The sequence below is a fragment of the Selenomonas timonae genome (assembly GCF_014250475.1).
Lineage (GTDB): Bacteria > Bacillota > Negativicutes > Selenomonadales > Selenomonadaceae > Centipeda > Centipeda timonae.
In genome coordinates this window covers 1,151,962-1,209,081 of sequence record NZ_CP060204.1, presented here as the reverse complement: position 1 = coordinate 1,209,081, position 57,120 = coordinate 1,151,962, and the positions used below count along the sequence as shown (strand labels likewise).

Annotated in this window: 62 protein-coding genes and 1 tRNA gene (2 of these 63 cut by a window edge); 1 reads left to right on the top strand and 62 read right to left on the bottom strand. The window is 57.8% G+C overall.

What is annotated here, in order from left to right:
• From groL to rny, 31 genes are all read right to left on the bottom strand, one after another.
• Positions 1–887, bottom strand: partial view of a chaperonin GroEL gene (gene groL / locus H1B31_RS05735; protein ID WP_185979640.1) — the 5' portion only. It extends 742 nt beyond the left edge of the window; 887 of the gene's 1,629 nt are visible here — the first part of the coding sequence; its start codon is at positions 885–887; its stop codon lies beyond the left edge, outside the window.
• 25 nt (positions 888–912) lie between these two features.
• The gene (groES, locus tag H1B31_RS05730; RefSeq protein ID WP_009441119.1) at positions 913–1,194 is read right to left on the bottom strand and encodes a co-chaperone GroES; all 282 of its coding nucleotides are present in this window, start codon (positions 1,192–1,194) and stop codon (positions 913–915) included.
• 179 nt (positions 1,195–1,373) lie between these two features.
• Positions 1,374–3,098: a methyl-accepting chemotaxis protein gene (locus H1B31_RS05725; RefSeq protein WP_185979639.1), complete on the bottom strand. Its 1,725-nt coding sequence runs from the start codon at positions 3,096–3,098 to the stop codon at positions 1,374–1,376.
• A gap of 13 nt (positions 3,099–3,111) precedes the next feature.
• On the bottom strand, positions 3,112–4,032 hold the full coding sequence (locus H1B31_RS05720; protein ID WP_185979638.1) for a sugar ABC transporter substrate-binding protein: 921 nt from the start codon (positions 4,030–4,032) through the stop codon (positions 3,112–3,114).
• Between the two features lie 28 nt (positions 4,033–4,060).
• Positions 4,061–4,561: an acetolactate synthase small subunit gene (gene ilvN / locus H1B31_RS05715; RefSeq protein WP_185979637.1), complete on the bottom strand. Its 501-nt coding sequence runs from the start codon at positions 4,559–4,561 to the stop codon at positions 4,061–4,063.
• Position 4,562: 1 nt separating this feature from the next.
• Positions 4,563–6,245, bottom strand: a complete 1,683-nt coding sequence (ilvB, locus tag H1B31_RS05710) for a biosynthetic-type acetolactate synthase large subunit (protein ID WP_009441123.1) — start codon at positions 6,243–6,245, stop codon at positions 4,563–4,565.
• A gap of 162 nt (positions 6,246–6,407) precedes the next feature.
• A complete protein-coding gene (locus H1B31_RS05705; protein ID WP_185979636.1) occupies positions 6,408–7,058 on the bottom strand; it encodes a ComF family protein in 651 nt (216 codons plus the stop codon).
• A gap of 739 nt (positions 7,059–7,797) precedes the next feature.
• The gene (locus H1B31_RS05700) at positions 7,798–8,850 is read right to left on the bottom strand and encodes an L-threonylcarbamoyladenylate synthase (protein WP_185979635.1); all 1,053 of its coding nucleotides are present in this window, start codon (positions 8,848–8,850) and stop codon (positions 7,798–7,800) included.
• Positions 8,851–8,863: 13 nt separating this feature from the next.
• Positions 8,864–9,742 (bottom strand): peptide chain release factor N(5)-glutamine methyltransferase, encoded by an 879-nt coding sequence (gene prmC / locus H1B31_RS05695; RefSeq protein ID WP_185979634.1) that lies wholly within the window; start codon positions 9,740–9,742, stop codon positions 8,864–8,866.
• The gene (prfA, locus tag H1B31_RS05690) at positions 9,742–10,806 is read right to left on the bottom strand and encodes a peptide chain release factor 1 (protein ID WP_009441128.1); all 1,065 of its coding nucleotides are present in this window, start codon (positions 10,804–10,806) and stop codon (positions 9,742–9,744) included. The genes prmC and prfA overlap by 1 nt, the downstream gene beginning before the upstream one ends.
• On the bottom strand, positions 10,800–11,714 hold the full coding sequence (locus H1B31_RS05685; protein ID WP_185979633.1) for a DUF1385 domain-containing protein: 915 nt from the start codon (positions 11,712–11,714) through the stop codon (positions 10,800–10,802). Before H1B31_RS05685 ends, prfA begins: the two co-directional genes overlap by 7 nt.
• 112 nt (positions 11,715–11,826) lie before the next feature.
• Positions 11,827–12,027: a 50S ribosomal protein L31 gene (rpmE, locus tag H1B31_RS05680; RefSeq protein ID WP_009657055.1), complete on the bottom strand. Its 201-nt coding sequence runs from the start codon at positions 12,025–12,027 to the stop codon at positions 11,827–11,829.
• 153 nt (positions 12,028–12,180) lie between these two features.
• Positions 12,181–13,467, bottom strand: a complete 1,287-nt coding sequence (locus H1B31_RS05675) for an NAD(P)/FAD-dependent oxidoreductase (protein WP_185979632.1) — start codon at positions 13,465–13,467, stop codon at positions 12,181–12,183.
• 190 nt (positions 13,468–13,657) lie between these two features.
• On the bottom strand, positions 13,658–15,022 hold the full coding sequence (locus H1B31_RS05670; protein WP_185979631.1) for an MATE family efflux transporter: 1,365 nt from the start codon (positions 15,020–15,022) through the stop codon (positions 13,658–13,660).
• A 22-nt stretch (positions 15,023–15,044) separates the two neighbouring features.
• Positions 15,045–16,181 carry an N-acetylmuramoyl-L-alanine amidase gene (locus H1B31_RS05665; protein ID WP_185979630.1) on the bottom strand — a complete coding sequence of 379 codons (1,137 nt, stop codon included), beginning with the start codon at positions 16,179–16,181 and terminating at the stop codon, positions 15,045–15,047.
• A gap of 96 nt (positions 16,182–16,277) precedes the next feature.
• Positions 16,278–16,880, bottom strand: a complete 603-nt coding sequence (locus H1B31_RS05660) for a MotE family protein (protein ID WP_185979629.1) — start codon at positions 16,878–16,880, stop codon at positions 16,278–16,280.
• A gap of 49 nt (positions 16,881–16,929) precedes the next feature.
• Complete coding sequence (locus tag H1B31_RS05655; RefSeq protein WP_185979628.1) at positions 16,930–17,529, bottom strand: lytic transglycosylase domain-containing protein; 600 nt, start codon at positions 17,527–17,529, stop codon at positions 16,930–16,932.
• Entirely contained in the window at positions 17,526–17,993 is a 468-nt protein-coding gene (gene fliJ, locus H1B31_RS05650; protein ID WP_185979627.1) for a flagellar export protein FliJ, read from the bottom strand. The genes H1B31_RS05655 and fliJ overlap by 4 nt, the downstream gene beginning before the upstream one ends.
• A complete protein-coding gene (gene fliI, locus H1B31_RS05645; RefSeq protein WP_009441137.1) occupies positions 17,990–19,378 on the bottom strand; it encodes a flagellar protein export ATPase FliI in 1,389 nt (462 codons plus the stop codon). Before fliI ends, fliJ begins: the two co-directional genes overlap by 4 nt.
• Complete coding sequence (locus tag H1B31_RS05640; RefSeq protein WP_185979626.1) at positions 19,375–20,166, bottom strand: FliH/SctL family protein; 792 nt, start codon at positions 20,164–20,166, stop codon at positions 19,375–19,377. The genes fliI and H1B31_RS05640 overlap by 4 nt, the downstream gene beginning before the upstream one ends.
• Positions 20,159–21,178 carry a flagellar motor switch protein FliG gene (gene fliG / locus H1B31_RS05635; protein ID WP_009441139.1) on the bottom strand — a complete coding sequence of 340 codons (1,020 nt, stop codon included), beginning with the start codon at positions 21,176–21,178 and terminating at the stop codon, positions 20,159–20,161. Before fliG ends, H1B31_RS05640 begins: the two co-directional genes overlap by 8 nt.
• 2 nt (positions 21,179–21,180) lie before the next feature.
• On the bottom strand, positions 21,181–22,761 hold the full coding sequence (fliF, locus tag H1B31_RS05630) for a flagellar basal-body MS-ring/collar protein FliF (protein ID WP_009441140.1): 1,581 nt from the start codon (positions 22,759–22,761) through the stop codon (positions 21,181–21,183).
• A 72-nt stretch (positions 22,762–22,833) separates the two neighbouring features.
• Positions 22,834–23,136 (bottom strand): flagellar hook-basal body complex protein FliE, encoded by a 303-nt coding sequence (fliE, locus tag H1B31_RS05625; protein WP_185979625.1) that lies wholly within the window; start codon positions 23,134–23,136, stop codon positions 22,834–22,836.
• A 33-nt stretch (positions 23,137–23,169) separates the two neighbouring features.
• On the bottom strand, positions 23,170–23,625 hold the full coding sequence (gene flgC, locus H1B31_RS05620; protein WP_009441142.1) for a flagellar basal body rod protein FlgC: 456 nt from the start codon (positions 23,623–23,625) through the stop codon (positions 23,170–23,172).
• 17 nt (positions 23,626–23,642) lie between these two features.
• Positions 23,643–24,065 (bottom strand): flagellar basal body rod protein FlgB, encoded by a 423-nt coding sequence (flgB, locus tag H1B31_RS05615; protein WP_185979624.1) that lies wholly within the window; start codon positions 24,063–24,065, stop codon positions 23,643–23,645.
• A gap of 169 nt (positions 24,066–24,234) precedes the next feature.
• The gene (locus H1B31_RS05610) at positions 24,235–25,086 is read right to left on the bottom strand and encodes an Asp23/Gls24 family envelope stress response protein (RefSeq protein WP_185979623.1); all 852 of its coding nucleotides are present in this window, start codon (positions 25,084–25,086) and stop codon (positions 24,235–24,237) included.
• 21 nt (positions 25,087–25,107) lie between these two features.
• Entirely contained in the window at positions 25,108–25,938 is an 831-nt protein-coding gene (locus H1B31_RS05605; protein WP_009441146.1) for a PHP domain-containing protein, read from the bottom strand.
• Between the two features lie 14 nt (positions 25,939–25,952).
• Positions 25,953–26,735 carry a TIGR00282 family metallophosphoesterase gene (locus H1B31_RS05600; protein WP_185979622.1) on the bottom strand — a complete coding sequence of 261 codons (783 nt, stop codon included), beginning with the start codon at positions 26,733–26,735 and terminating at the stop codon, positions 25,953–25,955.
• Between the two features lie 20 nt (positions 26,736–26,755).
• Positions 26,756–27,313, bottom strand: a complete 558-nt coding sequence (locus H1B31_RS05595; RefSeq protein ID WP_185979621.1) for a hypothetical protein — start codon at positions 27,311–27,313, stop codon at positions 26,756–26,758.
• A gap of 63 nt (positions 27,314–27,376) precedes the next feature.
• Positions 27,377–29,152 carry a sensor domain-containing diguanylate cyclase gene (locus H1B31_RS05590; RefSeq protein WP_185979620.1) on the bottom strand — a complete coding sequence of 592 codons (1,776 nt, stop codon included), beginning with the start codon at positions 29,150–29,152 and terminating at the stop codon, positions 27,377–27,379.
• A gap of 96 nt (positions 29,153–29,248) precedes the next feature.
• Positions 29,249–30,805: a ribonuclease Y gene (gene rny / locus H1B31_RS05585; protein WP_185979619.1), complete on the bottom strand. Its 1,557-nt coding sequence runs from the start codon at positions 30,803–30,805 to the stop codon at positions 29,249–29,251.
• Between the two features lie 200 nt (positions 30,806–31,005).
• Between rny and H1B31_RS05580 the strand changes: the two genes are divergently transcribed.
• Positions 31,006–32,079 carry a M48 family metallopeptidase gene (locus H1B31_RS05580; protein ID WP_185979618.1) on the top strand — a complete coding sequence of 358 codons (1,074 nt, stop codon included), beginning with the start codon at positions 31,006–31,008 and terminating at the stop codon, positions 32,077–32,079.
• Between the two features lie 48 nt (positions 32,080–32,127).
• Here H1B31_RS05580 and H1B31_RS05575 read toward each other — a convergent pair whose 3' ends face one another.
• The 31 genes from H1B31_RS05575 to era form a co-directional block, all read right to left on the bottom strand.
• Positions 32,128–32,589, bottom strand: coding sequence for a hypothetical protein (locus H1B31_RS05575; RefSeq protein ID WP_185979617.1), 462 nt, complete (start codon positions 32,587–32,589; stop codon positions 32,128–32,130).
• A 10-nt stretch (positions 32,590–32,599) separates the two neighbouring features.
• Positions 32,600–33,598 carry a flotillin-like protein FloA gene (gene floA / locus H1B31_RS05570; protein ID WP_009441153.1) on the bottom strand — a complete coding sequence of 333 codons (999 nt, stop codon included), beginning with the start codon at positions 33,596–33,598 and terminating at the stop codon, positions 32,600–32,602.
• A gap of 34 nt (positions 33,599–33,632) precedes the next feature.
• Positions 33,633–34,265 carry an NfeD family protein gene (locus tag H1B31_RS05565; protein WP_185981181.1) on the bottom strand — a complete coding sequence of 211 codons (633 nt, stop codon included), beginning with the start codon at positions 34,263–34,265 and terminating at the stop codon, positions 33,633–33,635.
• Between the two features lie 65 nt (positions 34,266–34,330).
• Positions 34,331–34,407: transfer RNA gene (locus H1B31_RS05560), tRNA-Pro, on the bottom strand.
• Between the two features lie 35 nt (positions 34,408–34,442).
• Positions 34,443–35,204 carry a hypothetical protein gene (locus tag H1B31_RS05555; protein ID WP_185981180.1) on the bottom strand — a complete coding sequence of 254 codons (762 nt, stop codon included), beginning with the start codon at positions 35,202–35,204 and terminating at the stop codon, positions 34,443–34,445.
• 96 nt (positions 35,205–35,300) lie between these two features.
• Positions 35,301–35,633: a hypothetical protein gene (locus H1B31_RS05550; RefSeq protein WP_009441156.1), complete on the bottom strand. Its 333-nt coding sequence runs from the start codon at positions 35,631–35,633 to the stop codon at positions 35,301–35,303.
• Positions 35,634–35,651: 18 nt separating this feature from the next.
• A complete protein-coding gene (locus H1B31_RS05545; RefSeq protein ID WP_185981179.1) occupies positions 35,652–37,250 on the bottom strand; it encodes a flagellar assembly protein A in 1,599 nt (532 codons plus the stop codon).
• Between the two features lie 65 nt (positions 37,251–37,315).
• A complete protein-coding gene (locus H1B31_RS05540; RefSeq protein WP_009441158.1) occupies positions 37,316–38,071 on the bottom strand; it encodes a FliA/WhiG family RNA polymerase sigma factor in 756 nt (251 codons plus the stop codon).
• 25 nt (positions 38,072–38,096) lie between these two features.
• Positions 38,097–38,489, bottom strand: coding sequence for a hypothetical protein (locus tag H1B31_RS05535; protein WP_009441159.1), 393 nt, complete (start codon positions 38,487–38,489; stop codon positions 38,097–38,099).
• Positions 38,490–38,505: 16 nt separating this feature from the next.
• On the bottom strand, positions 38,506–38,991 hold the full coding sequence (locus H1B31_RS05530) for a chemotaxis protein CheD (RefSeq protein WP_009441160.1): 486 nt from the start codon (positions 38,989–38,991) through the stop codon (positions 38,506–38,508).
• A gap of 1 nt (position 38,992) precedes the next feature.
• Entirely contained in the window at positions 38,993–39,616 is a 624-nt protein-coding gene (locus H1B31_RS05525; RefSeq protein ID WP_009441161.1) for a chemotaxis protein CheC, read from the bottom strand.
• Between the two features lie 48 nt (positions 39,617–39,664).
• Positions 39,665–40,132, bottom strand: coding sequence for a chemotaxis protein CheW (locus H1B31_RS05520; protein ID WP_009441162.1), 468 nt, complete (start codon positions 40,130–40,132; stop codon positions 39,665–39,667).
• A gap of 19 nt (positions 40,133–40,151) precedes the next feature.
• Positions 40,152–42,209 carry a chemotaxis protein CheA gene (locus tag H1B31_RS05515; RefSeq protein WP_009657164.1) on the bottom strand — a complete coding sequence of 686 codons (2,058 nt, stop codon included), beginning with the start codon at positions 42,207–42,209 and terminating at the stop codon, positions 40,152–40,154.
• Positions 42,210–42,227: 18 nt separating this feature from the next.
• A complete protein-coding gene (locus H1B31_RS05510; RefSeq protein WP_404828682.1) occupies positions 42,228–42,857 on the bottom strand; it encodes a CheB methylesterase domain-containing protein in 630 nt (209 codons plus the stop codon).
• Positions 42,847–43,539, bottom strand: a complete 693-nt coding sequence (locus H1B31_RS05505; protein ID WP_009657145.1) for a flagellar brake protein — start codon at positions 43,537–43,539, stop codon at positions 42,847–42,849. Before H1B31_RS05505 ends, H1B31_RS05510 begins: the two co-directional genes overlap by 11 nt.
• Before the next feature lie 18 nt (positions 43,540–43,557).
• A complete protein-coding gene (locus H1B31_RS05500) occupies positions 43,558–44,448 on the bottom strand; it encodes a MinD/ParA family protein (RefSeq protein WP_009441167.1) in 891 nt (296 codons plus the stop codon).
• 1 nt (position 44,449) lies between these two features.
• Positions 44,450–45,841, bottom strand: coding sequence for a flagellar biosynthesis GTPase FlhF (gene flhF, locus H1B31_RS05495; protein ID WP_185981178.1), 1,392 nt, complete (start codon positions 45,839–45,841; stop codon positions 44,450–44,452).
• Positions 45,842–47,926 (bottom strand): flagellar biosynthesis protein FlhA, encoded by a 2,085-nt coding sequence (gene flhA, locus H1B31_RS05490; protein ID WP_185981234.1) that lies wholly within the window; start codon positions 47,924–47,926, stop codon positions 45,842–45,844.
• Positions 47,927–48,057: 131 nt separating this feature from the next.
• A complete protein-coding gene (gene flhB / locus H1B31_RS05485) occupies positions 48,058–49,179 on the bottom strand; it encodes a flagellar biosynthesis protein FlhB (protein ID WP_009441170.1) in 1,122 nt (373 codons plus the stop codon).
• Positions 49,142–49,924: a flagellar biosynthetic protein FliR gene (gene fliR, locus H1B31_RS05480; protein WP_185981177.1), complete on the bottom strand. Its 783-nt coding sequence runs from the start codon at positions 49,922–49,924 to the stop codon at positions 49,142–49,144. Before fliR ends, flhB begins: the two co-directional genes overlap by 38 nt.
• A 15-nt stretch (positions 49,925–49,939) precedes the next feature.
• Entirely contained in the window at positions 49,940–50,209 is a 270-nt protein-coding gene (fliQ, locus tag H1B31_RS05475; protein ID WP_009441172.1) for a flagellar biosynthesis protein FliQ, read from the bottom strand.
• Between the two features lie 15 nt (positions 50,210–50,224).
• Positions 50,225–50,974, bottom strand: coding sequence for a flagellar type III secretion system pore protein FliP (gene fliP / locus H1B31_RS05470; protein ID WP_185981176.1), 750 nt, complete (start codon positions 50,972–50,974; stop codon positions 50,225–50,227).
• Positions 50,975–51,003: 29 nt separating this feature from the next.
• Positions 51,004–51,516 (bottom strand): FliO/MopB family protein, encoded by a 513-nt coding sequence (locus tag H1B31_RS05465; protein ID WP_185981175.1) that lies wholly within the window; start codon positions 51,514–51,516, stop codon positions 51,004–51,006.
• Complete coding sequence (locus H1B31_RS05460; RefSeq protein WP_006307432.1) at positions 51,516–51,878, bottom strand: response regulator; 363 nt, start codon at positions 51,876–51,878, stop codon at positions 51,516–51,518. The genes H1B31_RS05465 and H1B31_RS05460 overlap by 1 nt, the downstream gene beginning before the upstream one ends.
• A gap of 157 nt (positions 51,879–52,035) precedes the next feature.
• A complete protein-coding gene (fliY, locus tag H1B31_RS05455) occupies positions 52,036–53,223 on the bottom strand; it encodes a flagellar motor switch phosphatase FliY (RefSeq protein WP_185981174.1) in 1,188 nt (395 codons plus the stop codon).
• Positions 53,216–54,217: a flagellar motor switch protein FliM gene (fliM, locus tag H1B31_RS05450; RefSeq protein ID WP_009441176.1), complete on the bottom strand. Its 1,002-nt coding sequence runs from the start codon at positions 54,215–54,217 to the stop codon at positions 53,216–53,218. Before fliM ends, fliY begins: the two co-directional genes overlap by 8 nt.
• Before the next feature lie 39 nt (positions 54,218–54,256).
• Positions 54,257–54,778 carry a flagellar basal body-associated FliL family protein gene (locus H1B31_RS05445; protein ID WP_009441177.1) on the bottom strand — a complete coding sequence of 174 codons (522 nt, stop codon included), beginning with the start codon at positions 54,776–54,778 and terminating at the stop codon, positions 54,257–54,259.
• A 119-nt stretch (positions 54,779–54,897) separates the two neighbouring features.
• Positions 54,898–55,098 (bottom strand): flagellar FlbD family protein, encoded by a 201-nt coding sequence (locus H1B31_RS05440; protein ID WP_009441178.1) that lies wholly within the window; start codon positions 55,096–55,098, stop codon positions 54,898–54,900.
• A gap of 151 nt (positions 55,099–55,249) precedes the next feature.
• Positions 55,250–55,981: a DNA repair protein RecO gene (gene recO / locus H1B31_RS05435; protein WP_185981173.1), complete on the bottom strand. Its 732-nt coding sequence runs from the start codon at positions 55,979–55,981 to the stop codon at positions 55,250–55,252.
• Positions 55,982–56,632 carry a DUF502 domain-containing protein gene (locus H1B31_RS05430; RefSeq protein ID WP_157049435.1) on the bottom strand — a complete coding sequence of 217 codons (651 nt, stop codon included), beginning with the start codon at positions 56,630–56,632 and terminating at the stop codon, positions 55,982–55,984.
• Positions 56,633–56,666: 34 nt separating this feature from the next.
• Positions 56,667–57,120, bottom strand: partial view of a GTPase Era gene (era, locus tag H1B31_RS05425; RefSeq protein ID WP_009441181.1) — the 3' portion only. 443 nt of this gene lie beyond the right edge of the window; 454 of the gene's 897 nt are visible here — the last part of the coding sequence; its start codon lies off the right edge, out of view; its stop codon occupies positions 56,667–56,669.

Genomic DNA, 57,120 nt, shown 5'->3' with positions numbered 1-57,120 from the left:
CCGCCCGTGAGGATTGCGATGTCCTCGAGCATTGCCTTTCGGCGATCGCCGAAGCCGGGAGCCTTGACTGCGAGCGCCTTGAACGTGCCGCGCAGCTTGTTGACAACGATCGTTGCGAGTGCCTCACCGTCGAGATCCTCAGCGATGATGACGATCTGCTTGCCCTGCTTTACGACCTGCTCGAGCACCGGCAGAATGTCCGCGACGGACGAAATCTTGCGATCCGTGATGAGTACGTACGGATCGTCCATAACGGCTTCCATCTTCTCCGTGTCCGTCACCATGTACGGGGAGATGTAGCCGCGATCGAACTGCATGCCCTCGACAACCGAGAGGTTCGTGTCCATGGACTTGGACTCCTCGACTGTGATGACGCCATCCTTGCCGACCTTCTCCATCGCCTCTGCGATAAGGTCGCCGACCTCGGTGTCGCCGGAGGAGATTGCCGCAACCTGTGCAATCTTCGCCTTCGTCTCAACCTTCTGCGCCTTGCTCTTGATCTCCTCGACGAGCGTCTTGACAGCCGTCTCGATGCCCTTCTTGACGATCATCGGGTTTGCGCCCGCAACGACGTTGCGCATGCCTTCCTGAATCATCGCCTGTGCGAGGAGGGTCGCCGTCGTCGTGCCGTCGCCCGCGATGTCGTTCGTCTTCGTCGCAACTTCCTTCACGAGCTGTGCGCCCATGTTCTCGAACGGATCCTCGAGCTCGATGTCGCGTGCAATCGTCACACCGTCATTCGTGATCGTCGGCGCGCCATACTTCTTGTCGAGCACGACGTTGCGTCCCTTGGGGCCGAGCGTGACCTTAACCGCGTTTGCAAGTGCATCCACACCATGGCCAAGTGCGCGGCGTGCCTCTTCGTCAAACAGAATCTGCTTTGCCATTTATACTGCCTCCAAAATTTATCTATTACAGAATCGCCAGAATATCGCTCTCACGAACGATGAGGTAATCCTTGTCGTCCACCTTGATCTCGGAGCCCGAGTACTTTGAGAAGACAACGCCGTCGCCGACCTTGACCTCCATCTCTGCACGCTGTCCGTTATCGAGCAGCTTGCCTGTGCCAACGGCAACGACCTTGCCCTTCTGCGGCTTTTCCTTCGCCGTGTCGGGGAGCACAATGCCGCTCGCCGTCGTGACATCGCTCTCCGCGACTTCAATGACAACACGTTCGCCCAGTGGCTTAATCATAGTATCTGCCTCCTAGTTTTCATAACAATTTTTCATTGTGTTAGCACTCTCATTTGCTGAGTGCTAACTTACGTTGTCTATAGTAAAGGTTTTAAGTCAAAAAGTCAATAGGTTTTTGCAAAAAAGTCAAAAAAACAACAAAGAGCCGCGAAAAACTCTTTGTTGTTTGTCGTGAAATCTTATTCTTTGAACGCCGCCACAAGGTTCTTGAGGCGTGCCGTCCCCTCCTTGAAGCTCTGAATCTTGGCAAGGATATTCTCGTACTCGGCCGCCATGCTGACGACCTTCTCCGCAATGCGTGTGTTGCCCTCCGCGCCCTCGTGGGTCGCGTTGCGGATGCCCTCCATCGCCGCGTTCATCTCGCTGACGGAGTCGAGCAGCTTCCGCGAGCGCGAGGTCGTCACCTCCGCTGTCTTCCGGAAATACTCTGCGTCACCCTTATACTGCTCAGCCGTCTTGTCCATGAGGTCGTAGTCGCTGCGAACATTCTCGTCAATGAAGCTAAGCAGCTTGTAAGTTCCGCTTGAGAGTGCCTGCACGGAGCCCGTGACCTGCCCCGTGAGCCCCTTGATCTTCTCTGCCGTGCCGCGCGACTGCTCGGCGAGCTTGCCGACCTCGCCCGCAACAACGGCAAAGCCACGTCCCTGCTCGCCCGCACGCGCCGCCTCAATGCTCGCGTTGAGCGCGAGGAGGTTCGTCTGCTCGGCGATTTCGGAAATCTCAAGTGTGAGCTGGTCGATCTGCTCGACGACCTTCGCGGACTCGATCGCCTCTTCCACTGAGGCCTTCGTGCCACCGTAGATCTGCCGTGTGTTCAGGCGCGACTGCTCCATGCTCGTCTGGAGGTCGGCAGCGCGCTGCTCCACCTCACGCGTATATGCCTCGCTGGCATGCGCTGCATCCGCTGCGCCCTTGATGCCTTCGCTGAGCCCCTCGCTGAGATGCTGGACGCTGGAGGTGGACGCCGCTGTCTCCTCCATGCCTGCAGACATCTCCTCGGTCACGGCAGACATGTCCTGCGTGTCATTGTTGAGCCCCTGCAGCATCTCCTCAAGCTCGGCAACCATCGCATCGGTCTGCTCCGCCTCCTCGTGCACCTGCTTCATAAAGCCCTGCATCTTTCCGAGTGCCTTGACGACCGTACCGATTTCATCCGCACGATCAGAGAGTTCGCGCGGAATTTCACGCGAAAGGTCTCCGGACGCGACAGCACTCAGATGTCCGATGGAGGCAACGAGCGGATCGGAGATATTATCTGCAATGCGCCGCGACACGAGGATGCCAAAACCTACTGCAATGACGATGATGATGGCAAAGCTATAGACCGTACGCTCATAGCGTACATTGTTCGCCTCAAAGAGCTGCTTCCCCTGGAATACGTTGTCAGGCGTGAGCACCGCCATATTGCTTGAGATGACAGTGAGCGAAGCGAGATTGTCAAAGATCGCGACACGATCCTCGGGTGTCGTCCCCATATTGTTGACCGCGCCGACCTTGTCCGTCGCGACGCTCAGATTCTTTTCCAGTTCCGCGATCGTCGCCTGTGCACGATCGCTCGTATCGATCTCCTTCAGTTCCTCCATATCGTGGCGGATCACCGCAAGATTGCCGAGTACATCATCCACGAGAATCTTACGGTTATCCGCTGTGATGTTCTCCTGCAGGATGTACGGAACGTTGACGCTGATTTTCCGCAAGCGCGTATTTGCATCGTTCAGATACTGCGTCGACATGAGGTTATGGTGATACATATCGTCAAGTGACCGCTGAGCCTGATGGTTCGAGTAGATGCCGACGACCGCGACAACGAGGATGGCTGCCAAGAGGAATACGGACAGGATGAACACCTTTGTCCGCACGGCATAGTCCTTCATTGCCTCCGCAGAGATGAATGGTAAATTCATTGCACTCCCCTCCTCACTTCGCCTGCGCGAGATTGTCCGCTGTTATGGATGTAAACGGAATGGCGAGGTCACCCGAGGGCGGATTTCCCTTAAGGAAGCCCTCTACGAGTGTGAGTGCCCCCTCACCCTGCGCCTTTGCATCCTGCTTGATGGTCTGCGCCATCTCTCCCGCCTCGACTGCTGCGAGACCCGCAGGAGTGGCATCGACCGCAGAGACAAGGCATCCACTGAGGCGGTTTGCCCCCTTCAGCGCTGCAATCGCACCGAGCGCCATCTCATCATTGCCTGCGACAACGCCGTTGATCTCAGGAAACATGCTCATCCAGAGGGTCATGGTCTTGAGTGCCTCTGCCTTGCTCCATCCTGCATCCACGAACGAGAGCAGCTGAATATCGGGGCGCTTGTCAAGGCACGCCGCCTTGAACCCATCCCAGCGACCGACCGCACTGCCCTGCGTCCCATCGCCCTGCAAATACACGATCTTCGCGTTCGGCGGCAGATGTGAGGCCATGTACTCCCCCTGCATACGCCCCGCCTCCACATCGTCGGAGTAGGCACGGAGCACCTTGCCGCCCGCAACGCTGCGGTTGACCGTGATGATCGGGATGCCCGCATCGTTCGCCTTTTCGATGGTCTTGACGATGCTAGAGCCGTCCGCTGCAAGCAGGACAATCGCCCCCGCACCCCTGCCAATCGCCTCGTTCAGCTGGTCAATCTGCATATTTCCGTCGTTCTTCGCGTCGAGGAACTCGACCTCGATGCCGTCCGCCTTTGCCTTGTTTGCAAATGCATCTTTGATCTGTGCACAGAAACCATCCGCATCGTCGTAGTTTGCATAGACGACGCGATCCGAACTCGCCCCCGTCAGTCCGCAGCCTGTCAGCGAAAGGCACGCTACAGGCAGGAGCAGAAGCCCCCATTTCCTGAGATTCATGTCAAACCGCTCCTTCTCTACCGAAAAACTACATCTGCTTGACGGGCACAGGGCCACGCGAAAGCGCAATCGCCCCTGTCCGTGCGATCTCGATGATGCCGTAGTCGGACAGCAATTCCGAGAGGGCATCGATCTTCTTTGCATCGCCTGTCAGCTCAATGACGACATTCTCCACGCCGACATCCACGATGCGCGCGCGGAAGATGTTCACCACGTCGATGATCTCCGCACGGTTCTCCTTTGTCGCGTGTACCTTGATGAGTACAAGTTCGCGCGTGATGGACTCGAACTGCGTGAGGTTGACGATCTTCACCACGTCGATCAGCTTCGAGAGCTGTGTAACGACCTGCCGCAGTTCGTTCTCCGACGCAACGGAGACGACGATGTTGATGCGCGTGACATCCGCCTCCTCCGTATAGCCGGCGGAGATGCTCTCGATGTTGAACGCGCGGCGGCTGATGAGCCCCGCGATATGCGTGAGGACGCCGGGCTTGTTATCGACGAGCACGGCGAGCAAATACTTATCCATCTTATCTCCCTCCGAGCACCATCTGATCGAGTCGCTTGCCGCCCGGCACCATCGGTACGACATCCGCCTCCTCGGGTACGATCACATCGATGAGACGCGCACCCTTGGCGCGGAGAACCTGCGGCAGCACCTCCGCGAACTCTTCCCGCGTTTCGATACGGCAGCCCGCGACCCCCATTGCCTCGGCGAGCTTTACAAAATCGGTCTTGCCCTTGAGCTCCGAGGCGGAGTAGTGGTGACTGTAGAAGAGCCGCTGCCACTGTCCGACCATGCCGAGGATGGAGTTGTGCACAATGACAATCTTCACATCGATGTCGTTGTCCGCCATCGTCGCAAGTTCCTGACAGTTCATCATGATGCTGCCATCGCCCGTAATGAGGACAACCTCCTTGTCTGGACAAGCGAGTTTCGCACCAATCGCTGCCGGCAGACCGTAGCCCATCGTGCCGAGTCCGCCCGAGGTGAGAAAGCGACGCGGGTCGTGACAGCCAAAGAACTGTGCCGCCCACATCTGATGCTGTCCCACATCCGTGACACAGATTGCATCCGCATCGACAAGCTCACGCACGCGGCTGATGAGCTCCTCGGGGCGAATGTCCTCCGACGCCTTCCACCCAAGCGGATGGGCGCGCTCCATCGAGAGCACCTCGCCGCGCCACGGACGGTAGCGAACGCTGAGCTCCTCCTGCACCGCGCGCACGGCATCCACAAACGCGGGCAGCGTCTCGCGCAAATCGCCAATGACAGGGATGTCCGCGCGCACATTCTTGTTCAGCTCTGCGGGGTCGATGTCGAAGTGCACAATTTTTGCCTTCGGTGCAAACGCCGCCGTATTCCCCGTCACGCGGTCGCTGAAGCGCGTGCCGAGCGCAAGCAGGAGATCGCACTCCTGAATCGCCATATTCGAGGCATAGGCACCGTGCATGCCCGCCATGCCCGTATAGCCCTCGGTCTCAGCTGCAACGCCGCCGATTCCCATGAGTGTCGCCACGGAGGGCATCCCCGTGAGCGCAATGAGCTCGCGCACGTAGTCCGACGTATCCGAGAGCACAACGCCGCCGCCGACGAAGAGCAGCGGCTGACGAGCAGAGGCAAGTGCCTCCACAGCCGCATGCACCGCCTCCATATCAAAGGGGACATCCCCCGTATAGCCGTGCAGGATGGCGGCATCAGGATATTCATAGTCGATCGGCGTGTCAAATACATCCTTTGCCACATCGATGACAACCACGCCGGGGCGCCCCGTCCGCGCGATGTAGAACGCTTCCTTCACGACACGCGGGATGTCGTTCACATCTTTTACGAGATAGTTGTGCTTCGTGATCGGCGTCGTGATGCCGACAATATCCGCCTCCTGAAAGGAATCCTTGCCGATGTACGGATTCGCCACCTGTCCCGTGATACAGACCATCGGTACGGAGTCCATATGCGCCGTCGCGATGCCCGTCACGAGATTTGTCGCGCCCGGTCCCGAGGTCGCAAAGGCGACGCCGACCTTGCCCGACGCTCTGGCATAGCCGTCCGCCGCGTGTGCTGCCCCCTGCTCGTGGCGCGTCAGGACATGCGGAAAATTCATCTTATATACTTCATCGTAGAGCGTGAGGACTGCCCCGCCCGGATAGCCGAACACAACCTCGACGCCCTCCGCCTTCAAGCTCTCCAAGAGAGCGCGTGCACCATTCATCTGCAATAGAACCCCTCCTAAACAACAAAAGTACCGATCATCCGCCCCTATAAGGGACTCATATCGGTACTTTCGATGGAATCCCCCTATAATAACACTCTTTCATTATAGGACTTTTCCGTATTTTTTACAAGCAAATTGCCACGCTTCTTATGACATACATCACAGATGCTCACTCGCCAGAACAAAGGCATAGACGCGGCGTGCCCCCGCACGTTTCAGCGTGCGCGCGCATTCCGTCAGCGTTGCACCCGATGTCATGATATCATCTACGAGCAGAATATCTCTGCCCGCAGCATCTGCATCCGCCGCAAGGGCAAACGCCCCTCTGAGTTCCCGCTGCCGCTCCGTGCGCGTGTGCTCGTAGAGTGGCGCGGTCTCGCGCGTGCGAACGAGGAGTGGGGCGACGGAGATCTCGTGCATCCTGAGCCACGGCGCGAAGATCTTCTCCGCCTGATTGAAGCCGCGTTTGCGCTGCCGCTTTGGCGCAAGCGGCACGGGCACGGCAACGAGCGGGCGCGGCAGATCATCAAGGACGTCCTCGCCCGCCACGAGGAGCGTATGGAGTGCCGGGAGCGCGGAGCGCTGCTTCTGATATTTCAGCGCGCGCAGGAGGTCGCGCACCGCCTCGCGATAGTGGGCAAACGCCCAGATTCCGTCGAGATACGCCATCATCTCCGCCGCGCGCGCGAGTGCATGCACCGTGCTGAGGCGGCGCATGCAGGGCGCACAAAAAGTCCCCCTGCGCTCGACGTAGGCGGAGCAGTTCGGACAGCGCGGCGGGAAGATGAAGTCCATGATGATTGAAAGCACTTTGATTTCTCCAATGGCAGTCTCAGGAGCAGGGATATGATGCTCCCTAAAAAACTATTGCATGGCAGTCCGATTTATGATATGATAAATGCAAGGAAAGAGATATATCTCCTAGAAACGTGTATAATGAGGAAAGGAGAATGTCTATTGACACATTTCATTCAGCGCAGTGACCATGCCCCCTGATGGGAATGCATCTTTGAAGAAGAGGCGAGGCAACGCAGGTCGTTGACCTCATATGGCATTATGTCAGCAAGGAATGGCTCCGGCGCAGTCAGCCCCAACGGTTGGGGTGTGACATATTTCCCTGTACGATTCGTTTTTCGAAAACCAAGCGCGCAAATTTGGATGATATTGAGATCTCCAAAACGGTTTCAGCTGAACGTACAATACACAGTCGCGTGATCACGTGGTTCACGCGAGCCAAACAACTGAATAAGGACGTGTTTAACTTTTATGTTCGTTGTTATGTAGCCGACAGCTTGCTCGAAATAGAGCGGCTGTCGGTTTTTTGCGTGTATAGGTATTTGTGAGTTGCAGAACGTCGGAAACAATTCCGTGCGATGCTCCTAAGCAACCCCTAGTGGAGCAAGCGGAGAAAAGGGCGCGTTCTGCCCCCTGCGGATTTCTTTCGTTCAAGCGAAGCGGTTTAAGAAGTCCGCAGGTATTTAGGCAGATAAGCGCACGACCACTTGCGTAACTAAGTGTTTGCGTGAAGCAAACACGGAGTCACCCAAGATCAGATAGATATAATACGTCCGCCGCTTGCCTTGCGCAGGCGGTTCATAATGGCAGTCCCCAGCCCGACCGCCGCCGCCCCCTCGGCGAGGAGGGAGGTGACAGGCATATCGTCAAAATGGCGGAGTGCGTCGTAGAGACAGGATGCAAGTGCGCTGTGATTGCCGCGCGCCCCACAGTTATAGGTACGCTCTGCGGGGACAAGATCGGAGAGTGCCGCAATGGTCTCATTGCTGGCGATGAGTGCGGGGCACTCGCCCGCTGCCGTGCGGCGTAGGAATTCCTCGCGCAGCGCTGCAGTGACATCTGTCCCCGCGCCCACGTAGACAGTGAGAGGGACGCGCGGCGCGTAGTGCGTGTACTTCATGCCGGGGGCACGCGGTGCTTCATCCTCTGCCGTGAGCGCCGCATCCATGCGGACATCTGCGTGCGGCAGCTCTGCCACCATCATCTCGCGCGTGATGGCTCCGGGGCGCAGAATCGTGACGACACCCTCTTCCGTACAGTCGACAATCGTGGACTCCACGCCCAAGCGGCAGCTTCCGCCGTCGAGGATGAGCGGGATGCGTCCCGCCATATCCGCATAGACCATCGCCGCCGTCGTGGGACTCGGACGCCCCGAGGTATTCGCGGACGGCGCGGCAATCGGCACGCCCGCTGCGCGGATGAGGCGTCGCGCTATATCGTGGTCTGGACAGCGCACACCGACGGTCGAGAGCCCGCCCGTCACGATATCGGGGATATGCGGCGCTTTCGGCAGGATGACGGTGAGAGGCCCCGGTGCAAACGCCGTGAGGAGATGCGCCGCAAGCGGCGGAACCTCAGAGGCAACGTCGTGTGCCATCGCGAGATCAGCGATATGGAGGATGAGCGGATTGTCGGAGGGGCGCCCTTTCGCCTCATAGATCCGTGCGCACGCCGCCGCGTCCAATCCGTTCGCACCGAGTCCGTAGACCGTCTCCGTCGGAAACGCAACGAGCGCACCGCTGCGAATCAGCGCGGCGACACGCTCGAGATCGGCGTCCGAGATGGGACGCAGAATCTCCGTATCCATGTAATCCCTCCTCTCAAGTCGTATACCCCACAACCACGCGCTCGATACCCGCGAGATCCTTTTGAATCTCCGTGCGCACAATGCGCGCATTGTTCTCGAGCAGGCGCGCCACATCGCGTGCCTCATCAATGCCGACCTCGACGGCAAGCATACCGCCGTCCCGCAGAAGTGCGGGCGCATCCGCCGCGAGGCGGCGATAGATCGTCAGCCCATCGCGCCCGCCGTCGAGCGCGAGATGCGGCTCATAGCTACGCACCTCGGGCATGAGGGTCGCAATATCCGCCGTCGGGATATACGGCGGATTCGAGAGAATCACGTCATAGCTGCGCCCCGCGAGCGGCGCAGTGAGATCACCCACATACACCTCGATGCGCTCCGCAAGCCCGAGCCGCGCCGCATTCTCCCGCGCAACCTCTGCCGCTGCGGGCGAGACGTCGACAGCATCCGCGCGCGTTCCCTCCGTATAGTGCAGGACGGAAAGCGCAATCGCCCCCGTCCCCGTGCCAATGTCCGCGATAGAGAGTTCATCGCCCCCTGCTACCGTCCGCGCACGCAGGAAGTCCACGGCACACTGCACGAGCAGTTCCGTATCGGGACGCGGGATGAGCGTATCACGCGTCACGCAAAAGTCCAGCCCCATAAACTCACGCGTGCCGAGCACATAGGCGAGCGGCACATGCGCCGCCCGCTCCTTCACATGCGAGCGAAAGGCGGCAAGCTCCACAGGTTCGAGCGGCTCGTCGAAATGCACATAGAGGTACATCCGATCCTTGCCGAGCACCGCGCCGAGCAAGACCTCCGCATCAAGGCGCGGATTCTCGATGCCGTGCTCGCGAAAGAAATCCGTCGTCCACGTGAGGAGCCGCGCAATCGTCCAAACAGAATCCGCCATCAGTTCACCTGTTTCAGCCGCTCTGCCTGATCTGCCGTGATGAGCCCCGCAAGGATTTCATCCAGCTCACCGTCGAGCACGGCATCGATCTTGTAGAGTGTCAGCCCGATGCGATGATCGGTCACGCGCCCCTGCGGGAAGTTATATGTGCGGATGCGCTCGCTGCGATCGCCCGAGCCGACCTGACTGCGCCGATCTGCGGCAACGGCGTCTGCCTGCTCCTGCTGTGCGCGGTCGTAGAGACGCGCGCGCAGCACCTTCATCGCCTTCTCGCGGTTCTTGAGCTGCGACTTCTCGTCCTGACACTGCACGACGATGCCCGTCGGGATGTGTGTGATGCGAATTGCCGTCTCCGTGCGGTTGACGTACTGTCCGCCCGCTCCTGAGGCGCAGTAGGTGTCGATGCGTAGATCGTTTGCGTCGATCGTCACCTCGACCTCCTCCGCCTCGGGCAAGACGGCGACTGTAACCGCCGATGTGTGGATGCGCCCGCCCGACTCCGTGACGGGGATGCGCTGCACGCGGTGTGTGCCGCTCTCGTATTTCAGACGGCTGTACGCTCCTACGCCATTGACGAGAAACGAGATTTCCTTAAATCCGCCGATCTCCGTCGGATTGCTGGAGAGGATCTCCGTCCGCCAGCCCTGCCGCTCGGCATAGCGCGCATACATGCGGAAGAGGCTTGCCGCAAAGAGTGCCGCCTCCTCCCCGCCGACGCCGCCGCGAATCTCGACGATGACGTTCTTGTCGTCGTTCGGGTCGCGCGGCAGAAGGAGGATCGGCAGCTGCTCGGCAAGTCGGTCACGTTCCGCTTCTGCCTCGGCAATCTCCTCTGTGAGCATCTCCTTCATCTCGGCATCGGCTTCGGAGAGCATTTCCCTGTCCTCTTCGATGGTCGCGAGCGCTGCCCGATAGGCGTCATACGCCTCCACAATCGGCGTGAGCGCCGCGTGCTCGCGCGTATAGCGCTGCCATTTTGCCATATCTGCCATCACGGCGGGGTCACTCAGGAGCGCCTCGAGTTCATGATATTTATCCGCAACGGCGTTCAGTTTGCTTAACACGTTACTTCCTTTCGGTAGTTCCCACTGCCTTCGGGGATGTCTTCGGGCGGCAGCACTGCCTTCAGCGACTCGATTGCGACCTCGACCATCTCATCGGCGGGCGGGCGCGTCGTCAGATATTGCAGCCACAGTCCGGGCGTAATCAAAATGTGGACAATGCGGTTTTCGCTGCGCCCCGCAAAGCGGATGATCTCGTAGGAGGCGCCCGCGACCACGGGCAGGACGGCGAGGCGGCTCAGGATGCGCAGCCAGAGGTCAGGCCAGCCAAAGAACACGTGAAAGACGATGGCAACAACCATGACAATGAGGAGGAAGTTTGTGCCGCAGCGCGGATGCAGGCGCGGAAACTTCTGCACGTTCTCCACGGTTAGCGCCTCGCCCGACTCGTAGCAGTGGATGGTCTTGTGCTCCGCACCGTGGTACTGGAACACACGACGAATCCCGTCCATAAACGAGATGCCCCAGATGTAGAGGAGGAATACGAGCAGGCGAATACCGCCCTCGATGAGGTTGAATACGACAGGGTCGTCCGTGTACGCCGCCGCGAGATGCGCCGCGCCCGTCGGGATGACGATGAAGAGCACGCTCGCGAGGACGAGCGCGAAGAGGATGGTCATGGTGATCTCCTTCGTCGTCATCTTCTTCTCCTCCTCGCCGGCCGCCTGTGCGGAGAATGAGAGGGCGCGCATGCCGATGACGAGGGATTCCACCATGATGACGGAGCCGCGAATGAGCGGCAGGTTGAGGATCGGATAGCGGTCACGGATCGAGGTGACGGGGTGCGTCTCCACGGCGATTTCACCATTCGGAAGTCGCACAGCAGTCGCGGTCTTTGCCGCGTCGCGCATCATGACCCCCTCGATGACCGCCTGTCCGCCGACTGCGAGGTCGGTAATTTTCTTTGGCATAGTTTTCCTTTACAGTATCAAAAAAGAGACTATCACACGATCTCTCGTGCAATAGCCCCTCCCTGTTGTCGTGCAGTAAACAGGCAAGGCGCACAGCACCTCACCATGGTCACTACTTCCGTGCGTAGCGCTTCTGGAACTTCTCAATGCGCCCGCCCGCCTGAACGTCACGCTGACGCCCCGTGAAGAACGGATGGCACTTCGAGCAGACATCGATGCGCAGATCCTGCTTCGTCGAGCCCGTCGTGAACGTATTGCCGCAGCCGCACGTCACCGTCGCCTCGAAGAACTCGGGATGAATGCCCTCTTTCATGTAAATACACCTCGTTTCTTTTTGCCGGATACAAGCGCGCTTGTGCACGCTTGGTTGAACTCGGCATGTCTTGCCGAGAACGAGTCATGGAAACAAACGCCCTGCGTTCATTACCGCGCAAGTATAGCATAAAACAGCGCGTCGTGCAAGCATTTACTCCAGCTTGCTGTGGATGATACGCGCGAGACGCGTGCCGAAGAAGAAATTCCAGATCCACTTGATCGAGACCGTAAAGTCCGCATAGCGTCCCGCGAGACGGACGAGATGGACGAGCATCCACGCGAACCACGCAAAGAATCCCTTCGCCTTGAGCATGAAGCCGAGCCCGGGCATGGGGCCATTCATGACCGCCTCGCCTCGGCCGATCGTCGCCATGGCACCGAGGTCATGATAGACGAACTTCTCCAACTGATCCGGTGTCTTACCCGCGATCAGCGCCATAATGTTCTTCTTGACCTGCATTGCCTCCTGCGTCGCTACGGGTGCGACCGTCGGGAGCGGACGCTCGAGACCGCCGTGCTGAAAGTTCGCACAGTCGCCGATCGCAAAGATGCGGTCACTGCCCTTTACGAGCAGATTTTCCTCCACGATGACGCGCCCCGCGCGATCCACCTCTGCGCCGCAATCCTTGATAAAGTCCTGAGCGCGCACGCCCGCCGCCCAGATGACGGTCTTCGTCGGGATGACTTCGCCGTTGTTCAGCTTCAGATCGTTTCCGTCGTACTCCGTGACCGCCGTGTTGAGGCGCACGTCGACGCCCTTCTTGCGCAGTACGTCGATTGTATGCTGCTGCAGATCGGGCGGCACCATCGGCAGGACGGAGCCCATCGCCTCGAGGAGGGTGACGTGAACCTCCTTGAAGTCAATCGTATGGAACTCCCTCTTGAAGATGTCGATGAGCTCCATCAGCGCGCCCGCCATCTCGATGCCCGTCGCGCCGCCGCCGACGATGACGAAGTTCAGATGGCGCCGACGCGCCTCCCACTGATCGGGGCCGCACTTGCGCGCAGCGCGCTCGAATTCATGGATGATGTGCCCGCGCAGGGCAATCGCTTCCTGCAGCGTCTTCATTGCATAGGAATTGCGTGCAACGCTCTCATTTCCGAAGAAATTCGTTGTCGCGCCCGCCGCAAGCACGAGGTAGTCATAGGAAATCTCGCCGTGCTTCGTGATAAGCACGCGGCGCTCCTGATCGATATCGAGCGCCTTGGACATATAGAAATTCACATTCTTGTTGTTCTTGAAAAACTGGCGCGTGGGATAGGCAATCTCCGACGCGGAGAGGACAGCCGTACTCACCTGATAGAGGAGCGGCTGAAAGAGATGATAGTTGTGCCGATCCACGAGTGTGACCCGCACATTTTCCTTCGCGAGTTCCTTGGCAAGAGTCACGCCTCCGAACCCGGCGCCGACGATGACAATGTGTTTTTGATCTGCCATATTAACCCCACTCCTTCGTTTAATAGTGAAAAAAATCACATAGTTAAATATTTTTTCACTGCTCGAAATGTGATATGAGTAATTTTCCCCTCATGGGGTACATCATACCACGTTTTACAGGAAATTCAATAGGATTTTTTTCACGGACAGGTGGCATTTGCACTGTATACATTGCATACGTCACAGCGCATCATGCAGACTGCATCTTCGCGCGCCGCATGCGATCCTCGATGATGCGCAGGCGGATCATGAGCATGACTGCGCCGACGATGATGCCGCCGTTCAGCCCCGCCCAGTAGCCGAAGGGGCCGAGCTCCGTCCAGCCCGCGAGCACGTAGCCGCTCGGCAGACCGATGCCCCAGAACGAGAGCACGGCGAGCCAGAACGTGACCGTGACATCCTTGTAGCCGCGCAGCGCCCCCTGCAGAGGTGCATTCACGCAGTCACAGAACTGCATGACGAGTGCATAGAGAAGGAAGACGCGCAGGAGTTCCTGCACCTCCGGGTTCGTCGTATAGAGCGCCGCCACGGAGTCGCGCATCGCTGCAAGCCCGAGGGCAATCACGCCGACGAAGACGAGTGTGAGCACGCGGCTGAGACGGATGTAGGCGCGCGCGCCGTTCTCACGTCCGCCGCCGACCTCGAAGCCCACGAGGATCGTGATTGCCATGGAGACCGAGAGCGGCAGCATGTAGACGATGGTCGTAAAGTTCATCGCCGCCTGATGTGCGGCAACCACAGTCGTCCCGTATGCCGCCATGAGGAGACCAACTGCGCCAAAGATGCTCTGCTCGCAGAACACCGTGAGTCCAATCGGGATGCAGATCTTGAGCAGCACCCACCAGTCACCGAGAATTGGACGCGGCAGACGTGCAAATACATGATAGCGTGCAAACTGTTTGATCCGGAGGACGACAATGCTGTTCAGCACGAGAAAAACGCCGTAGCTCAGCGCCGCACCAAGCCCCGCGCCGGGTCCGCCGAGCGGCTCAATCCCGCACGCGCCGTACATAAAGATATAGTTGAGAACGATGTTGATCGGAATCGTCGTCATCGTGATATACATTGTGAGACGCGTCCGCCCGTGCGCATCGATGAAGTTGCGCAGAACGATCGCGGGCGCAACAGGAATAAGTCCGAGGGCGATGTAGGACAGATACTCCATCGTAATACGCTCGACCACGGGCTCAAGATGCAGCGCGTGCACGAGCGCTGGAACCGTCAGCACACCGCACACAAGCAGGAACACAGCAAGAAGCGTCGCCCAGTAGAAGCTCTGCTGGACGACGCGCCGAATCTTGCGTGTCTGCCGCGCACCATAATGCTGTGCAATGACGGGGGTCAGCCCCGAGACGAGTCCCATAAAAGCCCCGAACACGGGAAAGAAGATGCTCGCACCGACGGCAATCCCTGCAAGATCTTCCTTGCTGATATGTCCCGCCATGACCGTGTTGAAGAAGCCCGGCGCCATGAGGGAGATCTGCGTGATGAGGATCGGAAGGAGCACGATGAAGAACTGGCGCGCACGCGCCGGATAGCCGTGAACTTCCTGCAAATGCTCCCTCCTCTCCTAAATATCATCCAAAGTAATCGGCAATCCCGTCGGCAATGCCCTGTGCAATCTTCTTGATGCCCGTCTCGCTGTTCATCATCTTCTCCTCATCCGGATTCGAGATAAAGGAGATCTCCACAAGAATTGCGGGCATGTCCGTATGTTTCACCACATAGAAATTACACGACTGCGTCCCTCGGTCAACGGTACCGATGGCATCGATCAGTGCTGTACGCACGCTGTCGGCGAGTTGTTTTGACTGCTTCGTCCCCTTCGTGTAGTAATACGCCGTCGTCCCCTTCACCTCGCGATTTGTGAAGGCATCGGCATGAATCGAAAGGAAGATGTCCGCATTTGCACGGTTCGCAATCTCACAGCGCGCCTCGAGTTCCTCAACAGAGGTGGCATTCGCCCCCTTGGACGAGACCTCCGTATCGTCCGTACGCGTAAGGATGACCGTCGCCCCCTCCGCTTCGAGGAGGCGCTTGAGCTCGCGGCTGACACGCAAGGTTACAGACTTCTCCATGATGCCCGTCGGGCCGATCGCGCCCGAGTCACTGCCGCCGTGCCCTGGGTCGATGGCGATCTTACGCCCCTTCATCCCTGTGATGGCATCCAGATCGCGGTCAATCTGATCCCGCGTGTCCTCTTCGTCCTCATCCGTCTGTGACGGCGGTGCGGGTATGGGCTTCTCCGTCTCCTGTTCGGGCTTTTTCGTAGGCTTCGGGGAGGGCGCTGCGCCAAAGTCCATGACGATGCGTGGTTTCCCCTCGTTGAGGGAGAAGATTTTCCACCCCCCCTTGTCCACTGAGGTTTCCACGACAATGCGCACTGTTGTCGCGTCGAACTGCGCTACGCGCACGGCGGAGACGAGGGAGGAGTCTACGGAGATATTCTTCTTCGCCTCGGGCGCAATCCACGCATTCTGGATGTCCAGCACAATGCGCGTCGGATTCGACAGCACAGACTGCTTGTAGGAGACGGGGCGGTCGGCATCGATGACGATGCGGACATTCCCATCCGTCTTTCCGATGCGAACGCCCGCAATCTTCGTCAGGTCCTTCGCACGGTCACTGAACGCCGCCTCCGCAGGATGCGCAGCGAAGGTGACCCCAAGGACAGCGACAAGCACGACAGTAAGCAGTAAAAATATACGGCGCAAGAGTATCCCCCCAATATCAAACGGATAAAAACCTGCGAAGCAGCTGAAAGGCAACTTCGCAGGTTCTCTCCATCCTATGTTGTATTTCCCAATTCCCTATTGCTGTGGCTCTGCTTCCTCGCCCTGCTCCACACCGGGCACGGCAGCGGCAGCTGCATTGCGCGCATTCTTTGTACGCTGCGGCACACCCTCATAGATGATCTGCGTGATCTGGGCGGCGCGCTCGGGCTCGAATGCCGCCATGACCTTAGCTGCATTCCCCTCGTCCATGCGCTGGAGGATCGCAATGCAGAGATCGATGTCAAGACTCTCCATGACCTTTGCCGCATCCGCCGCCTTCATATCGTTGTAAAGACGCGCAAGCTTCGTCACGCGCTTCTTCTCCGCCGCCTCGCGCTCCTTCTGCTGCTTTTCGATCTCCTCTTTCGTGATCTTCACAGTCTGGGGAGCCTTTTTCGGCGCGGCAGCGGCGGCAGCTCCCGCAGGAGCAGGTGCTGCGGTCTCCGCAGGTGCAGCCGCATGATCCCTACCTGCCGGCGGGACAAAGTACTCGCCGATGATGGGCAGTTCGTGCAGGCCGTACTCCTCATTGAGCGCCTGCGTATCAAAGAGCCGGAGATAGACGCCGAGCGCGAAGCCGCCCGCGATCAGTACGAGGAGTAAGATCAGTATGAATAGGATCTTCAATTTCTTCCGCATGGAATCCCTGCCCTCTTTCTCTTCCCCTTATTATACACGATTTATTCGCTCAGCGATAGATGTCCAGAACGCTCGACACGTAGTTCTGCGTCTCTGCATAGGGCGGAACGCCGCCGTAGGCCTTCACCGCATTTGGCCCCGCATTGTAGGCGGCAACTGCCTTCTTCACGTCGCCGTCAAAGGTGTCGAGCATCTCGCGCAGATACTTTGCACCGCCCTCGACATTGCTCTTCATATCGTAGGGATTGACGCCAAGCCCCGCAGCCGTCTCTGGCATCAGCTGCATGACGCCGACCGCGCCCGCAGGCGAAACGGCATTCTGATCGCCGCCGGACTCGACCTCCGCGACTGCAGAGATGAGCTTCGGATCGACGGCATATTTCGTCGCCGCCGTGTGAATCATGCGTGCAAGGTCGGGATTGGCAAAGTTCTCCTGCGCGGAGGTCGTCGCCTGATGGGCGGCAGAGCTCTCCTGCACGCGCTGCGCCGCATGTGCCTTGCCTGCCGCAGTCGTGACATTCTTGTCGATCTCCTGCTGCAGCTTTGATGCAAAATCCATGCCCGGAAGCTGCTGATTCTGAAGGGAGAACTGCCCCTCAATCTCCGCAATGCGCGCCTGTATCTGCTGGATGCCCGAAAGGTCCATCATACTGCTTCCTCCAATTCCCTATTTCGCATGGTCAGCTGCAGGCCGATCTCGTCGAGCATCTTCTGCTCCTCCTGCAAGACCTCCGCCTTGTATTCCGCAAGGCGCTTTTCCTTCAGTTTTTCGATGCTCTTGAGGGCACTCATCTGCTCCATGAGAATCTTGAGCCGCTTCTGCCGCTCGGCGTTCGCCTGCAGGATCACCTGCTGCTGATCCTCGATCTGCTGACGCTTCCATCCAAAGAAGCGGTTGAAGCTCATGAGCGTGCCGATCTTGATCCGCGTGCCCTCTTTCGAGAGGTTCTCGTAGTCGAGCTGCCCCTGATGCATCTCCTCAAGCAGCTGCCGTTGATAGGCGCGGGCATCCTCGAGACGGCGCACAGCCTCGGCGAAGGCAACCTCCGCCTCCTCCTTCTTCATGCGCGTCACCTTGAGCAGGGTCTCGAGCTGAAATCGAAATTTTTTCATGATGCTGCCTCAGCGCTCGGTGCTGCGGATGCCGCAGCCTTACCCACGGCGGAGAGCAGGCGCTGCTCCGTCTCCTCGTAGGAGGTCACTTCGTAAATGTCCTGACAGAGGAATTCGTTGATGCCGTCAATCCGCTGGATTGCGGCGTCAATCTTCGGGCTCGAGCCCTTGACATATGCCCCGATGTGGATGAGATCCTCCGCCTCGCTGTAGACCGCCATGAGCTGGCGCATCTCCTGCGCCGCCTCGAGATGGCTCTTGTCGACAACCTCGTACATGACGCGGCTGACGCTGCCGAGCACATCGATCGCGGGGAAGTGGTTCTGCGCCGCAATCCTGCGCGAGAGCACGATATGCCCGTCGAGGATGGAGCGCACAGCGTCCGCAATCGGCTCATTCATATCATCGCCGTCCACGAGGACGGTATAGATGCCTGTAATCGATCCCTTCTCGCTCGTGCCCGCGCGCTCGAGGAGGCGGGGCAGCATGGCAAAGACGGACGGCGTATAGCCACGCGTCGCGGGCGGCTCGCCGATCGTGAGTCCGACCTCGCGCTGTGCCATCGCAAAGCGTGTGACGGAGTCCATCATAAGCACGACCTTGTGGCCCTGATCGCGGAAATACTCGGCGATCGCCGTACCCGTCATCGCCCCCTTGATGCGGACGAGTGCGGGCTGATCGGAGGTCGCCACGACGACAACGGAGCGCTTCAGCCCCTCCTCGCCAAGGTCGCGCTCAATGAAGTCGCGCACCTCGCGACCGCGCTCACCCACGAGGGTGATGACGCTGATGTCCGCCTCGGTATTGCGTGCGACCATCGAGAGCAGCGTGGACTTGCCGACGCCCGACCCCGCCATGATGCCGATGCGCTGCCCGTCGCCGAGCGTAATCAGCCCGTCGATCGCGCGCACGCCGACGTAGAGGTTGTCGTGAATACGCGGGCGCGTCAGCGGCGGCGGTGGCGGTGCCTGCAGCGGATACTCTTCCTTTGCGAGGATCGGTCCCTTGCCGTCGATGGGGTTGCCGAGACCGTCGAGCACACGCCCAAGCAGCTCCGGCCCCACCTTCACGCGCAGGCGGCGTCCCGTTGCGATGACCTCGCAGCCGGGACCGATGCCCTGCATCTCGCCGACGGGCATGAGGAGTACGCTCCCCTCACGGAAGCCCACGACCTCCGCCGGGATCGGCGGGAGTCCCGCAAAATGCGAGCTCACATAGCAGAGCTCCCCGACGGTGACCGTCGGTCCCTGCGACTCGATAACGAGCCCGATGATCTGAGTCACCTTGCCCGTCAGCTTCATCGGGGAAGCGGCGTGCAGGGCATCCCGAAATTTATGGATATCTATGGAAAATGGGGGATTCCCCCCCGTTTCACTCATATTCATAACATAACTTCCCGCACAGCTTTTTTCAGCTGTTCGATCTGTGTCTGAAGCCGCGCGTCCACGCTGCCGTTCGGGGTCTCCACGAGGCAGTCGCCAGGCTTCAGCCCATCGTCGGAGGTTATCGTCAGATTCGAGTCCCCTGCCGTCAGTATGCTGCGCAGTTCATCGCGCGCCATCAACACGAAGTCATAGCTCTGCGGAGGAACGTGAACAACGATCTCCTTCTGATCCTTGACGCGCAGGATGGCATCGCGCACAATGGGCAGAACCATCTGGGGCACGTCGATGAAATGCTGCGGCAGGACGCGCTCGACCGCTGTCATGGCGATCGATACGATGTCCTCCTCTGCATTCACCACATAGTCACGGATGGCATCACGCGCATCGCGCAGGGTCTTCTCCGCCTGTGCGTTGGTCTGGCGGATAAGCTCTGCCATCTCCTCGCGCACAGCGGCTTTCCCCGCCTCACGACCTGCAGCAAAGCCCTCCTCATGCCCCTTGGCACGAGCCTCTTCGCGATCCTGTTCGATCTTTGTCTGCGCCTCACTAAGAAGCCGCTCGCGTTCCTCCTCGGCTTCCCCGCGAAGGACTGCAACGTGGATCTCCGCCTCCTTGACGCGCTCATCCATTGCCTGCTCACGCTCTGCAATGCGCGCGAGCAGATTCTGGACAGCCTCTTCGCTCAGCCCTTCCTCCTCACCATCCTCACGGGGCGGCGGCGGTGGGGGCGGCACGTCGATGAGATGGGGATTCTCTTCCCAGACGGCTGCCTTGATAACTCTAGACAATCATCTCGTCTCCCTTGCCACGCGAAATCACAATCTCGCCCTTGTCCTCGAGTGCGCGGATAACGCCGACAACCTTCTGCTGCGCCTCCTCGACATCGCGGATCTTGACCGGCCCCATGAACTCAATCTCCTCACGCAGCATATCGGCAGCGCGGGTCGACATATTCTTGAATACCTTCTCCGCAACTTCCTGTGGCGTTGCCTTGAGTGCAAGCGAGAGATCCTTCGTCTCGACCTGGCGCAAAACAAGCTGCAGCGAACGATCGTCGATCTGGACAATGTCCTCGAAGACGAACATGAGCTTCTTGATCTCCTCGGCCAGTTCGGGATTGTCGACCTCGAGGGTCTCGACAATCGCCTTCTCCGTCGTGCGGTCGACGCGGTTGAGCACCTCGACGATTGCCTTGATGCCGCCCGCCGATGTGAAGTCCTGCGTGACCATCGAGGACAGTTTCCTCTCGAGCACGCGCTCGACCTCACGGATGAAGTCCGGCGACGTGCGGTCCATCATCGCCACGCGCTTCGTGACCTCGACCTGCGACTCCGGCGGGAGCGCCCCAAGGACGATGGCCGCCTGATCGGGATCGAGATACGCCATGATGAGCGCGATGGTCTGCGGATGTTCGTTCTGAATGAAGTTAAGCAGCTGCGCAGGATCTGTCTTGCGCAGGAAGTCGAAGGGACGCACCTGCAGACTCGTCGTGAGACGATTGATGATCTCGAGCGCCTTGTCGGGACCGAGAGCCTTCTCCAGGACGTTCTGCGCATACTGCAGACCGCCCGAGGAGATGTAGTCCTGCGCCATGCACATGGAGTAGAACTCGGCGATGACCTCCGCCTTGAGTGCGGCGGAGACCTGCTTCTGATTTGCGATCTCGAGCGTCAAATGCTCGATCTCATCGTCATCCATATGCTGGAAGAGCTTTGCCGAGTACTCCGGGCCGATGGCGATGAAGAGGATCGCCGCTTTCTGCTGATTGGACAGATCACCACTGCCATACATATCCGGCATACTTACTCCTCCTCCGAAAGCCACGTCTTAACGAGGAGTGCAACCTCTTCCGGCTTGCTGTCGATGAGTGCGAGCAGCGCGAGTTTCTGGTTCATCTGCTGCTGCTCCTCCTCGGAGAGGTCTTCTTCCTCGACCTCGCCCGCTGCAATCGCTGCGGCACGCTCCTCTGCGATACGCTCCTCTTCGAGACGCTGTGCCTCTTCGGCAGCCTCGCGCTCGAGACGCTTCTTGCGGCGATACATGAGGATGCCGCCGACGATGAGGGCAATGAGGAGCAGGGCAAGTGCAACCTGCGTATAGAAAATGCGATCCTGACGATCCTTCTCCGCCTGTTCCTCTGCGGCGCGGCGCTCTGCTGCCTCCGTGCTGAATGGTAGGGGCTCGACGGAAATCGTATCACCGCGCGACGGGTTAATACCGGCCGCGCTGCTCACCGTGCGCAGGATACTCTCCTGCTGCGGCTGCGTCACATCGTCATTGACAAGAACAGCGACCGTCAGACGACGAATTGACCCCGGGGAGGCGATGACGTGCTGACGCTCTTCGTTGATCTCGTAGTTCTTTGTGGATTCCTTTTTCTCATACTCGGCATTCGCATTCGTCTCCTGCTCGACATAGCCGGGGACGTTGCTCTGCACGCCCGCAGGGCCACCTGGATTCGTAGAACTGCCGACATAGCTCTCGGAGATATCCTGCTGACTGCGAATGATGCCCGCGTCGTCCACAACAGGTGTGAAGGTCTGACGATCCGTCAGGCGGTCGTCAAAGTCAAGTTCCACGCTGACGCGTGCAAAGGCACGTCCCTCGCCAAGGGTCTGGTCGAGCAGGGACTGCACCTTCTTCTCGATGTTGTCCTGCACCTTGCGCGTCATATCGAGCTGGGTGAGAGTCTTAACGCCGATGGATTTCTCATCCTGATCGTCGGGATCGTTCAGGATCTTGCCTGTATCATCGACAATCGTGATATTCTCAGGCGTCAGTCCCTTGATGCTGTGCGCTGCAAGGTTGACAATGCCCTTGATCTCCTTCTTCGTCAGCTCCGCATTGGGCTTGAGGCGCAGCATAATGGAAGCCGTTGCAGGCTTCTCTTCTTTTTTATAGAGGCTGTCCTCAGGCAGCACAATATGAACACGAGCCTTCTCAACCGCCTCAAGCTGTTCGATCGTACGCGTCAGCTCGCCCTGCAGCGCCTGCAGGTAGTTGACACGGTTCTGGAACTCGGTGACGCCGAGCTTGCTGTCATCGAAGATCTCAAAGCCCTTGTTCCCACGCGGAAGCCCCTGCGTTGCAAGGTTAAGACGTGCCTCGTGGACATTTGTCGTCGGCACAAGAATCGTCGTACCCGACTTGTTCTCCTGCACCTCGTAGGTGATCTTCGATTCGCGCAGCTGGTTGGCGACCTCACCCGCGTCCTTGGTCTCCATATCCGTAAACAGCGGCACCATATCGGGCTTGCTGCCGTACCAGAAGCTCAGCCCAAAGATGAGGACGAGAATCGCGAGCGCCGAACCGAGCATGATGTAGCGCTGGCGCTTGTCAAAGCGGTTCCACAAGGCAAGGCCGCGCTCTTTCCACTCTCCCATAATCTCTTTCCCTTCAAGTCATCACGGTTATGCAACGTCTCCTGCGAGGCGTGCGAAAACGACAGGCAATCCTTATACCTGCATCCGCATGATTTCCTGATAGGCAGCCACAGCACGATTGCGCAGCTGCAATGTCAGCTGCAGTGCAATCTCTGCCTTCTGCCCTGCCACGACGACCTGAGAGACATCCGAGATTTCGCCCGCCGCGAGCAGATTGTTCTGCTTGTCTGATTCGAGTTGGAGCTGATTGACCTCGGAGAGGGCATCCTTCAGATAGGTTCCGAAGCTCTTCGGCGGCTCTTTTTCGATGGTCTCGCCCAGATGACTGGTTGCGTGCATCGTAACGGGGGTCATTTGCAGTGCTTGTACTTCCATATACATTGATCTCCCTTAAAGCGTGCCCAGTAATCAGCTATTTCCGCCAATGCGAAGCGCTGCGGTCACCATAGATTTTGCCGCATTAATTGTCGTTGTATTCGCTTCATAGGCACGGGACGCCGAAATCATGTCCACCATCTCTGCGACAATGTTGACATTTGGACGCTCCACATAGCCTTCCGCATTTGCATCGGGATGACCCGGCTCATAGACAAGTGTTCCCTGCGTTCGATCCGTTTCGATCGAAACCGCACGCACGCCATCGCCGGGACGCATACGGTTCGAAGCACGTGCAAGGAAAGACTCAAACCCTATGCCCGCCCCCTTCTCACGCGGCTGGAAGACCACGTAGCGGCGATGGTAGGCACCTCCGCCCTGTGCGCGCGTCGTGTTAGCATTTGCGATATTGTTGGAGATCACGTCCATGCGCAGCCGCTCTGCCGTAAGACCGGAAGCTGCTGCATCAATTCCCAAAAACATTCCCATATCGTGCCCTCCCTACATCAGCTGCCCTGGCCGCTGTTGATAACGCTCTTCAGCTTGCTGATTTGCCCGCCGAGCGCCGTTGCCAGCGCGCTGTAATACAGCTGGTTTTTTGCCACCTCAGCCATCTCAATATCAATGTCCACATTGTTCCCATCCAGACGCATATTGGTCGTTGTATCCTGCTCGATCACAGGACGCGCCTTTCCACGAAAGTCGATGGGCATATGCCGGTCATGCGTGCGCACAACCTTCATCAGAGGATTGTCGTCTAGCCCAAGTTCTTGCTTCAGCAAGTCTTCAAAGCGGACATGACTCCGCCTGAAGTACGGTGTGTTCACGTTGGCAATGTTATTGCTGAGCACCTCATGCCGAAGGGATGCTGCCGCCATCGCACGGCTGCCAATGTCAATCGTCGGAGTGTTTACCAGCTGCTCAAGCATGAAACGTCACGTTCCTTTCCCCATATTTTATGCGCACAGGAAAAAACTGCACACAAAACAGATATATAGTTATTTCTACATTCCTAAAAAAAATCCTTTTCATTCTAACATTTTTCTCAAAAAAAATGAAGTCCGGATTTGAAGGTATCTGTAAAAATTTAAGGAGTGGCTAAGCGCGCGCTGGAACTGCCGCATCGACGTGGAGACTCTTGACGAGAATATCAACTTCATGCACAACCATGCCCGTCATGTGCTCGATCTCCTCCTGCAGGTCTTTGCGCAGCGTCGCCATGGTCTCTGCAATCGCATACCCATAGGCAAATACCACTTCGAGCGAAACCGTGATGCCCAGATCATCATCGCCGCTGACGATATGTTCCACATGCGTTCTGACGACACGATAGACATGCTCGAGTTTCTCCGCAACAATGTGGATAATGCTCTTGATGACCGAGTCGTCAATGACGAGCTTGCCGTAGTAGCTGAACACAGGGCGTACAATGGAGCGCTCTCCGAGGCGGCGCCGTTTCGACGAGGAGGTCTTGAAGAAACTCTTGATCGGATCGATGAGATACCCCGAGAAATGCGGCTTGAGTTCGATTGTCGGCACGGGAATGATGTGCTCTCCTTTGCGGAGGCGGTGATACTGCGCGAGCTCCATGTCCCTCTTTGAGGCAATGTCCTCGATGCGGATGATCTTGCTGACAGGTCCGATTTTGAGGGCCTTTGCAATCTTCTGCACCATGTTCTCGGACGTTCCAAGGATGAGGATGCGCCGCGGCAGGGTCTCGGCAATCGCGCGGCGCACATCGGAGGCATGCCCCGGCAGGACGAAGATGGCACGGCGCACCGCCATGATCCGATTCTTCTCCTTCTTCGCCGAATATCCGCCGACAACCTTTCCATCTTTGATCAGAATGCCATCATCGATGATGGCGTCCGCACCGTTCTTCTGGGCGACCCACAGGGCGCGGTGGCTTTTGCCGGTGCCGCTTGGACCGACAAGTGCGATAACGTCCATTGTGTTTCTCCTCTCACAGGCTCACATATGCTGCGGCGGACGGTAGAAATTCTCCGCGTAGATGTCTTCAATCGTAAACTTACCAACGGCGTCCGGCTCTCGTCCCGCAAAGCCGCGATAATCCGAGCCGCCGGATACGAGTAGTCCGTACTTCTGTGCAACATCCAGATAGTGCTGCGTGTCCCGCACGTCATACGACGGATAGAAGGCCTCAATGCCGCCCATCCCCTGCTGAGCGATGCGTTCCACAGCAGCCTCATCCCCGATCGCCTTTGGATTGGCCAACACGGGGATACCTCCTGCCCCCTTGATCAGTGCGACAATCTCCTCAATCGGGAGGTAAAAATGGGGCACATAGGCGGGTCGTCCACGCTTTAGAAGCTGATCAAAGCAGGCGCGTATCGAGTCGAAGTAGCCCTTTTTGACGAGGACACGTGCCACATGAGAGCGCCCGACCGCCTTGCAGAGCCCCTCGTCCGTCAGCACCTCGGTCTCACCAATCTCATAGCCAATATCCTTCAGGCGCTCCACAATCTCCGTGAAGCGCGTCCAGCGAGCCTCGCTGATCTCTTCGAGCTTTTCCTGAAGCCCGGCATCATAGATATCAATATTATAGCCTAAAATATGAATCTCGTTCTGTCCATCTCCCGTACTGAATCCTACACCGGGGATAATGTGAAGACTGCCGGAGGCATAATGTCCGCTCTCATAGAGCGCCGTGACCCCCTCTACACTGTCGTGATCCGTGATGGCGATATAACGCAGCCCCGCAGCCTTTGCCGCCTCCACGATCTCCTCTGGCGTATCCTTGCCGTCGGAGAAGGTCGTATGAATATGCAAATCGCTTGGCATAGTATTCTCCTCGATCAGTCCTCTTGGCGGAGCAAGATGCGCTCGATCAGCGGCGCACGCCGCCCATTCGGTTCGATGTCCACAATCACAGCGGCATACTCCGCCGCCCCCTCCGCCATCTCAAAGCGTACGGGCATCCCCGTTCTGAATTTCTGAATCACAATCTCCTTGCGTACGCCAAGGATGGAATCACACGCGCCGACCATGCCGAGATCCGTAATATATGCCGTTCCGCCGGGCAGAATCTGCTCATCTGCCGTCTGCACATGCGTATGTGTTCCGACCACGATATCTGCACGTCCATCTAAATAATGCCCCATCGCGAGCTTCTCCGAAGTGGTTTCCGCATGGAAGTCGAGCACGATGACATCCGCCTGCCCCCTAATCTCCGCCAGAATGTCGTCCGCCTTTTGAAAGGGGCAGTCGAGCGCGGGCATAAATGAGCGCCCCGAGAGATTCATTACGGCGATGTTCACGGCCTTGAACGGGAAGATGCAGTACCCCTGCCCCGGCGTCCCCTCCGGATAGTTCGCAGGACGCACGAGGTAGGGCTCATCGTCCACAAAGGCGAAGACATCTTTCTTATCCCAGACGTGATTGCCCGCAGTCACAATATCGGCACCGCCCGCATAGAGTTCATCCAGAGCTTTGCGCGTGAACCCCTTGCCCCCTGCAGAATTCTCTCCGTTGACGATGACTACATCAATCCTGCGCTCCGCTCTGAGGCGCGGCGTAATCTCGCGGAAAGCACGCCGTCCCGCACGTCCGACCACGTCACCGACCAGCATAATGCGCACGGCACAGCCTCCCATCTTCTTTACCGATTATAGACAACCACCTGATCGCGCTCGCGTATGCCGATCAAGCGGTCACGCAGCGGGATCTCGCGCACCGCCATCAACATGCGCTCCAGCGTCTCATGCTGCAGAGTGCGGAACTCAGCGTCAAGCGCCTCCGCGCCGTGCGGATCGACGAGCAGTGCCTCGCCAAAGCGCTCCGTGAGGAGCTGAACCGTGAGGCTCAGTTCCCGCTCCGAGAGCTCATCCATCCGCCGTGCGAGGTGGAGGATCGTCAGCGCATCGTGCTGCTCGTACGAAAAATCCATCTCACTCGCCGCACCGCCCTCGATCACATAATAGGTCTCAATGCTCTCGGCGAGAAACGCGGCAAAATCCTCGATTTCTGACGGATCAAGGCGTGCACGTACGACGAAGTCCATCGTCAGCAGCTCCTGCCGTGGCTCATAGGAAACCGCTTCAATCTCAGGGAAACAGACGAGGACGGAGGCGAGCAGCTGCACACCGGGGCGTGCCTGCTCGCTTCTCGTACGTCCACCGCTGCGCCCTGAAAAACATCTTCGCAGAAAATCAAACATGGCATCAACCCCCTTACTGCCGTCCCTTGGGAAGCACTGATAAGGATTTCACCCGTGCATTCCTCATTTCACACTATTCACACGCCCGAGCCCGAGCGCGTAGACCGCATTGCGCCCCGCCTTCTTCGCCAGATAGAGCGCGTCATCTGCGTTCTTGAAGAGCTGCAGTTCATTGTCCTTCTCCGGATCAAAGGTCGCCGCGCCGACACTCACTGTAACATTTTGAGCAAACGGCATCTCGGAGGACTCCACCGTACTGCGAATGCGCTCCCCGACACGTCCTGCGACCGAGAGCGGTGCCCCCTCGAGAATGATGAAGAACTCATCGCCGCCCCAGCGGCAGCCCGCATCCGAGCCGCGGATCGTATGAGAGATCGCACCCGCCACCGACAGGATCACCTTGTCCCCCATATCATGCCCATAGGTATCATTGACCCCCTTGAAGTGGTCGATGTCCATGAGGATGACGGAGAGCGGTGTCTTATTCTCCTGAGAACGCACCACCGCCGCCTTGAGCAGGCGCTCCATCTCACGGCGGTTGAGGAGATTCGTCAGCGCATCGCGGCTCGCAAGATGACTGAGCCGCTGATTCGCCGTGAAGAGCTCCTCCTCAGAGACACGGATGAAATGCGACATGAACGCGAGCATCTTCCGATTGTAGGAGAGATGCGCCACGCGCTTCGTCTGCAGCTTAATATTCTTGACGTAGCCCGGATCTTCCTTCATCCCGACAAGCAGGACGTTCAGATTTGCCGTTGAGATCCGCCGTCCCACGCGTCGCACCTCGCCGAAGACAAACACGGTCGAGGCGGGGAATCCGGAGCACGGTGTCATCTCTGTCACCACGTCGTCGCCGAGCAGCAGATAGTGCCCGACACAGGAGGTTCCGAAGATCACCTGCGGGGAGAACGCGGTCATCTCGCGCGAATTCTCCGTAGCCTTCGACAAAATCCCATAGGGGTCGCCATAGGCAAGGCGGAACTTCGTCCCCTGCTCCATGGGAATGCCGAAGGTCAGCTCGCCCGAGCCCTCCTCAATCTTGATCGGCACACGCGCCGAGATCGAGCCGTCCTCCTCCTCGAAGCAGAGGGGAAAGAGCGCCGCATCCGAACTGAAATCACCATCGCCCTTGATGCCGAAATAGCGCTCATAGATCTTGAGCGGTACATCCCCATCCAGTTCCTTGATTGTACAGCCCTCCACGCGGGTTGCAACGATCTCGCGTCCGAGCGAATTCCATCCGAAATTGCGTACCACATGGACATCCAGCGTCTTCCCGTGGAACACAACTGCGAGCATGCCAAGCTGCATCGCCACACCATCCGCAATGATGTAGCCGTGTGCCTCCATCGGGGCAGCATCGACAAACGCACCGAATACATCAATGCGCTCATCAATCGCAGAGAATCCCTCAAACAAATCATTGATCTGATCCATCAGACCGACGACAAAGAATTCAATGACCTTCGTATGTGGCCGCGCGCCGACAAAGTGGACAAAGTGCTCCTTCGTCGCCGTATCCGAAGTATTTCCTTCCACGGTGACAAATTCCACCTGAGACGCCTCAAACGCCGTAAAGGTCAGCATGACGCCGTCCGTATCAAGGCGCAGATCCGCCATCTTGAGCACACAGGTATGCGCCAAGATCCGCGCATCGGGGAACAGCTCGCGTATAGCGCCCTGCATGCGGAGCGCCTTTGCCATCGGCATCTCGTACGGTGCCGCAATGGTGATGAGCAGAGACTCAATATGTGGAATCCGATCCAGCTTTTCCTTTGCCTGCTCCGCCTTGCGCTGGGCATCGGCGGTACCGGAAACGATATACGTCAGCTGCTGCATATATCCTCCTTGGGGAGTCGCTGCTCCATGCTGCAACTCCGAGAAATGAGGGGGCTTGCGCCCCCTGATTCGATTCTCCGTATCGACTGCGACCGTTTACTTGGCATAGTCGACGACGCGCGTCTCACGAATGACCGTCGCCTTGATCTGCCCCGGATATTCGAGATCGCCCTCGATCTTCTTTACAATGTCGTGGACGAGCACGGCAGCGCCTGCATCATCCACCTTGTCCGGCTTTACCATGACGCGGATCTCGCGCCCTGCCTGAATTGCAAAGCAACGCTCCACGCCGTCAAACGACTCGGCGATCTCCTCGAGCGCCTTGAGTCGCTTGATGTAGGACTCGAGGCTCTCACGGCGTGCCCCCGGCCGTGCTGCCGAGACCGCAACCGCCGCAGCGACGAGCACCGCCTCGATCGTCGTCGCCTCCTCATCGCCATGATGGCAGGCAATGATGTTGATGACTTCCTTGGACTCGCGGTACTTGCGCGCGAGATCGGCGCCGACCGTCACATGAGGCCCCTCAACCTCGTGGCTGACCGCCTTGCCGATGTCGTGCAGGAGTCCGCCGCGCTTGGCGAGCATGACATCACAGTCGAGCTCTGCCGCCATGAGACCTGCGAGATGCGCGACCTCGATGGAGTGTGCGAGCACGTTCTGCCCGTAGCTCGTCCGATAGCGCATGCGTCCGAGGAGACGCACGAGCTCAGGATGGATGCCGTGGACGCCCGTCTCGAACGTCGCTTGCTCCCCCGCCTCCTTGATGCGCTGATCGACCTCACGTCGCGCCTTCTCGATCATCTCTTCGATGCGTGCGGGATGAATACGCCCGTCCTGAATCAGCTTTTCGAGCGCAATGCGCGCAACCTCGCGCCGCACAGGGTCGAACCCGGAGAGGATGACCGCCTCCGGCGTATCGTCGATGATGAGGTCGATGCCCGTCAGCGTCTCGAGGGTGCGGATATTACGCCCCTCACGCCCGATGATGCGCCCCTTCATCTCGTCGTTTGGCAATGCCACAACTGAGACCGTCGTCTCCGCCACGTGATCAGCGGCGCAACGCTGGATCGCCACGCTCAGGATCTCCCGTGCTGCCTTGTCCGCCTCGTCCTTTGTCTGCTGGATGTACTCCTTGATCTTCCGTGCCTTCTCATGCTTCAGCTCTTCCTCTGCCTCCGCCATGAGAATCGTGCGAGCCTCCTCTGACGAGAGCCCCGAGACGCGCTCGAGCTCCTGCTTCTGGGTCTCGTAGAGTGCTGTAATCTCAGCCTGCGTCTTGTCGATGCGTGCCTCCTTACGCGCAAGCCCCTCTTCCTTCTTTTCGATGGACTCAAGTTTGCGGTCGAGATTCTCCTCCTTCTGGATCGTGCGGCGCTCAAGGCGCTGAATCTCGCTGCGGCGCTCCTTCGTATCTCGTTCGAACTCCTGCCGCTGGCGCTGGATCTCCTCCTTCGCCTCGAGCAGTGCTTCCTTCTGCTTTGTCTCAGCCTTCTTTCCGGCTTCTTCGACAATGCGCTTTGCTTCGTCTTCGGCTGATCCTATCTGAGCCTCCGCCGTGCGTCTGCGTGCAACATAGCCCGCAGCAACACCAACGGCGACAGCAATAATTACCGTTAGTAATTCAGTAATAATAACAGCCACCTCCTTTTTCATAATGCAAAAATGCCTATAGAATACTTCTATCCATTTTAATGTTTTTTCTCTATAGTGTCAAGAATTCTGTGCGGTCTGCCAGACTTTCCGACTGAATGATTTATTTTATTTTCGCAGACACTTTATAACCTCTTTTACATGGAAGAAGCCGCATTTCATCGCTTATAATATGTTCACGGCTTCATGGAAGGAGTAGGAAAATGAACAAGAAAAAATGGATGCGCAAGGGGATTGCGCTCGCACTCTCAGCGGTAATCACAGCGGGCATTGCAGTGCCGCCCGCCACGGCTGAGGCAAATACGGGTAGGATCATCGGCGCAATCATCGGCGGTGCGGCTGCGGCAGACGAGATGAACAAGCAGATCAAGTACTACAACACGACCGAAGAGGGACGTCAGGCACTCTTTCAGGAACTGCAGGAAAAATACGGCGTGTATTACCGCTGGGATCTGAACAGTCAGCTTGACCGCATCTTTACGAATCTCACGGCGGCAATCGGCTCCATGGATGCGACCGTCTATGACCGCCCATACAATTATTTCATCAATCAGCAGGAGGGGTTCAATGCCTTCTGCACGCTTGGGCACAATATGAGTGTCAACGTCGGGCTCTACAGCTATCTCTCGAATGAGGACGAGATCGCCGTCGTGCTCGCCCATGAAATGGGACACGGACAGAAGGATCACCCCGCCAAGGGCATGAAGCGCTCACTCGGGCCTACCATACTCGCGAACGCGACGGGTACGGTGCTCGGCGCGATCGCTGCAAATATCTGGAACGGGCAGGGGCTCACGAAGCCGATGGAGTGGGAGGCGGACAACCTCGCATTTGAGTACATCTCACGCTCTCCGTACAATCCAGGCGCAACGGCTGCTGTATGGCAGCGCGTGATCGACCTCTCGGGCAACAACTCCGCGAATGCGTTTGACATCATGTCGGGCGCTGCCGATCATCCGTCGAATTCCTCCCGCCGCGACAATTACGCGAAGAAACTCACGGAGATGAGCGGCGGCAAGGTGACAGTCGATGACGGCGATGTCTATGTGAACAAGAAGCGCCTTCTGACACCTGCCCCCGCCGGCGGGATGAGCTCTGCAGAGCGTGCCTACTTCGTCATGGGGAATCTTGCAGCCGCCTACCGCAACGGGCACGCTGCCTCCGCCGCCTACGCGGACGGACGTACCGTCATGCTCGGGGCGCAGCCCATCATCAGCTGCACGGACGGCGACACAAGCGCTGCTGAGATTGCAGCGCTGCTGAATCAAATTAAATAACTACAGAAAATAGGAGCCCTTGCAGTTGACTGCAGGGGCTCCTATTTTTTACCGTCTTGGAAATCTGCGCAGTGCGCGCGGCTTCCCGAGCACCTCGGCAAGCACGATCGCCTGCTTCATCGTATCCGGTGTCAGCTGCGGCAAGAGTGCCGCATGCGCATGCGCGTGTCCGCCCGTATGCGGCACGGCTGCGGCAGCAGCCATCTGCTCTGCAGCAAGGCGCTCCTCTCGCTCACGTGCGCGTTTGGCGCGCAGTGCCTCCCGCTGCTGCTCCTCCCACCGCGCGCGTAGTTCCTGCGCGCGCAGCACCTCTGCGTCAACAGTGATCTGTACATCGCGGGGAGCGCCGCGCAGCGGTGGAATCTCAAAGCTGCCCGTTTGTGCCGTGCGCTTCTTCGGCCGCGGGATATCCTGCGGTACCGTCGGCGGCGGCACTTTTTTTCTGCCGCGCACGCGATCGTCAAAGACGGCAAGCGCTATGGCAACAGCAATGACAATGAGGTATTCCATATACTTCGCCTCACTTTACGGGCGGTGTTGGGTGCTTCTCATCGCTCTTGCCCGCAGAGCTGATTGCCTGACGCATATCGGTGTCGGACTGGATGTTGTTCAGCTGATAGTAGTCCATCACGCCGAGCTTACCCTCGCGCAGCGCCTGCGCCATTGCGTGCGGGACCTCCGCCTGCGCCTCGACAACCTTTGCCTCCATCTCCTGCGTGTACGCCTTCATCTCCTGCTCGCGTGCAACCGCCATTGCACGGCGCTCCTCCGCCTTGGCCTGCGCGATGCGCTTGTCCGCCTCCGCCTGGTCGGTCTGAAGCTCCGCACCGATGTTGCGCCCGACATCGACATCCGCGATGTCGATGGAGAGAATCTCGAATGCCGTACCCGCATCGAGCCCCTTGCCGAGCACCGTCTTGGAGATGTCATCGGGATTTGCGAGCACGTCCTTATGGTTCTCTGAAGAGCCGACCGTCGTGACAATGCCCTCGCCGACACGCGCGATAATCGTCGGCTCGCCCGCACCGCCGACGAGACGGTCGATGTTTGCGCGGACGGTGACACGTGCCTTGATCTTGAGCTCGATTCCGTTCGCCGCGACAGCGGAGACAATCGGTGTCTCAATGACCTTCGGGTTGACGCTCATCTGCACGGCGTCAAGCACATCGCGCCCTGCGAGATCGATCGCCGCCGCACGCTCGAACGGCAGCGCGATCTGTGCACGATGGGACGCGATGAGCGCGTCAACCACCTTATCCACGTTGCCGCCCGCAAGGTAGTGCGCCTCGAGCTGGTTCACGCTGACATCCAGCCCCGCCTTATTCGCCTTGATGAGCGGGAGTACGATGCGGCTCGGCGGAACGCGGCGCAGGCGCATGCCGATCAGAGACATGATGCTGACCGAGACATTTGCCGAGATCGCGGATATCCAGAGTCCGAGCGGCACAAAGTGCAGAAAGATGGATACGGCAAGAATGACGATGACAATGAGGAATGCTCCTCCAAACAGAGTTCCCATACGTACCTCCTTAGTATTTCTGCCCGATGCCTAGCTATGCCTCGCGCACGACGACGCGGCTGCCGTTCACGGACAGGACAACAATCTGCTTCCCTTTTTGAATATACGCGCCCTCCGAGATGACATCCACGGGGCGGCCGTCAATGCGTGCCGTCCCCGAAGGACGCAGCTCCGTGAGCACCTCGCCCGTTTTCCCTACAAGTTCGGACTGCTCCGCCGCGCTGACATAGCCCTCCTGTGTGCGCGAGCTCTTCTGCAGAACGATCTTGTTCCACAGTTTGCTCGACGGCAGACGCGAGACGATGAGCATGAAGAGCACAACGGAGATCACGAGTGCGATCCCAAGCGCCGCGAGTGCGCCGATGTCCCCGCCGAGCGCGAGCACAATGCTGTAGAGCATTGCCGCAACACCGAGCCCCGCGAGCAGCCCCACGGTCGGCAGCAAGATCTCCACGATAATCATGAGCACGCCCGCAAGAAAGACCGCTATGTGATAGAGTTCCACGAGTCCCCGTGTATATTGGCTGCCCCAGAAGACCGCCGCCGCGACAATACCGAGCAGGACGCCCACGCCGAGGCCGCCTGTCTTGATCTCCACCATGATGGAGAGGAACATGACGGCGAGCAGCAGCACCTGAAGTACACCGACATCGACAATAAGATTCATAGGAGCCCTCCTCCTTATGCGAAAAAACCTCCACGCAAGCTGCGCGGAGGTTCCTATGCTGAAAGTGGTCGGAACGACGAGATTTGAACTCACGACCTCTTCCACCCCAAGGAAGCGCTCTACCAAGCTGAGCTACGTCCCGAACAAATGGTATTATAACGGTCTTTTCTCGTTTTGTCAATCCCTTTGCGTCATCTGCTTCATGAGACGGAGCGCCCCGATCTCGACCCCCGTCTCGCGTGCGACCTGCTCGATCGTACGTCCCGCACGCAGGAGTGCACGTGCCTTGATGATCGCTTCGTCCTCCTTTGCGGGTGCTTCCGGTTCTATGGGAGGAGCTGGAGGCGGGGGCACAGATGTATCAGGAAGCTGTGTGCGCTGCAGCGGCATCGGCTGCCCGTGTGTCGGAGGTGGAGGCGCCGGTCGTTCCTGCGACAACGCGGCGCGTGGCGCGTGCGGCACATAGACCTGCGGCGCAGCCCCTGTCGTATACGGCTGCGCTGGAGGCTCTGCCGTGGCACGCGCCTGCTCACGCAGAATGGATGCGTGCAGAACGGCGGCGAATTCATCGCCGTCCGTACGCCGCGCCTCCTGCACCTGTGGCATGGGAGACGCGGGGGTCTCCACCGCAGGAATTGCCTTGGGAGCAGCAGGAACAGACGCGGTCTGACCGAGATCGCGCAAGCGGCGTTCCAACTCCTCAATGCGCTGGCGCAACGCCCACTCGAGGCGCTGCGCATCTGCAACGCGCGTCTCGAGGCGCACGCGCCGGTCATCCGCCTCACGCAACAACCCCTCGAGTTTCGTCACATGAGAGCCGAGACGCTTGATGATGGTGTCAGCAGACTGCTGCAGCTCCTTTTTCAGCTTCTCAATGGATTCCGCAAGATCCTCATCCGCCTCATCGCTGCGTTGACGCCGATGAAGAACGTAGCGCACGATGAGCAGAAGAACCGCCCCGAGGATGATGAGTGCCCCCAGAATTTCGGTAACAGAAATAATAACAGGACGCCTCCCTTATCCACATTTCAAAAATCAAAAACTGATGTCAAGATGCACGCCGCGACTCGGATCGGCAGCCAGTCGCTGCAGCAGCTCTGGCCCGTGATCCTCGCGGTCACGGCGTCGTCCATCGCCGCCGCGACCGCCCTGCCGCCGCTCACGCTCCGGATCATCCTTCACACGCGCATCCTCGCTGGCCTGCTCCTTTGCCCGCACCTGCTGACGAGCGAGTTCAGCATCCTGCCTCTGACGGATGGATTCAAAACTCTGCTGGACGTTGACCTGATTCTGCATATTGCTTTGGACGTTCCCTGCCTCATTGGACTGCGGGATCATCATCTGCATGCTGATTGGCGTGACATTCATCACGGCACCTGCCTCTCTTCAAAAGACTCCTATAGCAATCTGTCCATCGAGCATCTGCAAGCGTGCGTGATGCAGCTCCTCTTCCACGGACTTCTTCACACCGCTGATTGTGACGTTCACCCCGGGATAGATCGTATCCGAGGCGGCCACGGAGCCGCGCTTCATCTGCTCCAGCTCCTCCTCCATCTGTGCGAGCTTCTCCTGCATCTTCTTGATCTCGTTGGCAAGAGGGAACTGCGCGTGCGTCATCTCGACGAGCTGCTCCCGCCGACGCTCGGAAAGGCTCGTAAGAGGCTGTTTCTTCAGCGTGTCAAGCGAGAGACGGATTTCCGTCAGACGCTTGACCGCCGCCTGGCATTCCTTGAGCAAGGTATCATGCTGATGCTTGAGGTTCGGGTCTATGCCGACATCCAAGCTCGTCTGGACATAGAAGTTATTGCCCATCACCTTGGCACGGATGGATTCGCCTGCGCCGACCTTGCCGCCCGTGATGATACCGCGCCGCCCCTCGACGCGGACGTGATGACCCGCACGCATCTCCGAGTGCAAAACCACATCGTTGACAAAGATGTCGCGCCCTGCAACGATATTCGCATTCTCGACGAAGGAGATGCTAATGTCCTCAGCGGCGTAAATCTTTCCGATGTTCATGCCTCGAATGCCGCCATGCACAATGACGTTGCGTCCCTCAACCTGTGCCCCGCCGATCATGCCCCTGATCTCAACATCTCCGGATGCCTTCACGACAAAGCCGCTCTCCACATCGCCCTTGATTTCAACGCTGCCGGCAAAGTCGACATTGCCCGTGCCGACATCGACGCTCGTGTCAATGACGAGATGAGGATCGACGCCAATCTTCTTCCCATCATCTACGATCTGCCCGTCGATGAGCGCGACGAGTTCGTGCTCATTGACGATCTTCGTATTCTTTCCCTGTGGAAGCACTGCCGGTTTCCCCGGCTTTGCGGGAACCTCTTCGCCAAACACATTGGTGCCCGCCACGCCGCTGGTCTCTGGAATACGCACGGCAAGCACATCGCCGATCTGCGCACGGATAAAGATGTTCATATCCTTATAGTCCACGCGGTCATAGGCGCGCTCAGCAGGCCGCCCCTTTGCACCCATATCGAATTTCTTTTCGATGCGCGCATCGACGCCCGCCTCGGGTGCCGTTCCGCGCGCTGCCATAAAGGGAGTCAGACGCGCAACACCGCGCCCGATGGCATCGCGGTCAATACCATAGGTAACCTTCTTTGCAGCGAGCGCATCCAACACATCTGAGACATCAGGCGCCAGATTGCCCCGCTTCTCATCGAAGCGGACTGCAGCACTCATTGCATCCCGTGCAATTTCAATCGTAAACGGGATGACCTCATTTTCCCCATCGTCTGCTGAAGCCATATCCAGTTTCACCTCGAATCCATTTGCCGCACGCACAAGGCGCGCCACTTGAAGTTCATCATAATCCGCGATGCGCGCCTCCTTGAGGCGCTGCTTCAGTGTCTCAAGGTCAATCGCTGGATTGTCCTTGGTCGCCGGATAGACTGTCAGATAACTACCGTCAGCTTTGACAACAAGCTGAAACCCTTCCTTGACATTCCCTACTGTTCTCTCCACAACATCACTTCCGATCCTTCAAAATTGCGCCTTTATTATAACTTTTTCCCCCAGTTTACAACACATCATACTTCTTCATTCATGCGTGCAAGCGACCCCCGCATGCGGAAGATTGCCTTCGTATGGAGCTGCGAGATCCGTGCCTCGGAAAGGTGCAAAATCGCCGCAATTTCCTTGAGGGTCATCTCGTCGTAATAATAAAGCGCAACCACCGTGCGCTCCTTCTCGGGAAGTTTCTCAATCGCCGCAGCAAGGGTCTCCTTGACCTCAGTCCACTCCGCATGTTCTACGGGGCCGTCCTCCATGGAGGCCGGCGTATCCGTGCGCAGATATTCCTCCAGTGGGATGATGGTCGCCGCGCTGACCTGTCCCTCGAGGTGGTGCAGCCCTTCAACCGTGAGATCCAGCTCCTCAGCAAGCTCTTCATCGCTTGCCGTGCGTCCGAGCTGGCCTTCGAGACGCGCAACCGCCTTCTCGTATTTTTTGATGTTTTGACGCACGCTGACGGGAATCCAGTCCTTTGCACGCAGATGGTCGAGCATCGCTCCGCGTACACGCACACCGGCATAGGTCTCAAATTTATTGCCGCGCGCGAGCTCATAGCGCTCAATCGCATCGAGCAGCCCAAAGAAGCCACTGCTCAGGAGATCCTCCCGGTCAACATGCTGCGGAAGACTGATGGAAATCCGCCCAGCAACAAGACGAACGAGCGGCAGATAATGCTCGGCGATGCGGTTGCGTACGTCAACGGTCTTTTCCGTCGCGTATGCCTGCCACAGTGCATCAATATTTTCTGCCGGCTGCTCCGCCATCTGCATCATCTCCTCTCAGCTCCCAAAAACACACTCAGGCCGGTGCAGCCACCGCTTCATCCCCCTCCGTTTGCGGGGTTCTCATGTGGACAAAGGATTTCTCCTCAAGGGGCTGAAAGTTCGTCGGTGCGGCAAACTCCTCCGCTGCCTGCTCCCCCTTCTCCACCGCATCGAAGTCGATGTCATCCGCATCATAGTGCTGCGTCTTCATGTCCTGCATCCGCGCAGCCGGCTCTTTGTCAAACGCCGCCCATGCCTTCGCCTCAAGGATAAATGTCACGAGATAGGTGAATACACCGGCGCAGAGAAATGCGATGAGGCTGCGCAGAAGTGCTGTTGTTACACGCGCATCCCCGATCATGCCCGTAATAAATACAACAAGTGCTGCAATGACAGCAAAGACCAGAGCCATGCCGAGTTTGAACATATCTTCACCTTCCTCTCTATATTGTTTTATCTCCCTTGCTGACGGTCTTCACCGTATAGGTTCCGTCATTCAGGTCGATTGCAACCGTACGCCCGTAGTTGAGCCCCGTATCCTGCGCGAGGAGACGGATGCCATGCTGTGCAAGCAGCTCCTTCGCCGCTTGTGCATTGCGCTCTCCGACACGCATGACACTCGTCGTATTCGAGAACGCGAACATCTGCGCACCGCCCGCAATCTTCGCCACAAGACGCGACTTTACACCGCCGAGCTTCAGGACATCTGCGAGCATGAGCGGAAATCCCGTATCGATGAATTTTGCAGGGGTGTCCGATGGACGCGCTTGTTTGCTGTCCGGCAGCATATAGTGGAGGAGTCCCCCCACCTTTGCCTGTGGATCGTAAAGTGAAAGTCCGATACAGGAGCCCAATCCATAGCTGATCAATGTGGATGGAGCTGCGCCGACTTTGTAGTCGGCCATACCGACTTTTATCAAATCCGGCATATCATTCAACTCCTACCGCATTCATAATGCTGCTGAGGGATCCGGGGTCGGGCACAAGGAAGAAATGCCCGCTGATGCTCCGATCCTCCGCGACAAAATTCGTTTCGATGAGCAATGCATGATCGCCCATCTCGCCAAGCTGAACCAGAACGACGTTGAGAATCGCCCCCGCCATATCCACGGCAAGCGCAGGAATCGACGGCAGCATGCTCATGCCCGTGAACGTATAGAACGCATTCAGATAGGAGCCTGCAAGAATGTTGCCAATCTCCATGAGCGCCGATTCGTCCATCGCATCAAGCTCGGTCGTCTCCCCCCGATCCCGTCCAAGCAGTGTGTCCACGAGTGCAAAGGCACTGTCTCGAGGGATGAGGAAGAGAATATTGCTCGGAGCCTTGCCGTAAACGCGCAGAAAAATACCGACGACGACCAGTTCCGGTCCGCCGACAAATTCTGGCACATCTTCAATTGGAACAAGCGCCACATGGGGCACATTCATCTCAATACGACGCTGAATGAGACGAGAAAGCGCCGTCGCGGAGTTTCCCGCGCCGACGTTTCCAATCTCTCTGAGCACATCCAGCTGCAGCTCTGACAGTTCTGTCAGGTTCTCATCTACGCTCATTCACTCTACCTCTCGTCATGGGGCAATGATCGGGAAGCTCCGATCCTCTTATTTCGCTTCCTTCGGAAGTCCGACGATCTCCTCCAGATTGAGAAGGACGATGAGGCGTCCGTTGATATTGCCGATCCCGCTGAGGAAACGGCTGCTCTCGCGTGCATTTGTCGCCTTCTTCGTGTCGACAGGCGCATTCTCGAGGCTCAGAACCTCGGTCACAGCATCGACGAGCATGCCGACGTGGACATCCTCAACGGATACTGTGACAATGCGTGTGCGGTCAGTATACGGGGTCTCCGCAAGCCCAAGGCGCTGCTTGAGGTCGATCACGGGGAGCACCGAACCGCGCAGATTGATGACGCCCTTGATAAAGTCCGCTGCAAACGGAACGCGCGTGATGTCCGTCAGATTACGGATCTCCTGTACGTTCAGAATGCTGACGCCGTATTCTTCATCGCGAAGATTGAACGCCACATACTGCGAGTTCTGCGGCGCATTTCCCTGATTCATATCCTCTGCCATCTTCTTTGCCCTCCCCTGCTTACTGCTGTATCATTGTTGCAACGTCGAGAATCAGTGCAACTTTACCGTCACCGAGCACGGTTGCTCCGCCGAAGAGCTTGAGTCCGGCGAAGAGATTGCCGAGTGTCTTGATAACGATTTCCTGCTGTCCGATCAGATTATCGACGACAATGCCTGCCTTTGCCTCGCCCGCGTGGACAACGACAACGAAGAGCTCGTCGGAATCTTTCGTATGCGGTACCTGGAGTGCCTCCTCCATGCGGATGATCGGGATGATTTCCCCACGCAGGACGATAACCTCCTTGTTCTGGACGGTCTGAATATCCGTGGGTTCGATATTGATCGTACTGTCGATGGATCCGAGTGGGATGGCGTACATCTCCTCCTGCACCTGCACGAGCATCGCCTGGATGATCGCGAGCGTGAGCGGCAGCTTGATCTTGAAGACGGAACCCTCGTCAATATGCGTCTCGACATCGACGTGCCCTGAAAGCGCCTCGATCTTGCTGCGCACAACGTCCATGCCAACACCGCGGCCAGAAATATCGGTAATCTGCTCCGCCGTCGAGAAGCCCGGCAGGAAGATCAGGCGCACGGCATCCGCATCGTCGAGACGCTCTGCCTCCTCTTGCGAGATCATGCCCTTCTCGACCGCCTTCCTGCGGATCTTGTCGGCATCGATGCCCGCGCCGTCATCGGTAATCATGATGACGACGTTGTTGCCCTCGTGGCGTGCGATGAGGCCGACCTCGCCGACGGGCGACTTGCCCTTTGCCTCACGCTTCTCAGGACTCTCGACACCGTGGTCGAGTGAGTTACGCAGGAGGTGCATGATCGGATCGCCGATCTCGTCGATAACGGTACGATCCAGTTCCGTTTCCTCACCCTCGATTGTGAGGTTGATTTCCTTTCCGAGCTCCTTGGATACGTCGCGCACCATACGCGGGAAGCGGTTAAACACGGCGCTAACCGGAACCATGCGAACCTTCATGACGATGTTCTGCAGGTCGCCCGTCACGCGATCCATCTGCTCGAGCGTCTCCATGAGGTCGCTCATGCGGTGCGTCTGTCCGATCTGCTCGAGGCGCACCTTATTGATGACGAGCTCGCCCATGAGGTTCATGAGCGTATCAAGCTTCTCAATGTCGACGCGGACACTCTGGCTCTGATGCGGCTTTTTCGCAGGAGCTGCTGCAGGCTTTGCCGCCTCCTTCTTGGCCGCAGGTGCTGCGGGCTTCGCCGCAGGTGCCGCCGCAGCGGGTGCAGCAGCTTCCGCAGGCGCCGCCTCCTTGCCGAGCTTGTCGGGATCAACTGGCTCAACGAGGATGTCTTCGATTTCGGATACCGTATCCACGGCGTTCTGTACGGCCTCGGCGTCACCGCTTGTGGCGACAAGCACGTCAAAGCTGCGCTCGAATTTCTCCTGCTCGAGATCCTCGGCAGGCGGGATGCTCTTGATGACATCGCCGACCTCATCGAGCGCATGCATGACCATGACAGAGCGTGCAGCCTTGAGGACACAGGTCTCCATCAGGGTAACCTTGACATGGAACATATTCATGCCGGCTTCCTTGGCCTTCTTCATGACATCAAGGTCGATCTCATCGAGGTCAAGATCCACACCGGACGCCTCACCCTCATTGGCTGCGGGTGCAGGAGCCGCTGCTGCAGCGGGGGCTGCCGCAGCAGGCGCAGGTGTTCCCTTAGAAATGGAGCTCAATTTTGCAACGAGATCGGAGACATCGACAACATCCTCTGCCTCGCCGTTACCGACACTGTCCACCATCTGCTCGAGAGAGTCCAGACATTTGAACAGCGTGTCCATAATGTCCTCGTTCAGCTTGAGCTGGCTCTTGCGGACGAGATCAAGCACATCTTCCATCTCGTGCGTGAGCTCTGCAATCTTGGCAAAGCCCATTGTCGCAGACATGCCCTTGAGGGTGTGTGCATTGCGGAAGATGTCGTTGACGGCATCGATCTCCTCCATGTTCTCCTCGAGGCGCAGAAGGCCTTCGTTGAGCGACTGCAGATGCTCATGCGACTCATCCAGGAACATGTCCATATACTGGTTATCCATTGATATTCCCCCTATTTCCTATCTTCTCACAGCCGCCTCGATCGCCTGCGCGATCTGCGGCAATGGGCATATCTCATCGGCTAGCCCCGCGTCGATGACGGATTTTGGCATTCCGTAGACGACACAGGTTGCTTCATCCTGCGCGATGCAGTAGCCGCCGTTTTCCTTGATCTTGCGCATCCCTTCGCGCCCGTCGCTGCCCATCCCCGTGAGTATCACGGCGACGACGTCCTTCCCCAGATGCGCGACAGAGTCGTACATCACATTGACGGCGGGGCGATGGTTGCCGACGGGAGGCTCATCGCTGAGCGCAATCCGCCGCGCACCGGCTTCGTGCAGGATGCGCAGATGGTGACTGCCGGGTGCAATGTAGACGCAGCCGGGTTCCAATAGATCCCCGTCCCGCGCCTCCCGCACCTGCACGCGAGAGACGCTGTGCAGACGACCCGCGAGCGCATTCGTAAAGCCTGCCGGCATGTGCTGAACGACGACCACAGGGCAGGGAAAGTTCTCCGGCAGCCCCGTTATGACAGTCTGCAATGCCTGTGGCCCCCCTGTCGAGGAACCGATCACAACAAGTCGCATACGCGTCCGAGGCGCCCCCCTCCCGGCATATGACGCAGCATTCTTTTCTCTGTCAGTCATCATTTACGCGCTCCACCTGCGCCCGCTGCACATGGAACAGATAGCGAATGATCTTGTCCCTCATGCCGCGCGAAATCCCTTGAAACTGCACGCCGACATGATAAATCGGTGTGTCGTCTTCGCGCTCAACGCGCGTACACCGCATGACCCGCGTCATGATCTCAAGGGTTCCGATGCCTGGAATATCATTAATCTCAAGCGCTGCATTCACGTGCAAAGGCACGGATTTCGGCCATGCAAAAGCAAGACCGCTGCCGCTCAGATCCACAATGGGGACACGCTTCGGTGCATCGATTTTCCCCTCCTGATCGACAAGGCGTATTGTTGCCGTGAGATTTACCTTAATGCGGAAGAACCCACGCTTTTGAAAGCGTTCCGCAACCTCGGGCAAAGAAATATGAAGCACGGGAATCCGTCCTTCGTGCCGTCCGTGACCACGATGTATGCTAAAGAATCGATAATGGCATCCATCCCCTGCAGCAAGCACGTACAAATTCTCACCGACATTTGGGATTACAGGAACACGGCGTTCGTCAAGGGGCATAGCAACAACGAGTTCATCTCCGACGATATCCTCCACGCGGCTCGTGTAGCCGGAGGTTTCCTCCTCGTTGTTTTCAAAGAATATTTCCAGCCGTTGTCCAATGGCTAAAACACTCCTTGCCTGTACCAATTCGCCCGCCATTTGAATTTTCCTCCTTGGCTACGTCGAAAACTTGAAAATTTGCTGTAAAAACCCTTTCCAGCCTCGTTTCACTCTCATTTCACCGCCTGTGAGCAGGGATTCTGCCAATGCATCGATACAGCGCGCTGCTGCGGCGTTTGGCTCCGCTTTCAGGAGCGGGAGTTGTTTGCGCACTGCCTTCGTGACTGATGTATCTTCAAAGACATAGCCGAGGCAGTCCACGGGCATATGCAGAAATTTCTCGGCAGCGCGCTGCAGTTTCAGAGCCACCTCGCGGCTCTCCTTCTGCTCATAAACACGATTGATAATCAGACGAAGATTCTTTTGTGCTGCGTAGATACTGTATGCCTTCATGACAGCATAGGCATCGGTGAGCGAGGTCGGCTCCGGTGTTGTCACAAGCAACACCTCGTCTGCCGCAAGGATGAAATCCATGACGTTGCGCCCAAGCCCCGCGCCCGTATCAACGATAATCAGATCGGCACGTGCAGCACAGTCGGCAAGTTTTTGCTGCAGGAGGACTTTCTCTGCATGGTCATACTCGAGAGCCTTCTCAATGCCCGAGCCTCCCGAGATGTACTGAACGCCGTGTGGGGTCTCGACAATGACGTCATCCAGCTTCACTTCGGGCTGCAGAAGGTCAAGCAAGTGCTTGCGCGACGAGGCGCCGAGTAAGATGTCCACATTCGCCATACCGAGATCTGCATCGATGACGAGCACGCGATGCCCCCTGCGCTGGAGGGCGATTGCAAGGTTGACGGCAATGTTAGTCTTGCCGACGCCCCCCTTGCCGCTCGTGATTGCAATCACGCGCACATGCGCCCACGCCTCTGCCTGCGCAGATGAGACAGGCATCGGAATGGTCTCAGCACCTACCATTTGACGTAGCCGCGTTGCCTGATCCGTCATATCATTCCCTCAAAAGTAATTCCGCAAACCGATCTGCCGTCGCCGGAATGATGTCGTCCGGCACGCTCTGCCCGTTTGATAGGAAGGAAAGCGGGAGATCTTTGCCCGCAAGCAGATTGAGTACCATGCCGATCGTCCGCGTCTCATCTGTCTTCGTAAAGATGATGCGATCCGGTTTGCATACGGAGAATCGCTTCATGATCTCCGCCACATCCTCTTCTTTCGTCGTGGCACTGACGACGAGATGCTTTTCCATGCGGGGGTGCGCCATGAGCAAGTCCTTGAGCTCATCCATCTGAAACTCATTGTATTGACTACGTCCCGCTGTATCGACGAGGACAAAATCCTTGCTGCGGTGGCGTGCAATCGCCTTCTTGAGGTCGGCGGCGGAGTAGACGACCTCGACGGGAAGTCCCAGAATCTCGGCGTATTTTTTGAGCTGCTCCACCGCTGAGATACGGTAGGTATCGGCGGTGATAAGCGCGCCCTTGAGATTCTGCTCCAGCACGAAATGAGCCGCCGCCTTGGCAAGCGTCGTGGTCTTGCCGACCCCCGTCGTTCCGATAAAGGCGACAACGCGGGAACTTCGCCCAGCCATCTGCAGTCCATCCGTGAACTTCATCACCTGCGCGAGGTAACCGGATAGAACACTGACGGCGCGCGGGTCCAGACTGTCTAGATTCACATCGGCAACCGGAATCTTGCCGGAAAAATCCTCGCAGAGTTCATCGCGCACATCCTGACGGCGCAGGACATCCCGTATCGTGACCGTTTCCTTCGGCTGATTCGCCGCCATCATCGAGGCGAGCATCGTCTTCATCTGCGCAAGCTCATCCTCAAGCATACGGATGCGCTCTGCTGAGCCATCCTTCTGCTGATCGGCATGGGCTTCAGCGGGCTCTAATTCTGCCGCCTGTATAGGAGGTGGTTTGACCGCCGTCTCATAGGCGGGCGCCGCAGGCTGCGGCACAGGCGCAGCAGGTGCCGGTGCGAGAGGTGCCGCATACACGTCCCGCGGATAGATGGGTGCCGCTGCCGTGGCATAGGGGGCTGCAACGGTAGGCTCTGCCCCGTAGCTGTCATATGCAGGCAAAACACTCCGTGCCGGCCTTGCGCTTGCCCCCTCTGCGGGCGCCTCCGTCATCCGATATTGATTAAGGACATTGGAGGGGAGAATTGGTGCAGCAGGCGGCACGTACACAGATGGCGCGTGTGGTACGCGTGCCTGGGTCTCATCGACCGCAGCCGTCACTTCGATCATCTCTGCGCCGCCGAGCACCCCGCTCTCACGATATTTTTTTGTATGGAGGAGTACGGCATCGCTGCCGAGCTCGTCCTTGATCTGTTCCATGGCTTCCTTTACAGAGGAGGCACGCACCGTCCTGACCTGCACTTAGATTCTCACCACCCCAAGGATCTGGATTTCAACATTCTGTTCGATCTCCGCATGGGAGAGCACAATCAGCCCCGGAATGGAGCGTTCTACAAGATTACGGAAGTAGGGACGCACGGTCGGACTCGTCAGCACAATGGGCTGATAGCCCTGATCGGTCAGCTTCTTGAGCTCCTCCTGCAATGCTATCAGCAGTTTCTGCATGGAGTCGGGATCTAGGCTGACATATGAACCGTGCTCCGTGCGCTGGACGCTGCCCGCAATCTTGTTCTCAATCGCAGGGTCAAGCGTAATGCATGGCAGCACACCGTTCTGGACGTTCTGCTGTGTGATATGCCGCGCCATCGCATGGCGGACATATTCTGTCAGGATGTCCGTATCCTTCGTTGCTGTACCGTAGTCGGCGAGCACCTCGAGGATCGTACTCATATCGCGGATCGAGATGCGTTCGCTCAGGAGATTTGCCAGTACCTTCTGCACCTCGCCCACGCTGAGCAGGTTCGGGACGACCTCGTCCACGAGCGCCGCGTTGGTCTTCTGGAGATTGTCGAGGAGGTTCTGCGTCTCCTGACGTCCGAGGATCTCAGCCGCATGCTGCTTGATGATCTCCGTGAGATGGGTCGCGAGCACGGAGACCGCGTCGACCACAGTATAGCCGTTTAGCTCCGCCTGCTCGCGCTCGTTCTCCGAGATCCAGAGGGCGGGCAGACCAAATGCCGGCTCCGTCGTCTCAATGCCCGGCACCTCCTCGAACACCGTGCCGGAGTTCATCGCGAGGTAGTGGTCGAGCATGAGCTCGCCGCGTGCAATCTCAATGCCCTTGAGCTTGATGATGTACGCGTTCGGCTTGATCTGTATATTGTCGCGGATGCGGATGGTCGGCACGACGAGGCCGAGCTCAAGCGCACACTGCCGACGGATCATGACAATGCGGTCGAGCAGATCGCCCCCCTGCCCTGTATCGACAAGTGGGATGAGGCTGTAGCCAATCTCGAGCTCCATCGGGTCGACCTGCAGCAGGGATACGATGTTCTCGGGGGTCGTTGCCTCCTTCTTCGCCTTTGCCTTTTGCTCGACCTGCTGCACCTCCTGCTCCACTGCCTGCCCCCGATGAAGATTCCATGCAATCAAGCCGCAGATTACAGCGAGCACCGTAAATGGCACGCCCGGCAGCCCCGGCATGATGGCGAGGAAGAGCAGAACGCCCGTGAGGATCATAAAGATACGCGCATTGCGGAAGAGCTGCTTCACGAGATCGCCGCCGAGGTTGCCCTCAGCCGCTGAACGCGTGACAATAATACCGGTTGCCGTCGAGATGAGGAGCGCCGGAATCTGTGCGACCAGGCCTTCGCCGACGGTCAGCAGCGTATAGGTCTGCAGCGCCTGCGCCGCGTCCATATCGCGCTGCAGCATGCCGATGACAAAGCCGCCACCGATGTTGATAATCATGATGACGATTGCGGCGATTGCGTCGCCCTTGACGAACTTCGAAGCACCGTCCATTGCGCCGAAGAAATCGGACTCGCGCTGCACCTTTTCACGCCGGCGCTTCGCCTCCGCATCCGTGATCGCGCCCTGGTTGAGATCGGCATCGATCGCCATCTGCTTACCAGGCATCGCGTCGAGGGTGAATCGTGCCGAAACCTCAGCCACGCGCTCCGATCCCTTCGTGATGACGATGAAGTTGACAATGACGAGGATGACGAACACGATGAAGCCGACCACCGCATTACCACCGACAACGAAGTTGCCAAACGCAGTAATAACCTCTCCGGCATAGCCATTGAGGAGGATGAGACGGGTCGAGGAGATATTCAACGCCAGACGAAACAGTGTCGTAATCAGCAATAAAGATGGAAAGACTGATAGATCGAGTGCCTCCACATTATAGATCGCTGACATCACGACGAGAAGTGCAATTGTAATATTCAGGCAGATAAGAACGTCCAACAAAATCGTCGGCAACGGAATAATCATCATGATGACGATTGTTACGATGGCAACGGCGATCAGGACGTCACTGTATCGTTGTATGAGATTGCCGGATGCAAGAGGATTTACACTGCCGGTCTGCGGTGCCGCCATACTCTCACTCACTCCCTCATTCCCTACGAGGACAAATAATTATTCGTCCCCTAAATATTATACCAAATATCGCAAGTACGTCAAATATTTAATAAGACTTTCGTCATGGATTAGAGAAATTGCCCGTTTTCTCATGCACCGCGCCGCGCGTGTTTCAGTCGATAGACGTACGCGAGCACCTCAGCGACCGCCTGATAGAGCTCCTGCGGCACACTGTCGCCGACCTGCACGGCGGCGTAGAGCGTGCGTGCAAGCGGCTTGTTCTCGATGATCGGCACACGTGCCTCACGTCCGATCTCCTTGATGCGCTGCGCAACGAGATCCTGCCCTTTGGCAATGACCGTCGGCGCAACCATGCCCTGTTCATAGGAGAGCGCTACAGCGTAGTGTGTCGGGTTTGTAATGATGACATCCGCCTTCGGGACTTCCTTCATCATGCGCGCCATCGCCATCTGCCGCTGCTTCTGACGAATCTTGCCCTTGATCTGCGGATCACCTTCCGTCTGCTTCATCTCGTCCTTGACTTCCTGCTTCGACATCTTGAGATCCTGCGTCGTCTGCCATTTCTGGTAGCCGTAGTCCATGAACGCCATAACCATGATGACGCCAATGACGATGAACGCCATCTGGAAGATGATCTCCGCAACGAGCGCAAGGCTCGTCGTCAGGTCAAAGAACATGAACTGTGGCATCGCAAGGATCTGTTCGTGGATGAAACGGTAGAGGAAGAAGCCGATGACGATGATCTTGAAGATGGACTTCGCCAGCTCCACGAGGGAGCGCTTCGAGAAGATGCGACCGAACCCGTTGATGGGGTTGAGCTTGTCCAGCTTGAACTCGATGGACTCCGTGTTGAAATTCAACCCCACCTGGAAGAAGTTGACCGCAAGTCCGATAATCATGATGAAGATCATGATCGGAAACGCAGTCTTGGCGAGGACGATGACGATTCCGATGAAGATGCGGAGGATGTTCTCCGTGTCCACTGTCTGGTTCAGATTGCTGAACACATAGGTTGTATAGGTTGCAATCGATACATAGATCGAATCCCACAGCAGCTTGAGCCCAAAGAAGCCAATGAGCAGCACGAATGCGCTGTTGACTTCCTGGCTGCGTCCAACCTGCCCCTTCTTGCGCGCGTCGGCGCGCTTCTTCGCCGTTGGTTCCTCTGTCTTTTCCCCCGCGAAACGCTGGAGATCAAAGACGAACGGCGCGCTATTGGAGGGCGCGTACCGCAAGTGATATATTTCCATACATTTCATGAAACAGCACATCCAGGAATAAGACATAGAACGGAATGATCATCGACAGGACAGTGATGCCAATCATCAGCTGCATCGGAATGCCCACGACGAAGATGTTCATCTGCGGCATCGTGCGCGCGAGGATGCCCAGCCCCACATTCGTGAGCAGGATCGCGAAAGTGATCGGCATCGCGATCTTCATCCCCGTGAGGAAAATGCCGCTGACGAAATTCGCCATGAGGAGCGCAATCGAGATATTCGGCTCGATCCCCGCAATCGGTACAACGCGGAAGCTCTCCGTAAGCGCGGCCAGTATCATATGATGCCCATTTGTCACGAGCAGGATGATGATCGCCAGATTATAAAGAAAACTTCCGATGAGCGGTATCTGCTGACCGGAAGTCGGATCCACAACATTGACAATGGCAAAGCCCACCTGCATATCCATGACCTTGCCTGCCATCGTAATGGCGGCGAAGGAGATGTATGCCACAAAGCCGATCAGCCATCCAATGAAAAGTTCTCCGATCGCGGCGGCGGCAAACATGATGATGCTCTCGGGCGCCGCGGGCGTCCCCAATCCGTCGATCATGGGAAAGAGCACAACCGTTATTGCAAGCGCCAATCCGACGCGGAAATATGCCGAGATATTCATACTGCCGAAGAACGGCGATATGAGAAAGATACCACTAATCCGCGTGAGCGAGAGCAAAAATGCTGCGATATGCCCCTGAAGCAGCTCATACAAATCCATGCACTGCCGCCCCCTTCAGCGCAGATAGATCGGCAGGTTGACAAACACATTCGTCACATACTCGACCATGATGCGCAGCATCCACGGGCCAAAGATCAGGATTGCAACAAAGACTGCAATGATCTTGGGGATGAATGCCAGTGTCTGCTCCTGAATCGAGGTGGTCGCCTGAAAGACCGCCACCAAAAGACCAACAATGAGTCCAAGTCCCAGCATGGGAGCAGAGACCAGAAGGACGATGAAGAGCGCCTCCTGGGCAAGCTGGATGACCAAATCTCCGGACATCGCACGCCTCCCCCGCTAACGGAAACTCATGATGAGCGACTGGATCAGGAGATGCCACCCGTCGACCATGACAAACAAGAGGATCTTGAACGGCAGGGAAATCATCACCGGCGGCAGCATCATCATACCCATTGACATCAGCGTACTCGCAACGATCATATCGATGACGATGAACGGGATGTAGATCATGAAGCCGATCTGAAACGCCGTCTTCAGCTCACTGATGATGAATGCCGGAATGAGCGTAAATGTTGATACATCCTCGGGTCCCTCCGGTCGGGGGGCTTCCGAAAGATTGACAAAGAGCGCGAGATCGGATTCTCGCGTCTGGCGGAACATGAACTCACGCATCGGGTCAACGATATTGTCAAGCGCCTGCTCCTGCGAGATCTGCCCAGCGAGATAGGGCTGTATCCCGTTCTCATTCGCCTGCCCCCAATAGGGTGCCATGATGTAAAACGACAGGAAGAGCGAGAGCGCGATGACGACCTGATTCGGCGGTACGTTCTGCGTTGAGAGCGCGTTGCGCAGGAAGCCGATGACGACCACAATACGAACGAAGGAGGTCGTCATGACGAGAATCGCAGGTGCCAGTGAAATAATGGTCAGAACCGCAAGCAGCTGCATCGTCGTTGCAACATCCTGCGGATTCTCCGACGTCCCCACACCGACACTAAGCGTCGGAATCAAGGGTGCTGCGCTCGCATGTCCCGCGCCCATCAGGAGGAGCGCCGCGCCTCCCAAAACAAGCAATTTGCGCCCCAATCCTGTCCCCCCATTTCTCTCCCCCGCCTTTACTTTCGGAAAAGCGGTGGTATTTTTTGAACAAAATCCGACAGAGAACCGAACTGCTCCTGAAAGACGCCGCCCCCTGCGGGTTCCGAACTGCGAATCTCGTCCACCGTCTCCGGATCGTCAATCTCTGTGATCAGATGGATATTCGCATCGGTGACGCCCAGTACAAAGACGCGCCCAAAGAGCTCTACGACACAGACCGAGCGGTTCGGCCCGAGCGGCAGCTGCAGATAGATCTGTCCCCCGCGTGCCGCAAGCCTCTGCATGGAGTTCTTTCCAAAGGCACGCGCTGCGAAGTAGGCGAGGATGACCACGAACGCAAAGACAGCAAAAAGACTGACCACATAGGCGACCGTCGACCACCATGATACGGCCGACGGGCGCGGGTCAGCCTCTTCATATCCGGCTAAATATCCACCGCCCGTCTCACCTGCGGCAGACACGTCTCCCATGCACAAGAAAAGTAGGAGCCATCCGATCAGCAGGGACAGTGAAAATATCCGTTTGTTCATCAGCCGACGGCTTTGCGAATGGCCTCCAGCACGCGATCCGCCTGGAACGGCTTCACGATGAAGTCGCGCGCGCCTGCCTGAATGGCCTCGATAACCATTGCCTGCTGTCCCATCGCGCTGCACATAACAACCTTTGCAGCGGGATCGACCTTCTTGATCTCCTTGACAGCGGTGATGCCATCCATCTCCGGCATCGTAATGTCCATCGTCACGAGATCCGGCTTCAGCTCCTGATACTTCTCGAGAGCCTTCATGCCATTCTCAGCTTCGCCAACGATTTCATAGCCGTTCTTCGAGAGGATGTCCTTCACCATCATTCGCATAAAAGCTGCATCATCAACGATCAGAACGCGAGTTGCCATTTTCTCATCTCTCCTTAATCCGACAGAACATCCCTATTCCAAAGGGCACAAAACACATAGAAATCATGTGCATTTTTATCGTTACTCATTATAACGAAATCTGCCCTCTGTGACAAGGATTTTCTACACCAGTCCCAAAAGAACCATATTCCTTCCGCTACTGGAGGCGTGCAGCGCGCTCCAGCGGGCTGACAATCTCCGTAATGCGAACGCCGAAGTTCTCGTCGATGACGACAACCTCCCCCTTCGCGAGGTACTTGCCGTTGACCATGATGTCCACGGGCTCGCCGGCAAGTTTATCCAGCTCCACAATAGAGCCCTTCGTCAGGTCGAGAATGTCCTTGATGGACTTCTTCGTGCGCCCAAGCTCGACATTGACCTGAAGCGGAACGTCGAGGATCAGACCGATATTGGCGTCGTTGACCTGTACCGGCGTAGAGCTGAGCGGTGTGAACTGCGCCGACTGTACCGGCACATTGGATGCTACATGTGACTGCATAGGCGGTGCTCCATATCCATAGTTTGCAGGTGCAGCTGCTGCCGGCGCCGCTGCTGCCGGAGCTGCCGGAGCTGCAGGCGGAGGCGGTGCAGCCGCTGCCACAACGGCTTCTTCCTCGTTGTCGACATCCGGCTGCTGATTCATCAACGCGTCGACCATATCCTTTGCGACGTCGAGCGGCAGGAGCTGCATGATCTCACTGTCGATGAGACCGTCCACCTCCATGCGGAAGGACGCCTGGATGATCGGGTCGACCTTGTCCAGCAGCTTGGACACCACTTCCTCTGTCCCAAGGTCAACCAGCGTGACCACTGGGGGAGTAATATCCACCTTTTTATTAAACATCGACGAGAGCGAGGTTGCAACGCTGCCCATCATCTGGTTCATGCATTCGCTGACCGCGCTCATGTGGAGCTCGCTCAGCTCCTGATCGGGATTCGTGCCGTCATTGCCCATCATGAGATCGGCGATGATCGCGGCATCCTTCGCCTGAATGCAGAGGACGTTGTTGCCCTCAATGCCGATGCTGTAGCCCACCTCGACAACGAGGAAGGGCACGGGATACTTTTCCTTCAGCTTGCGCAGATTGGATACGGAGACCGTCGGGGTCGTGATCGATACCTTGCGTCCAAGCAGGACGGAGAGGGTCGTTGCAGCGCCCCCCATCGAGATATTGCCGATCTCCCCGAGCGCATCGCGTTCCAGGTCTGTAATGCCGGCATCATCCTCTTCAGAAGACGAGTCGGCAGCAGGCGCAGCGTCATCGGCAGGCGCATCATCGCCGCCGCCCGCTCCACCGCTCAGGAGGGCATCAATCTCCTCCTGCGAGATCATTTCATCACTCATTCGCGTCGTCATCTCCTTCTATAATGCCGGATATTTGCACAGCCATTCGCTTTCCGGCGGTACCCGGATGTGCGCGGAACTTCGCATTCGACCCAACGTAGCAGACGAGCTCATCCTGTGCCAGCGTGTCGAGCTGTAGCACATCGCCGAAGCCGAGCGTCAGGAACTCGTGGATCGTAATGTCGACCGTGCCGAGTTCCACTGAGAACGGCACCCATGTCCGCTCAATCTTGCGTTGGAGCTCCGCCACCTGCTCGGGCGAGCTCTCCTTGTCCACAGAGGACGCCACCCAGAACGACGTGGTGAGCTTCGACATGACCGGCTCGAGCACCAGATAGGGAATGCAGATGTTCATCATGCCGTCGACATCGCCCATCTTGATGTGAATCGTGACGAGCACGACCATATCGCTGGGCGGGACGATCTGCGCAAACTGCGGATTCGTTTCCATCGTCTCGAAGTTCGGACGGAACTCCACCACGTTGCTCCACGCTTCCCTAAAGTAATTGGTGACCGTGTCGATGAAGCGACGCATGACCGCCGTCTCAATATCCGTCAGGGCACGCGACTTGAGGCCGCTTTTTCCCTCGCCGCCAAAAACGCGGTCGATGTAGGCAAAAGCCAGATCCGTACCGACCTCGATGATGATATTGCCCTTGAGCGGCGGAAGTGCAAGTATGCCGATCACGGACGGATTCCCCATCGACTGAACAAATTCCTGATAGGTCATCTGCTCGACCGACAAAACCTCGATATCGACCATCGTGCGCAGACTCGCCGACAGATAGGTGTTCAGGAGACGCGAAAAGGTCTCATGCAGCATGAACAGCGTGCGGATCTGATCCTTAGAGAACCGATCCGGGCGCTTAAAGTCATAGACCTTGACCTTGCGTTCCTCTTCTTCCGCCTTGACTTCCTCGGCGGAAACCGAGCCGTCCGAAAGCGCTGAGAGCAGCTTATCTATTTCGGATTGAGACAGTACGTCCTCAGCCAAGACTCTTCCCCCTTCCCTTTGTGCAGTGGTTCATGTTACTTACTGCAGCAGGAAGCTCGTGATGTAAACATCATAAACAGAGCCTTGTCCCAGACGCTCGTTGAGCGCATCCTTCAGCTGCTTCTTGAGCGCATCCTGCTTGGATGCGTCAAACTCCTCCAGCGGTGCAGCACGCAGGAACTGCATCGTCGTATCGAGGATCTTCGTCTCCGCGACCGAACCGACCTTGCCGTCCACAACATTATCCGACTTGCCGGGGTTGAGCTCCAGAACGATGCCCGCCTTGAGGAACTTGCCGGAGCGTCCGCCGCCGACATTGACGAGAATGCCTTCCTTCGGGTCGCCAAGCTTGTAGAACACCCCGGGATCGTGATTCGATTTGCCCCCGCTGCCATCCTCCGAATGCGACGGTGACTCCGCCTGTGAGAAGATGTAGTACGAGATGCCCCCGGCTGCCGCCACTGCGACAAGTACTGCCACGATGACCACCACGACCATCATGAGCATGGGTGATTTCTGCTTTGGCTGCTCAGCCGCCTGTTCTTCCTTTTCCTCCGCCATGAGTTACTCCCTCCCTAAAAATGACCACGAAGCCACAGGGGCTCCACACCCGGGCACTCCCTTGCCACGTAGAGGAACACTGTTCCCCCCATTATACCAAAGGAATGGAAATTCGCCAACTAATTTTGATGAAGCGCGCGACGATACTTGATCGTGCGTCGCACAATCTCCTCCATCGGCTCCTCGACGATCAGCTTTTTCCCGTTGGTAAGCGTTATTACAGTATCCGGCGTTTCCTCAATGCTCTCGATGATCTCTGCATTGAGGACAAACTCACCTTTTTTGTTCGTCTTGGAGTTGAACTTCGTCAGCATGATCATGACAGGCTTTCCCCTCCGTTCCCTCTCTCATTTTTTGCGCACAGCAAAAACTATACACAAATGATTACCTGATATATTTTCGCCATCATCTTTACTTTTCCTTTTTTTTTCGGGTTATTTTTTCATCATGCCTTAAATTTTTCAAAAAAAATTATCCGAGCTGGGCTAAAAACGACAGTGAACGCAGGGGATGACCGACAAGTTCCTGCACGTGCGCGAGCACGAGAGACTCTGCAGCCATCAGGGTTCCGCCGCGCAGCTGCAGGCTCGGCGGGTGCGCCCAGTCAAGCTGCTCGAGTGAGATGAGGAGCAGGCGCAGCTCCTCCGAAAAAGCTGCACTGTCCTCTGTACGGCAGTCCGCACAGAGGACTCCGTTCTCCCGTGTGTGGAAGAAAGCGTCCCCCTCGATCAGGACACCGCAGTGCAAGCAGCGCTCATAGCTCTGCTGCAGTCCGGCTGCGGCAAGTGTCTGTAAGACGGCGGCGAGCGCCGTGACGCGCGGGTTGCGAGTCTCGAATGCCGTCAGGATCGCAGAGAGTCGGTCAAAGAACGCTTCGTCCGTGATGCCCTCTGGCATAAATTCGCGGATCACCTCCGCGACAAAGGTCGCATAGGCAAGTGCCGTGAGGTCGAGTGAGAGCTTTGCGTGATGGGCACGCACGCTCGCCGTCTTGACTGTCTCGAGGCGTCCGCCCTCGGCAAATTGCAGCTCGGCGTGCACGAACATCTGCATCGCACCCGCAAGGGGACTCCGCGGGCGGCGGCAGCCGAATGCGGCGGCACGCACGAGACCGCGCTCGCGTGTGAAGATCGTCATGACCTTGTCTGCCTCGCCCCAGCTGCGCGCACCGAGCACGATGCCCTCTGTTCCGTAGAGTGCCATCTACCCTTCCGCCTTCTGCCCATCGTCAGCGAGGCGGTTCTCCGGATTTTTCGATGCGCCCTTCTTTTTCTCTTCGGCAAGCGGCATGACGGCGCCCGCCGTCAGCATGTACTGCAGAGCCTCCTCCTTCGGGATGTCGATCGTCACCGCGTCCTCCTCCTTGACGAGCAGCGTCGTCCCCGAGGTCATATTGAGGCTCCACGGGACGAAGACGCAGACGTAACCGCCGCCCATCGCCTGCTGGAAACGCGGCGGCAGATCCGCCATGACGAAGCCGAGCGCACGCGCGCCCTGATAGGGCACGTGGACGACGCGCTTGAAGTTGCTGCTCGAGTCGAGCACGGCTTCCGAGAGGCGCTTCACGCTCGTGTAGATGAACTTCACAAACGGAATCGTGCCCATCATATTTTCTCCAAATGAGATCAACTTTGCGATCGCCCAGTTTGTTGATGCCCAGCCGACGGCGTAGATGACGAGGACGAGCGTGATGATGCCCATTCCTGGGAAGTAGAAGGGCAGATACTGCCCGAGCACGCCCTCGGTGAAGCGCAGCGTCCACTCGATGACGAGCAGGGTAATGATGACGGGCACGAGGACGAGCAGCCCGTTGACAAAGCGGCGTGACATGCGATTCAGTTCCCGCTGATACATCTGATCAAAGGATGGTGTCATGACCGCCGTTTCTTCAATCGGTTTCATAAAACCCAAACTCCCGCAGGGCATTTGCCCGATTACGCCAGTCCTTGCGCGTCTTGACCCAGAGGTCAAGATAGACCTTCGCCCCAAGCAGCGTCTCCACATCCGCGCGCGCACGCTGTCCGATCGTCCTAAGGAGTGCTCCGCGCGCACCGATGACAATGCCCTTCTGCGATTCGCGCTCGACGTAGATCACAGCGCGGATGTAGACATCGCCCTTCGCGCGCGTCGTCATCTCCTCGATGTCAACGGCGACCGCGTGCGGGATCTCGTCACGCGTCAGCTCGAGCACCTTCTCGCGCACGAGCTCAGCGATGATGAGGCGCTCGGGCTGATCCGTCACCATATCGGCGGGATAGTACTGCGGTCCCTCGGGCAGATGTTTTTTGATCTCCACGAGCAGCCCGTCCAGGTTCTCCCCCTCGCGCGCCGAGATCGGCACA

Excerpts from the sequence above, each read along its gene's own strand:
- groES (WP_009441119.1), bottom strand. The coding sequence starts at position 1,194 with ATGATTAAGCCACTGGGCGAACGTGTTGTCATTGAAGTCGCGGAGAGC.
- H1B31_RS05725 (WP_185979639.1), bottom strand. The coding sequence starts at position 3,098 with ATGAATTTACCATTCATCTCTGCGGAGGCAATGAAGGACTATGCCGTG.
- H1B31_RS05720 (WP_185979638.1), bottom strand. The coding sequence starts at position 4,032 with ATGAATCTCAGGAAATGGGGGCTTCTGCTCCTGCCTGTAGCGTGCCTT.
- ilvN (WP_185979637.1), bottom strand. The coding sequence starts at position 4,561 with ATGGATAAGTATTTGCTCGCCGTGCTCGTCGATAACAAGCCCGGCGTC.
- ilvB (WP_009441123.1), bottom strand. The coding sequence starts at position 6,245 with ATGAATGGTGCACGCGCTCTCTTGGAGAGCTTGAAGGCGGAGGGCGTC.
- H1B31_RS05700 (WP_185979635.1), bottom strand. The coding sequence starts at position 8,850 with ATGGATACGGAGATTCTGCGTCCCATCTCGGACGCCGATCTCGAGCGT.
- prmC (WP_185979634.1), bottom strand. The coding sequence starts at position 9,742 with ATGGCGGATTCTGTTTGGACGATTGCGCGGCTCCTCACGTGGACGACG.
- H1B31_RS05685 (WP_185979633.1), bottom strand. The coding sequence starts at position 11,714 with ATGCCAAAGAAAATTACCGACCTCGCAGTCGGCGGACAGGCGGTCATC.
- rpmE (WP_009657055.1), bottom strand. The coding sequence starts at position 12,027 with ATGAAAGAGGGCATTCATCCCGAGTTCTTCGAGGCGACGGTGACGTGC.
- H1B31_RS05675 (WP_185979632.1), bottom strand. The coding sequence starts at position 13,467 with ATGGCAGATCAAAAACACATTGTCATCGTCGGCGCCGGGTTCGGAGGC.
- H1B31_RS05660 (WP_185979629.1), bottom strand. The coding sequence starts at position 16,880 with ATGCGGAAGAAATTGAAGATCCTATTCATACTGATCTTACTCCTCGTA.
- H1B31_RS05655 (WP_185979628.1), bottom strand. The coding sequence starts at position 17,529 with ATGATGGACCTTTCGGGCATCCAGCAGATACAGGCGCGCATTGCGGAG.
- fliJ (WP_185979627.1), bottom strand. The coding sequence starts at position 17,993 with ATGAAAAAATTTCGATTTCAGCTCGAGACCCTGCTCAAGGTGACGCGC.
- fliI (WP_009441137.1), bottom strand. The coding sequence starts at position 19,378 with ATGAATATGAGTGAAACGGGGGGGAATCCCCCATTTTCCATAGATATC.
- fliG (WP_009441139.1), bottom strand. The coding sequence starts at position 21,178 with ATGCCGGATATGTATGGCAGTGGTGATCTGTCCAATCAGCAGAAAGCG.
- fliF (WP_009441140.1), bottom strand. The coding sequence starts at position 22,761 with ATGGGAGAGTGGAAAGAGCGCGGCCTTGCCTTGTGGAACCGCTTTGAC.
- fliE (WP_185979625.1), bottom strand. The coding sequence starts at position 23,136 with ATGGAAGTACAAGCACTGCAAATGACCCCCGTTACGATGCACGCAACC.
- flgC (WP_009441142.1), bottom strand. The coding sequence starts at position 23,625 with ATGGGAATGTTTTTGGGAATTGATGCAGCAGCTTCCGGTCTTACGGCA.
- flgB (WP_185979624.1), bottom strand. The coding sequence starts at position 24,065 with ATGCTTGAGCAGCTGGTAAACACTCCGACGATTGACATTGGCAGCCGT.
- H1B31_RS05610 (WP_185979623.1), bottom strand. The coding sequence starts at position 25,086 with ATGGACGTTATCGCACTTGTCGGTCCAAGCGGCACCGGCAAAAGCCAC.
- H1B31_RS05605 (WP_009441146.1), bottom strand. The coding sequence starts at position 25,938 with ATGCCAAGCGATTTGCATATTCATACGACCTTCTCCGACGGCAAGGAT.
- H1B31_RS05595 (WP_185979621.1), bottom strand. The coding sequence starts at position 27,313 with ATGTTTGATTTTCTGCGAAGATGTTTTTCAGGGCGCAGCGGTGGACGT.
- H1B31_RS05590 (WP_185979620.1), bottom strand. The coding sequence starts at position 29,152 with ATGCAGCAGCTGACGTATATCGTTTCCGGTACCGCCGATGCCCAGCGC.
- rny (WP_185979619.1), bottom strand. The coding sequence starts at position 30,805 with ATGAAAAAGGAGGTGGCTGTTATTATTACTGAATTACTAACGGTAATT.
- H1B31_RS05580 (WP_185979618.1), top strand. The coding sequence starts at position 31,006 with ATGAACAAGAAAAAATGGATGCGCAAGGGGATTGCGCTCGCACTCTCA.
- H1B31_RS05575 (WP_185979617.1), bottom strand. The coding sequence starts at position 32,589 with ATGGAATACCTCATTGTCATTGCTGTTGCCATAGCGCTTGCCGTCTTT.
- floA (WP_009441153.1), bottom strand. The coding sequence starts at position 33,598 with ATGGGAACTCTGTTTGGAGGAGCATTCCTCATTGTCATCGTCATTCTT.
- H1B31_RS05565 (WP_185981181.1), bottom strand. The coding sequence starts at position 34,265 with ATGAATCTTATTGTCGATGTCGGTGTACTTCAGGTGCTGCTGCTCGCC.
- H1B31_RS05550 (WP_009441156.1), bottom strand. The coding sequence starts at position 35,633 with ATGAATGTCACGCCAATCAGCATGCAGATGATGATCCCGCAGTCCAAT.
- H1B31_RS05540 (WP_009441158.1), bottom strand. The coding sequence starts at position 38,071 with ATGATGCAGATGGCGGAGCAGCCGGCAGAAAATATTGATGCACTGTGG.
- H1B31_RS05535 (WP_009441159.1), bottom strand. The coding sequence starts at position 38,489 with ATGTTCAAACTCGGCATGGCTCTGGTCTTTGCTGTCATTGCAGCACTT.
- H1B31_RS05530 (WP_009441160.1), bottom strand. The coding sequence starts at position 38,991 with ATGCCGGATTTGATAAAAGTCGGTATGGCCGACTACAAAGTCGGCGCA.
- H1B31_RS05525 (WP_009441161.1), bottom strand. The coding sequence starts at position 39,616 with ATGAGCGTAGATGAGAACCTGACAGAACTGTCAGAGCTGCAGCTGGAT.
- H1B31_RS05520 (WP_009441162.1), bottom strand. The coding sequence starts at position 40,132 with ATGGCAGAGGATATGAATCAGGGAAATGCGCCGCAGAACTCGCAGTAT.
- H1B31_RS05515 (WP_009657164.1), bottom strand. The coding sequence starts at position 42,209 with ATGGATAACCAGTATATGGACATGTTCCTGGATGAGTCGCATGAGCAT.
- H1B31_RS05510 (WP_404828682.1), bottom strand. The coding sequence starts at position 42,857 with ATGATGACTGACAGAGAAAAGAATGCTGCGTCATATGCCGGGAGGGGG.
- H1B31_RS05505 (WP_009657145.1), bottom strand. The coding sequence starts at position 43,539 with ATGGCGGGCGAATTGGTACAGGCAAGGAGTGTTTTAGCCATTGGACAA.
- H1B31_RS05500 (WP_009441167.1), bottom strand. The coding sequence starts at position 44,448 with ATGACGGATCAGGCAACGCGGCTACGTCAAATGGTAGGTGCTGAGACC.
- flhA (WP_185981234.1), bottom strand. The coding sequence starts at position 47,926 with ATGGCGGCACCGCAGACCGGCAGTGTAAATCCTCTTGCATCCGGCAAT.
- flhB (WP_009441170.1), bottom strand. The coding sequence starts at position 49,179 with ATGGAAATATATCACTTGCGGTACGCGCCCTCCAATAGCGCGCCGTTC.
- fliR (WP_185981177.1), bottom strand. The coding sequence starts at position 49,924 with ATGGATTTGTATGAGCTGCTTCAGGGGCATATCGCAGCATTTTTGCTC.
- fliQ (WP_009441172.1), bottom strand. The coding sequence starts at position 50,209 with ATGTCCGGAGATTTGGTCATCCAGCTTGCCCAGGAGGCGCTCTTCATC.
- H1B31_RS05465 (WP_185981175.1), bottom strand. The coding sequence starts at position 51,516 with ATGAACAAACGGATATTTTCACTGTCCCTGCTGATCGGATGGCTCCTA.
- H1B31_RS05460 (WP_006307432.1), bottom strand. The coding sequence starts at position 51,878 with ATGGCAACTCGCGTTCTGATCGTTGATGATGCAGCTTTTATGCGAATG.
- fliY (WP_185981174.1), bottom strand. The coding sequence starts at position 53,223 with ATGAGTGATGAAATGATCTCGCAGGAGGAGATTGATGCCCTCCTGAGC.
- H1B31_RS05445 (WP_009441177.1), bottom strand. The coding sequence starts at position 54,778 with ATGGCGGAGGAAAAGGAAGAACAGGCGGCTGAGCAGCCAAAGCAGAAA.
- H1B31_RS05440 (WP_009441178.1), bottom strand. The coding sequence starts at position 55,098 with ATGATCATGCTGACGAAGTTCAACTCCAAGACGAACAAAAAAGGTGAG.
- recO (WP_185981173.1), bottom strand. The coding sequence starts at position 55,981 with ATGGCACTCTACGGAACAGAGGGCATCGTGCTCGGTGCGCGCAGCTGG.
- H1B31_RS05430 (WP_157049435.1), bottom strand. The coding sequence starts at position 56,632 with ATGTATCAGCGGGAACTGAATCGCATGTCACGCCGCTTTGTCAACGGG.